Consider the following 57671-nt stretch of genomic DNA (forward strand, 5'->3'; position numbering starts at 1 on the left):
GGCGCGGACGGCTTCGCCGAAAGCGTGAAAGAGTGCCCGCGACGGAGCGTCGGTTTCGGCCCAGTATTCGGGATGCCATTGCACGCCCACGGCAAAATTCTTGGCGTCGATGACCGAAACCGCCTCGATCGTGCCGTCCTCGGCGGTTGCTTCGACCTTCAGCTGAGGGGCAGTTTCGGCGATCGCCTGGCGGTGCAGGGAGTTGACCTGAACCTCGCCTGCCAGGCCCAGATAATTGGCGATGCAGGAGCCTTCGGCAACGAACACAGGCTGGCGGATCGCGTACATGCCGTCGCGCTCCGTCACATCGGGTTTGCGGTGGTCCCAGATGCCCGGCTGGTCCTGGATTTCGCTCGCCAGCGTGCCGCCCAATGCGACGTTCAGTTCCTGGATGCCGCGGCAGATGGCGAGCAGGGGAATGCCGCGGTCGATCGCCCGGCGGATCAGCGGCATGGAGGTCGCGTCGCGGGCCGGATCGAAGGGGCCGTCGCCGTCGGTCGCTTCTCTGCCATAGAGCGACGGGTGGACGTTGGTCGCCGATCCCGAAACCAGCACGCCGTCGACGCGGTCGAGGATGGTATCGGTCTCGTTGCCCTCTTCGAAAGCCGGAATGATGAAGGTCATCACGTCCGCCACTTTCAACGCCGCCTGAACATACTGGTTCGGCGACGCATGCCAGATCGCTCCATCCAGTTGGCGGATGTCGGCGGGCAGGGCGACGATCGGTTTCGGCATCAGGCTCTCCAACGAAGCATGCTGTTGCGTCTGATGTCGTTGTGCCGCGGGAGGCCGGCTCAAGTCAAGTTCCAGGCGTGTTTCGGGGTCGGGCGTTGCCCAAAGAATAAGCATTGCCCCTTTGAAATGTCTGGTGAATCCAGTTTCGGCGGGACGCTACGAAAGTCTAACGATAAAAGACCTTCCCGCATTGAGGAATATTAGCTCCGGCGCTTGCAACCGCTAGACCAAAATGTTTACCTCGCCCCAGGACCGGGGGGAGTGGGAACAGATAAGCCCTACGGTTGTCTTACTGGGAGGTATTTCATGGATCGTCGTTCATTTTTCAAAAAGGCTGCCGTGACCGGCGCCGGTGCAGCTGCCGCCACGGTGCTCGCCGCTCCGGCCATCGCGCAGTCGAGCCCAAAAGTCACCTGGCGTCTGACGTCTTCATTCCCGAAGTCGCTGGACACCATCTATGGCGGCGCGGAAGACATCGCCAAGCATGTCGCCGCAGCAACCGATGGCAATTTCACCATTCAGCCGTTTGCCGCCGCCGAAATCGTGCCGGCCATGCAGGCAGCGGACGCCGTCAGCAATTCGACGGTCGAAATGTGCCATACCTGCTCCTATTATTTTGTCGGCAAGGATCCGACATTCGCGATCGGCACCGCCATCCCGTTCGGCCTCAATGCCCGGCTGAACAATGCCTGGTTCTACCAGGGCAACGGCAATACGCTGATGAACGAATTCTATGCCAAGCATAACATCTATGGCATGCCCGCCGGCAATACCGGCGCACAGATGGGCGGCTGGTTCCGCAAGGAAATCAACACGGTCGACGACTTCAAGGGCGTCAAGATGCGCATCGCCGGCATTGCCGGTAAGGTGCTGGAGAAACTCGGCGCCGTGCCGCAGCAGATCGCCGGTGGCGACATCTATCCGGCGCTGGAAAAGGGCACGATCGACGCGGCCGAATGGGTCGGCCCCTATGACGACTACAAGCTCGGCTTCTACAAGGTTGCCAAGTACTACTACTATCCGGCCTTCTGGGAAGGCGGCCCGACCATCCATGCGTTCGTCAACCTGGAAAAGTGGAATGCGCTCCCGAAGGCCTATCAGGCGGCGCTGACCGATGCCTGCGCTTTCGCCAACACGAACATGATGGGCAAATACGACGTGAAGAACCCCACGGCGATCAAGCAGATCGTTTCGCAGGGCACGACGCTTCGCCCCTTCAGTCAGGAAATCCTCGAAGCCTGCTACAAGGCCACTCTCGAGGTCTACAAGGACATCTCGGCGACCAATGCCGATTTCAAGAAGGTCTACGAAGATCAGGTCGCCTTCAAGAAGGAAGCCTATCTCTGGATGCAGCTGTCGGAATATACCTACGACACCTTCATGATGATCCAGCAGCGTAACGGCAAGCTCTGATCACAGGTCAGGCAGTTCCTGATATCGAAGCCCCGGATCGAGAGATCCGGGGCTTTTGTCTGGCGGGTACCCGGGGGATCGGTTCAAATGGCAAGGGCGGCCGAAGGGCGGTTCGTGAAGCGGCTGAACGTATCCTGCGATGGGAATGCCAGTATGTTTTCGTAGGTGCGCGGCTCGGGACGGTCGAACCGGTTCAGAACGGGTGCGCCGCCATGGCGGAAGTTCCATTTCAGCTTTTCCAGCGTGGAAGCCGATTCAGGCGCATATTCGAGATCGTAGAACTGATAATCCGGCAGGCAGGCGGCGAGCTTGCCGAAGTCGTCCGGTGCTGCGAGATGGCCATGGAACTCGAAGGATACGATCGGCCGATTGAAGGCGATCGTCGAACGCAGTCCTTTCAGAACCCGCAGCTCGAACCCCTCGACATCTATCTTGATGAAATCGACCCTGGTTATTCCGAGGCGCCGGATGAGCTTGTCCGCTTCGAAAACCGGCAGGCGCAGGATACGGCTATGTCCTGATGGCCGGTCATCCTCAACGAAGCCGCTGGCGCCCAGGTTGCCTTCGAGATTTTCGCGGAACATGAGCGTGTCGTCGCAATCGCCGAGAGCCGCCTGATGCAGTCGAATGTTATCGAGCCGGTTCGAGCGAATGTTTTCGGTCAACCGCCTGAAGACGTCGGGATTGGGTTCGAAGCAATGGATCTCGGCGAAGTCTCGATTGAGGTGAATGGCGTGGTTGCCGATATTCGCGCCGATATCGAGCGCGACGGCATCAGGCTCGAAGCGGCCTTGCAGGAATTCCAGAAACCGTCCCTCAAACCAGCCTTCGACGAAGATAGCCTCGTCGATACTTTGTGCAGGATCGAGGTTGAAGATGTATCCCCGGTTGGTGCGATGGGTGAATACGTCGCGCTCTCTGGCAAACTGCCTGCGCCGCAACGGCTCGACTATGGTCCGATCGATCGACCTTCGCACGACGTACATCGCATTCGGCAATACGTGGTTCATCTGCATGTCGTGCCCCCGAGCGGTTCAGCCAGACCGGGTTCCGGTCTGGCGACGGCCAACCCGCGCGCGATGCCGCCCGCGCCAAGTTTTATACGCTCAGTAAGCCGGTTAGTACGTCTACCAAAGTGTTAGCGGCAACGGGATTTCGCGTCGAGCCTCCACCGGCATACCGCTTTTTCGGTAGAGGAAGGGCCGAAAGACGCTTTTGACGCGGGCCTCCAAGCAACGACTTCGCTCGCGTTTGCCGCTGTCCCTCCAGGGAAACCGGAGGAGCGATCTGGCCTGTTGGGCAATAATAGAAAAGGAGGACAGGGCGCCAACCCTGTCCTCCTTTTTCGGACGGAAAAAGCCGCCTTACGGGTTGATCTTCGGGGGCTGGCCGAAGTTCGGCATGCCGGGCAGTCCTTGCTGGCTGGGCTGGGCCGGGGCGCCGTCCATCGGCGGCAGGCCGAAATTCGGCATCTGGTTGCCACTGCCGTTGCCGAAGCCGGGGATTTCGATCTTGATCGTGTTGAGGTCGACGTCCGGCGACTTGTCCAGCCAGTAGGTGACCGACTCGGGCCAGAAGATGATGATGCCGACCAGGATGAGCTGCATGCCGAGCCACGGAATGGCGCCGAGGTAGATGTCCTTGGTCTTGACGCTCTTCGGGGCGATCGAGCGCAGGTAGAACAGCGCAAAGCCGAAGGGCGGGTGCATGAACGAGGTCTGCATGTTGACGCAGAGCAGCACCCCAAACCAGATCAGGTCGATGCCAAGCGCGTTCGCCACCGGCGCCAGCATCGGCAGGACGATGAAGGCGATTTCGAAGAAATCGAGGAAGAAGGCGAGGAAGAAAACGAAGATGTTGACGAAGATCAGAAAGCCGACCGCGCCGCCCGGGACGTGAGACAGCAGGAATTCGATCCACAGTCCGCCGTCCATGCCCTGGAAGACAAGGCTGAAGCAGGTGGCGCCGACCAGGATGAAGACCACCATGGAGGTGATCGTCATGGTCGAATGCATGCCCTGCTTGATCAGGTCCCAGGTGAGGCGGCGGTGCATGGCGGCAAGCACCATGGCGCCGACGACGCCAAGAGCGCCGGCTTCGGTCGGGGTGGCCAGGCCCATGAAGATGGTACCGAGCACGAGGAAGATCAGCACGATCGACGGGATCATGCCCCAGAGGACCTTGAAGACCAGCGCCGCATTGAGTTCACCGCGGGCTTCCAGCGGCAAAGCGGGCACGTCCTTCGGGCGGAAGATCGACATGGCGAGGATGAACAGCAGGAAGATCACCACCTGCAGGATCGACGGGCCGATCGCACCGAGATACATGTCGCCGACCGAACGGCCGAGCTGGTCGGCAAGGACGATCAGCACGAGCGACGGCGGGATGACCTGGGTGATCGTGCCGGATGCGGCGATGACGCCTGTCGCAATCCGCGGATTGTAGCCGTATTTCAGCATGATCGGCAGCGAGATCACGCCCATGGTGATGACCGAGGCGGCGACCGTGCCGGTGATCGCGCCGAGGATGGCGCCGACCAGGATGACCGCATAGGCGAGACCGCCGGGAATGGCGCCGAACAGCTTGCCGGTGCCTTCGAGCAAGTCTTCGGCAAGGCCGCAACGCTCAAGCACCGCTCCCATGAAGGTGAAGAAGGGGATGGCGAGCAGGAGATCGTTGGAGACGATCCCGAAGATGCGGAACGGCAGCGCCTGCATGAAGGCGAATTCGAAATGGCCGGTGGCGATGCCGAGAAGGCCGAAGAACAGGCCGACGGCGGACAGCGAGAAGGCGACAGGGAACCCGTAGAGCATGAAAATGATCATGCCAAGGAACATTGCCGGCGGCATTATACCGTATTCGAACATGAGCGGCTTATTCCCCCGAAATTCTTGTTATTGAAGCGGCTTTTCGTAGGTCGTATCGACCTGGAGGACGCCCATGAGGCCGGCGATGCGCTTTACCAGTTCGGAAAATCCCTGCAGCGCCAGCAGGCTAAAGCCCGCGACGATGATCAGCTTGACCGGCCAGCGGATGAGGCCTCCGGCATTCGAAGACACCTCGCCCTGCGCCAAGGAAAGCGAGAAGAAGGGCCAGGAGAGCCAGGCGAGGTAAAGGCAGGCCGGGATGAGGAAGACGATCAGGCCGATCGCATCGATCCACAGCCGGGCGCGATCGGAAACGGCGCCGTAAATCAGGTCGACGCGGACGTGCTCGTTCAGCCGCAACGTGTGGGAAGCGCCGAGCAGCACGATGAAGGCGAAGAGATACCACTGGATTTCAAGCCAGCCGTTGGAGCTGTAGTTGAAGAGGTAGCGGATGATGGCGTTGCCGGCGCTGATGAGCGTGCAGGCGAGGACCATATAGCCTGAAAATTTGCCGAGGATTTCGCTCACGCGATCGATGAGACCGCTGATCTTCAACAGTGCAGCCATGCTTTCCCCAATTCCAACAGGTCTCTCTTACCCCGCCCGTTCTTGGATGGCGATGTAAACGAAGGTCTAAGAAAAGGAAAGTCCCAACAAGTCAGGTTTTCGTCTATAAAAAGCCGGGATCGCAGGGTGTTTGTGCAGGCTCCGGAGGGGTTGCGCCTGTGCCGAAGGTTGCCTCCTAGAAATTTTAACCATCTCGTTGTCAATTTGTTCAGCAAACTCTCAAGAACCCCCCAATGAAAGGGGGTTACGTGGCTCGTGAACAAGCAATTTTTAAAGGGTTTCCCGCAGTGTCGACCGGAAGACAAGGGATGAACCCGATGAAAGAGACAGAAGCGAAGACGCTGTCGACGGATGTGTATCTGTCGTTCGTCACGTCGCTATTTGGAAATCGCGGCACATTGTGGACCGGCGTGGTCGTTCACGTCCTGTGGTGCCTGCTCGTTTTCCATTACAGCGGTGCGCAATTCTATCTCCTGTTCGCCTGCGGTTTCGCGGCCGTCTTTGCCTATCGCATGTACTGGTTCCAGCGGTTCGACAAGGTGGACAAGGCGTCGCTCACCTATGACGGCATCGCCGCCTGGGAGCAGCAATATGTGATCGGGGCGTTCCTGGCTGCCTTTCTGCTCGGCATCGCCAGCGGCTACGCCCTGCTCGTGCTCGAAAACCCGTTCGTCGGCTTCACCTGCATCGCCATGACGCTCGGCTCGATGATGTCGATCGTCGGCCGCAACTACGGCTCGCGCATCGCCGTAGACCTCCAGACGCTCGGCTGCTGCGGCCCGATCCTGATCGCCTGCCTGTTCACCGAGGACCTGCACCTCGCTCTGATGTCGCTGCTGCTCATCCCCTTCGGTCTCACCACGCGGTCGATGGCCAACGGCGTGCGCGAATTCCTTTATGAAAACGTCATCGCCTCGCGGAAGATGGCGATCATCGCCGGCCGCTTCGATATCGCCTTGAAGACGATTTCCCACGGCCTGGTGATGCTCGACGGCGAAGGCAAGATCCAGGTGATCAACCGCCGCGCCCGCGATCTGCTCGGTCTCGACAAGAAGAGCGACCTCAAGGACCGCGATTTCGCCGCCGTGCTCTGCGAAGATGCGGAAAATGCGCCGGAAACCATCCTGCGGCAGCTTTCCAAGCTCGCAGACGGCTCGCTCGAACGCGCGCTCTTCAAGTTCAAGGACGACCGCCATCTCGAATTCTCGGTCAGCCCCCGTTCCGACGGCGGCGTCGTGCTGATCTTCGAAGATGTCACCGCCCGTCTCGCCGCCGAGGAGAAGGTGCTGCACATGGTGCGGTTCGACGCCCTGACCGGCCTGCCGAACCGCGGTCATTTCGCGGATCTTGCCACCAAGAAGCTGAAGCGCCGCGGCGAAGCCCTGGCAGCACTCGCCGTGTTCGACGTCGACGGCTTCAAGCATGTCAACGACCTGCGCGGCCATGTGATCGGCGACCGGTTGCTCGCGGCGATCTCGGCCAGGCTTTCGGCAATGAAGACCGACGGCCTGCTGGCAGGCCGCCTGGTCGGCGACGAATTCGTCGTGCTGCTGACCGGCGGCGACGACGATTGCGAGCTGGAGCGCCAGGTGCGTCGAATTCACGCCGAGATCCAGGGCGACTATTATGTCGACGGACTTCGCCTTCCCGTTTCGATGAACAGCGGCTGCGTCGTGCTGCCGTCGCAGGACTTCGATATGGAAAACTGGCAGATCAAGGCGGATCTTGCCCTCAACCATGCGAAATCGACCGGCAACGGCACGCTGACGGCGTTCCGTTCGGAGATGGACGCCCAGTATATCGACGAGCAGAAGCTTCGTGTCGACCTCCGCCAGGCGATCGAGAACCGCGGTCTGCATGTCGTCTACCAGCCGATGTATCGCCCCGACGGCTCCGGCATCGAATGCAGCGAGGCACTGGTGCGCTGGCGCCATCCGGAGCGCGGCATGGTCGGGCCGAATGTCTTCATCCCTATGGCCGAGGATATGGGGCTCGTTTCGCATATCACCCATCTGGTGCTCGACCAGGCCTGCCGCGACTGCGCGACCTGGCCGGAGCCGATGGCCGTCTCCGTCAACCTCTCGATCCAGGACCTGCGCAACGACGATATCGTCGGTTACGTGGCGGACGTGCTGAAGCGTTATTCGGTCGATCCGTCGCGGCTGCATCTCGAGGTGACGGAAAGCTGCTTCATGGACGAGCCGGTGGCGGTCAGCGCTATCCTCAACCAGTTCCGCGTGACCGGCGTGACGATCGCCATCGACGATTTCGGCACCGGCTTCTCGAGCCTCAGCTACCTGGATTCCCTGCCGCTCGACGTGGTCAAGATCGACCGCGCGTTCATCCGCAATATTGTCGAGGACCAGCGCAAGCTGAAGCTCCTGCGCGGCATCGTGCATCTGTCCCGGGAGCTCGGCCTCAAGATCGTCGTCGAAGGCGTGGAGACGAAGGAGCAGCTCGCGCTGGTCAATCGCCATCGGTTCTCCGACCTGGTCCAGGGTTACGTGTTTTCGATGCCGGTGGCTTCCGAAAAGATCATCGAATTGGCTGCCGAGGGCGCTTCCGCGGCCAAGCTCTCGGCCGTTCGGCGTGGTGCCAAAAGCGCACAGGCCTCGCCTCTTCGGGCCGCGGCGCGTTAAACTCCGCTTAAAATCAGGACAGTGTTAACGGTTTTGGGACGTTAGGAAACGTCCGTTAACTGTTTGTTAACCATATCATTTAGAATTTTACTCAATTCGCGTATCATTCATTGCGGGCTATGGGTCTTTTAGGGTTAATCCTTGGTTAAAGCCCATGGAACAAAACCCAATGCCAATAGATAAGTCCTTTTCGGACGGAAACTTTTCAGCCAAGCTTCTCTCCACCCTCGACCATGTCGAATACCGACGGATCGAGAGCAACGAGGATTTCGAAGATATCGCCCGGCTTCGATACAGGGCCTACAAGACACACAACGTGCTGCCGGTCGCGGCGACCAAGCTCATCGACGAGATCGACTTCGACAAGAATGCGCATGTCTTCGGCGTCTATTACGACGAGGAACTTGTCAGTACGATCCGCCTCCACCACGTCACGCCGGAGCATCGGGTCTGCCAGTCGATCAGCATTTTCCCGGAAGCCGTGAATGGCCTTCTCGATGCCGGCATGACGCTGATCGACTCGGCGCGTTTTGCGATAGCCCCGGAATATGCCAGCGAACTTTCGGCCATGCCCTACCTGACGGTGCGGCTGACGCCGGTTGCGGCGATCTATTTCGATGCGGACCGCGTGCTGCAGCCGATCCGTCCGGCGCATGCGGCATTTTACCGCCGGTTCTTCTATGCCCAGCCGGTCGTGCCGCCGCGGCGGATCCCGCAATACGATTTCGATCTGATGCTGCTCGCCTCGCAGACCCGCGAACTGCGCTCCAAGATGATGAAGCGCTTCCCGGCATTCCAGTCGGAGGCCTACGAGCGCCGTCTGCTGTTTGCACGCTCCTCGAATTTCGACACCGCGCCGCTTACCATCCTGCCGACGGCCCGTATCGCCGGCCGCCCGAACTCCCCCGAAATGTCCTACCTCACCTGAAGGTCGCGCTCCGGCGTACCGGAAGCCATTGTGGCGGCATTGCGCTTTCCTGCCGCTTTGTGTAAGGCCTGAAGAGACGCCGATCCTGCCGAACGACGGCATGATTCCGGATGTCGACACGGGTTTTCCCGCACGCGCCGACGCTTTGATCAAGCGGACCGCGTGCGGCTGATGAAGGAGACGGGACTGATGGACAATCACCATAGCGGGCCGGTGGAAACGGGTGCTTCGATGGACTATTCGGAACACGACAAGACCTACAACGCCTTCATCGCGGGTGCGAAATGGGGCACGATGGTCATCGTCGTCCTGATGATCGCCATGGCTGCCGGTTTCTTCGGCGGAGCGGGCTTCATCGGCAGCCTCCTCGTTTTCATCATTCTCACTATAGCCGGCGTTTTCCTGCTGCGTTGATCCGGTTCGGCCAACCCGGCCACCGGCTTTGAGGCAGGGCGAAGTCTTTCGCCCGCCTTGCGATATCGACTGGGAGGAGACAGTCTTTGCCGAAGATCGTATTTGTATGCCGTGAAGGTTCCGACGAACCGCGCGTCGCCGCTTCGCCCGAGAGCGTCAAGCGGCTCATCGGCCTCGGGCTCTCGGTCGTGGTCGAGAGCGGGGCAGGCCTTGCCTCCGGCGTCCGCGACGCGGATTTCGAAGCCACCGGCGCCCGCATTGCCGGTTCCGGCGAGGTCGGTTCAGCCGATATCATCCTTCGGGTCAACCGGCCTACGGCGACCGAGATGGCGTCCTACAGACCAGGCGCCGTCGTGTTTGCGGTCATGGATCCCTACGGCAACGAGGCCGCTCTTGCGGACATGGCGAAAGCCGGGCTCACCACGTTTGCCATGGAGCTGATGCCGCGCATCACCCGCGCCCAGTCGATGGACGTGCTTTCTTCCCAGGCGAACCTTGCCGGGTATCGCGCCGTCATCGACGCATCCCATGAATACGGCCGCGCCATGCCGATGATGATGACCGCCGCCGGCACCGTTCCGGCCGCAAAAGTCTTCGTCATGGGCGCCGGTGTCGCCGGCCTGCAGGCGATCGCCACGGCCCGTCGTCTCGGCGCCGTGGTTTCGGCGACCGACGTGCGCCCCGCTGCCAAGGAACAGGTCGCCTCGCTCGGCGCCAAGTTCATCGCGGTCGAGGACGAGGAATTCAAGGCGGCCGAAACGGCTGCCGGTTACGCCAAGCCGATGTCGGAAGCCTATCAGGCCAAACAGGCGGCTCTGGTTGCCGAGCATATCGCAAAGCAGGACATCGTCATCACGACGGCCCTCATTCCCGGCCGTCCTGCGCCCAAACTGGTGTCGCGGGCCATGCTGGCTTCGATGAAGCCGGGTTCGGTGGCGGTCGACCTCGCCGTCGAGCGCGGCGGCAATATCGAAGGTTCCGAAAAGGGCAAGGTCGCGGATGTCGAGGGCGTCACCGTCATCGGTTATGCCAATGTCGCCGGCCGCATCGCCGCCTCCGCTTCGGCGCTTTATGCCCGCAACCTGTTCGCCTTCATCGAGACTATGGTCGACAAGGGCACCAAGGAGTTTGCGGTCAATCCCGAGGACGAGCTCGTCAAGGCGACCATGCTGACGAATGGCGGACAGGTCGTGCATCCGAATTTTGCGGCGGCCGCGGCCGCATTTGTCGTTGATGCGCCTGTTGCCGCGCCAACCGCAGCCCCGGCAGCGGGACCGGCCCGGGCCCGCAAAAAGCCTGCCGCCGTTGACGCCGAAAGAGGCGGGGACGCCACAGCCGAGGAGAAGCTTTGATGGCCAGTGAAGCAATGGACAAGGCGCTGGAACAGCTCGATCAGGCCGTGACCGCCGTGATGAGCGCTGCCGCCCAGGCGCCGGAAGCCGCGAGTGCTGCAACCGGTGGGGCGATCGATCCCTTCGTGTTTCGGCTGGCGATCTTCGTGCTGTCGATCTTCGTCGGTTATTACGTGGTCTGGTCGGTGACGCCGGCGCTGCATACGCCGCTGATGGCGGTCACCAACGCGATCTCTTCGGTTATCGTCGTCGGCGCGCTGCTTGCGGTCGGCATATCGGCGAGCGGCTTTGCGACCGGCTTCGGTTTCGTGGCGCTGGTGCTCGTTTCGGTGAACATCTTCGGCGGCTTCCTGGTGACCAGCCGGATGCTCGCCATGTACAAGAAAAAAGATCGCTGAGGGTTCGGATACATGTCGCAGAGCCTCGCAGCCTTCCTCTATCTCGTCTCCGGCGTGCTGTTCATCATGGCGCTTCGGGGTCTTTCCCACCCGACGACCAGCCGCAAGGGCAATGTCTACGGCATGGTCGGCATGGGTATCGCCATCGTCACCACGCTGCTGCTTGCCACGCCGACGTTCGGCGGCTTCATCCTGATCGTGCTGGCGCTCAGCCTCGGCGGTGGGGCAGGGGCTTATATCGCCCGCACCATTCCGATGACGGCGATGCCGCAGCTCGTCGCCGGCTTCCACTCGCTAGTCGGCTTTGCCGCTGTGATGGTGGCGGCGGCAGCACTTTATGCGCCGGATTCCTTCGGCATCGGCGCGATCGGCCATATTCACGGCCAGGCGCTGATCGAGCTGGCGCTCGGCGCGGCGATCGGCGCAATCACCTTTACCGGCTCGGTCATCGCCTTCCTGAAGCTCGATGGGCGGATGTCCGGCAAGCCGATCATGCTGCCCTACCGGCACGCCATCAATATCGGCCTGCTGGTGCTGGTCGTCGTCTTCATCTTCGGCCTGGTGCAGACCGAAAGCCATTTCGACTTCTGGCTGGTCGTGGTGCTGGCATTGGCGCTCGGCGTGCTCCTGATCGTGCCGATCGGCGGCGCCGATATGCCGGTCGTCGTGTCGATGCTGAACTCCTATTCCGGCTGGGCCGCCGCCGGCATCGGGTTCACGCTCGGCAACCTGGCGCTGATCATCACCGGCGCGCTGGTCGGCTCCTCGGGCGCGATCCTTTCCTACATCATGTGCAAGGGGATGAACCGGTCCTTCATCTCCGTCATCCTGGGCGGCTTCGGCGGCGAGACGGCGTCTGCTGCCGGCGACGACGGCGTGCAGCGGACGGTGAAGCAGGGTTCCGCCGACGACGCGGCCTTCCTGATGCAGAACGCCGAGAAGGTGATCATCGTGCCGGGTTACGGCATGGCGGTCGCCCAGGCGCAGCATGCGTTGCGCGAGCTCGCCGATACGCTGAAGAGCCACGGCGTCGAGGTCAAGTACGCGATCCATCCGGTCGCCGGCCGCATGCCGGGCCATATGAACGTGCTGCTCGCCGAAGCCAACGTACCCTATGACGAGGTCTTCGAACTGGAAGACATCAATGCGGAGTTCGCGCAGGCCGACGTCGCCTATGTCATCGGCGCCAACGATGTCACCAACCCTGCGGCCCGCGACGACAAGACCTCGCCGATCTACGGCATGCCGATCCTCGACGTCGACAAGGCCAAGACCTGTCTGTTCGTCAAGCGCTCGCTCGGCTCGGGCTATGCCGGCATCGACAACACACTGTTCTACAAGGACGGCACGATGATGCTGCTCGGCGACGCCAAGAAGATGACCGAGGACATCGTCAAGGCGATGAAGCACTGAGGCCAGTCGAACAACGAACATGGAGCCCGGCATTGCCGGGCTTTTTTGTGAAGACGGATCGTGCGACATTGGTGGTGAGCAGGAGGCCAGAATGGCAGATATTACCGGTTCCCTTCCAGACACGACCAAGGACTGGATCGAAGATCAGGTTCGCAGCGGAAGATTTGCGAACGTGGCCGAATTCGTCAGCGAACTCGTGATCCGTGAACGCCTCCGCGAGGGCGAGGAGCTTTCGTTGGATGAGATGCGTCAGGTCGTGAATGCTTCTCGCGAAAGCGGAATAAGCTCACGCAGCATGGATGAGATTTTCGCCGAGGCAGAAAAAATCGTGGCCCTTCGAAAGGCAAAGCGTGCCTGAATTCAGGCTCACTAAACACCCTTACGATTTCGACCCCACCTATGGCATGGGGCTGAAGGAGCTTCAGGCGGTAGTGCCGCCTCAGGCGCCAGAGGGTTTCGATGCGTTCTGGAAGGACCGCTATCGGCGGGCGATGACTGTCGATCCGGAGCCGGGCCTGCGCAAGAGCGGGCTCGACCATCCGAAATGGCATGTCTTCGACATCGCCTATATGTCGACCGGCCGGTTTCCGATCGGCGGCTGGCTTCTTCTGCCGCGGCGGGGGGAGATCAGACGCGGGCTGGTGGTCGGTCATGGATATGGCGGGCGCGACGAGCCGGATCTCGATATTCCGGTCGAGGAGACAGCCGTCCTGTTTCTCTGCTTTCGAGGCATGTCGCGCAGCACCCGCCCGCCGATCTCGCCGGATTCGCAGTGGCACGTGCTGCACGATATCGACAAGCCGGACCGGTACATTATCGGCGGCTGCGTCGACGACCTTTGGGTCGCGGTGAGCATGCTGATCGCCCTCTATCCCTGGCTTTCCGGCCATGTCGGCTACAGCGGCATCAGTTTCGGCGGCGGCATCGGCGGGCTTGCCATTCCCTTCGACAACCGGATCGATCGGGGGCATCTGTCGCTGCCGACCTTCGGGCATCAGGAATTGCGGCTGAAGCTGAAAAGCATCGGCAGCGCTGCCTCGGTCCAGGCCTATCAGGCGAAATACGGCAATGCGCTGAAGACGCTGCGCCTGCATGATTCGGCGGTGGCGGCGAGCCGCATCACCGTGCCGATGCTGACGAGCGTCGCGCTATTCGATCCCGCGGTTGCGCCGCCCTGCCAGTTCGCCGTCGCCAACGCAGTTCCGAAATCGAAATTTAATGAAATCTTCATCCTGGATGCCGGACATTTCGACTATCCTGGTAGCATGTTGCAAGAAGCGGCGCTTCGCGAGAAGGCCGGACAGTTCTTCAAGGTGTCATGAACCGCGAATATCTGCGCTGGTACAGCCAGCGGCTCCATCGAGACATGGAACTCTTGGTGTTCGGCCATGCCGGCGCCAAGGTGCTGATGTTCCCGACCCGCGAGGGGCGTTTCTGGGAATATGAAGAGCTTGGCATCGTCGGAAGCCTGGCAGACAAGATCCGGGCCGGCCAGTTGCAGCTCTATTGCGTCGATGGATTGGCGACCGAGACCTTCTACGACGCAAGGCAGCATCCGTCGGTGCGCATCCGCAGGCATGCGGCATTCGAGGATTATATCCTCAACGAGGTCCTGCCGCTGATGGCAGACCGGAACGGGCATGACTGCACGATCGTTCAGGGCTGCAGCCTCGGTGCCTTCCAGGCGGCCAGCATCGTCTTTCGCCATCCGCACCTGTTCCGCAAGCTCGTCGCGTTTTCGGGGCGTTACGACCTGACGCTGAAGGTCGAGGCGTTCGACGACCTGATGGACGGTTATTACGACGAGACCGTCTATTTCCACACCCCGTCGCATTTCCTGCCCGGCATCACCAGCGAATGGCAGATCGAAAGGCTGCGGCAGGTGGAGATCGTGCTGACGATCGGCGATGCCGACCCTTTCCTCGACAACAACCAGCATCTCAGCCGGGTTCTTTCCGAGAAGGGCGTCGGGCATCGGATGCATGTCTGGGACGGGCGCGCCCACCGGGCCGGTGCCTGGCGCAAGATGGCGGCGCTTTATATCTGAGGCGGGTCGGCTGCTCAGCCCGAAAGGCGCGGCGTCGAGACGATTTTCAGGAAGAGGGTATTCATCGCGTCGCTGATGCCCTGCGACGGGCTGACCTCGAAGAAATAGCCGCTGGATGCGCAACTCTGCATCCGGGTGCTGATCTCGCTCTGGAACGGCTTGATCCACGAATTATACCAGCTGTTGGTCGGCAGCGGCAGGTAGGTCGTATAAAGGACGGCGATCTTGTATCCCTTGTCCTTGAGCAGCTGGCAGGCCCTTGTGTCGATCGGCTCCTGGCAGCGGGTGCCGGTGAGCATTTTGGTGCAGGTGGTCGGCTTTTTGCTGTCGCCGACGCCGTCCGACACGAAGAACACGATCTTCTCCGGGTCGGAAGGCGTCAGGCCCGTACCCGGCGTGCCCATCTTGTCGCCGATATTTTTCATGGCGAGATCGAAATCGGTCTGCTGGTCTTTGTTATAACCCTGATAGGGGATCGACATGAGGTCGATGAGCGAGGCCTTGCTTTTCGCGTCGGCAAGATTGTCGGTCAGCGGGCTGATCTCGAGAAGCTTGGTATCCTCGGCTTTCTGGCCGAAGGTGTAGACCGCCATCCGATACTGATTGTCGCTTCTGCGCACCGACACGGCGGTGTCCATCAGCGCGGCCGTCGCGCTGGCGACAACATCGATGCGGATCGTGACGCCGAGGCTTTTGGCGAGGTTGTAATAGCTGTTCTCGTCCTCGACGCCGTTATTGACGATGTGGCAGGCGAATGCACATTTGTCGGATGTATGGGCGACCATGGTGTTGATATCGGCCGTGGTGGCGCCGACCCCCATGGAGGGCGTGTTGTCGAGCAGAAGGTAGAAATCCCGGTAGGTTTCCGTCTGGAAGACTGCCGTCGCCTGACCGGTCACGGTGAACTCGTTCTTGCCGATGACCTTCAGAAGGGTGGTCGGAACGGTCGCGGTATAAGTGAACATCGCCGTCAGCTGGTTGTTGACCTTGGTGACCGTCGCCGCATGGTCCGTCAGCGTGTAGCCGGTCGCCGATGCGATCTGCGCCGCGAAGATTTTCTCGGCATCCTGAACGGCCGGGGTGATCGAGCCGTCCGTCATCATCTTCATAGCTTCCGCCGTACCGATGGATTTTTCCGCGACGGCACCCAGGGCGGCGGCGTCCGCCGCACCCTGCAGTTGGTTACGGGCCTCGAGGGCATCGGTAAGATCGATGGCAAGGCCGGCGGCCGCGATCAGCGGCACGAGCAGCAAGGCGCTCATTATTCCGAAGTTTCCGGACCTGTCGCCCAGGAGTTTATCCAGCATGCACGTACCCCATTCCATCCGGGAACAGTAGTACCAAATAGTAACGCCTTTATTAGTTTCATCTGTTATTAATGTTTGGCGGGGTGCCGTCCCGGCGCAAACAACGCGCCTTGCGTCGGATGAAACGTTAACGGTTTCAGGTGTTGCGCCGCTACGCGGATCTCAGGTGCTGGCGCGGGTGCGGCTCGCGCCGTCCTGGGCCGGCTTGTAGTTCGGGTCGAGGCGCATGGCGTGCGAATAGGACTTGTAGGCGCGCGCCTTGTCGCCGCGGCGCTCATAGACCAGCGCCTGGTTGGCCCAGGATTCGGCCAGCTTGTCGTTGAGCTCGATCGCATGGTTGAAGTCGGCAAACGCGTTGTCGTCATCGTTCAAGGCGACATAGGAAATGCCGCGGCCGTTATAGGGCTCAGGCGAATTCGCCGACAGCGAGATGGCTTTCGAGAAATCGTCGATCGCCTGGGCGTGCTGGCCGCGCATCTGGTAGATCAGGCCGCGATTGTGCCAGGCCCGGCCATCGGTGGTTTCCAGCTGGATCGCCTTGTTGAAGTCGTTGAAGGCTTCGTTGGTGCGGCCGGCCTGGCGATAGATATTGCCGCGGCCGATATAGGCGACGTCGTAATTCGGGTTGATCTGCAGCGAGCGGTTATAGTCGTTGGCCGCTTCGACGGGCTTGCCCATGTTGCGATAGACGAGCGCCCGGTTGGCATAGGCCTGGTAGAACTGCGGATTGAGCTGGATGGCGCGGTTGAAGTCCTCAAGCGCGCGCGAAAACTCGCCGGCGCGTCCGTAGGCCGTACCACGGACGTTATAGCCTTCCGGATCCTGCGGACTGGAATTGATGACGGAAGAGAGCGAGGCGATGTTCTCTTGGGATCCCTGGGCACGGTCGACGGTGATCATGTCGGTCGAGCTGGTGGTTGCGCAGCCGGCAAGCGCCAGAAGGGCGATCAGCGCGGCAGGCAACGCTGTTTTGCGACGGACGGGAGAAGCTTGGGTCAAGAGGCCGGAAATTTCGGTTCCACGATCGAGAACGGCATTTTTGGCGGCCATCAGGCGCATTTCCTCATGTCGGGGCAAAGGCATTGGAAGTCTCGGACCAAATCAAAAGAGCGGCGGCGCCCATGTCGCCACCGCCCTGAAAGCACATGAAAACGTCCAAAAAACGGCCGATCAACGAGCCGGGCGCGCAGGAACCGCACGAGCGGGAGCGGCAATCAGACCTTCGCGCTGCATGCGCTTGCGAGCAAGCTTGCGAACGCGACGAACAGCCTCTGCCTTTTCACGGGCGCGCTTTTCAGACGGCTTCTCGTAATAATCGCGCATCTTCATTTCACGGAAAATGCCTTCGCGCTGCATCTTCTTCTTGAGAGCGCGGAGCGCCTGATCGACGTTGTTGTCGCGGACAAGTACCTGCACGTGAATCCCGTTCCTTTGGTTTGTTGCTCGCCTGGATCGGTACGATTCGAGGCGAAAGAATAACGTCCGCTCGGCCTGGAGCCGTGCGATTGATGACGGCAGATAGCAGAAGAGATGTGCGAAGTCCAGACGCATTAAGGCCGATCTGCGCCAATTCCGCCGCCTTTTCAGAAACTGCCGTAAAATCTGAATAGCCGGTCGCAATTTACGGTCGGAGTGCCGGTCGATCCTCCCGAATTCGCGGACGATCTTGCCGGTGTCGATGGGGAGGGCGAATGCGTCGCAATAGAGCCATTGCGACGCATATTGATTTGCGATGGGTATGGCACTACCCAAATGCTGGCCCTGCGATGAGGGCTGACGATCCCTAGGAGTTCGAGGCGAGATGCGCAGATATTCGGTTTTCGCCGTGGCCCGCGAGGCGATGCGTGCCCACAAGGGCTGGGAAGCGCAGTGGGCCTCCCCGGAGCCGCGCAGCGCTTATGACGTGGTCATCGTCGGCGCCGGCGGGCATGGCCTGGGTGCTGCCTATTATCTGGCCAAGGAACACGGCATCACCAATGTCGCGGTGATCGAGAAGGGCTGGCTCGGCGGCGGTAATACCGGCCGTAACACGACGATCATCCGCTCCAACTATCTCTATGAAGAGAGCATGGATATCTATGAGCATTCGCTCAAGCTCTGGGAGGGGCTGAGCCAGGATCTCAACTACAATGTCATGTATTCGCCGCGCGGCGTGATGATGCTGTCGCACAACACCCACGACATGCAGAGCTTCAAGCGGCATATCAACGCCAACCGGCTCTACGGTATCGACAACGAATGGCTGACGCCGGAACAGGCCAAGGCCTTCGTGCCGCCGCTCGATATTGCCAAGACGGCGCGTTACCCGATCAACGGCGCCGCCCTGCAGCGGCGCGGCGGTACGGCCCGCCACGATGCGGTCGCCTGGGGGTATGCGCGTGCGGCGTCCGACCGCGGCGTGCACATCATCCAGAATTGCGAAGTGACCGGCATCCGCCGCGGCCCGAACGGCGATGTCCTGGGCGTCGAGACGAGCAAGGGCTTCATCGGGGCGAAGAAGATCGGCGTCTCGGCCGCCGGGCATTCATCCGTCGTGATGGAGATGGCCGGCGTGCGTGTGCCGCTCCATTCAACTCCGCTGCAGGCGCTGGTCTCCGAGCCGTTGAAGCCGATCTTCCCCTGCGTCGTCATGTCGAACACCGTGCATGCCTACATCTCGCAGTCGGACAAGGGCGAACTCGTGATCGGCGCCGGCACCGATCAGTACAATTCCTATTCCCAGACCGGCGGGCTGCAGATCATCACCCATACGCTCGACGCAATCTGCGAACTCTTCCCGATGTTCCGGCGGGTGAAGATGATGCGCCAGTGGGGCGGCATCACAGACAACACGCCGGATCGTTCGCCGATCCAGGGCGTCACGCCGGTGCCGGGCCTGTTCGTCAATTGCGGCTGGGGAACCGGCGGCTTCAAGGCGACGCCGGGTTCGGCCAATCTCTTCGCGCATCTGATTGCCAAGGGCGAGCCGCACCGGCTGGCAGCGGGGCTGAACCTCGACCGGTTCCGCACCGGCCGGCTGATCGACGAGGCGGCCGCCGCCGCCGTGGCGCATTGATGAGGGGCGGGATGTTTTGCCTTCCGGACCAAATTGTGCCCTTCGCTCCAACTCCACGGCGGTCACGCATGGGAGAAGACGGTGCGGCATACCGATCTCCCCCCTTGAGGGGGAGATGCCCGGCAGGGCAGAGGGGGGTAACCCTCTCGGTATATTCTTCCGACGCCGTATTTGCCGCACCGTCGCTACCCCCCTCTGTCACCTTCGGTGACATCTCCCCCTCAAGGGGGGAGATCAGTGGGAGCCTGCCTCGCTCACATTCATCCTCCCAACCCCTGCGGAGCCCCGCATGCTGCTGATCCATTGCCCCTATTGCGAGGAAGATCGCTCCGAGCTGGAATTCCGCTGGGCCGGCGAGGCGCATATTGCGCGGCCGGAGAATATCTCGGCGATTTCCGACGAGGAATTCGCGGAATATTTCTTCCTGCGCAACAACGAAAAAGGCCTCACCTATGAACGCTGGCGGCATATCCACGGCTGCGGACGGTTCTTCAACGCGGCGCGCGACACGGTGAGCGACCGGTTCCTGATGACCTACAAGGCGGGAATGCCGAAGCAGGTGTTGCCTGAAACCGGGGCTTCCGAAGAGACCGTCGAGACCTATGAAGCAACAGAGGGAGACGCCCGATGAGCACCTCCTCCAATTCCGGCGCCTTCCGCATCAAGGGTGCAGGGCGGCTGACGCCCGCCCGCACGGCGCGCTTCACCTTCGACGGCAAGAGTTATACGGCGCTGGAAGGCGATACCGTTGCCTCGGCGCTGCTGGCGCATGGCGTCCATCTGCTTGGCCGCTCGTTCAAATATCACCGGCCGCGCGGCATCCTGTCTGCCGGTCCGGAAGAGCCGAACGCGCTGATCGACGTGTCGCGCGATGCGGCGCGGCGCCAGCCGAACGTGCGCGCCACCGTGCAGGAAGTCTTCGACGGCGCCAAGATCGCCTCGCAGAACCGCTGGCCGTCGCTGAAGTTCGATGTCGGGGCGGTCAACAATCTGTTCTCGCCGTTCTTTGCGGCCGGGTTCTACTACAAGACCTTCATGTGGCCGCGCGAGGCCTGGGTGAAGATCTACGAACCCTTCATCCGCCGTGCGGCCGGCCTTGGCGTTGCGCCGACCGAAGAAGATCCGGATCACTATGCCAACCGCTATGCCCATTGCGACGTGCTGGTTGCCGGCGCCGGCGTTGCCGGTTTGACGGCGGCGCTTTCGGCGGCTGCGACGGGGGCAAGCGTTTTCCTCGTCGACGAACAGCCGGAAGTCGGCGGCGCGCTGCATTACGACACGGCGACCACGATCGACGGACAGAACGGTTACGACTGGGCGCAGGCGACGGCGGCAAAGCTGAAGGCCATGCCGAACGTGACGGTGCTGACCCGCACGACGGTGTTCGGTTATTACAATCACGGTTTTCTCGGCCTCGTGGAGCGGGTGACCGACCATGTCGCCAAGCCCGGCAAGGACCTGCCCCGCGAACGGCTGTGGCAGGTGCGGGCGAAAAAGGTGGTGCTGGCGACCGGTTCGATCGAGCGGCACATGGTGTTTGCCAACAACGACCGGCCGGGCATCATGCTGGCGTCTGCGGCACGCACCTTCCTCAATCATCACGGCGTCGCTGTCGGAAGGCAGGTCGGTATCTATACGGCGCATGATTCGGCTTACGAGACGGCCTTCGACCTGAAGCGGGCGGGCGTCTCGATCGCGGCGATCGTCGATTGCCGCGCCGATCCCGGTGAGGCGCTGCTGGCGGAAGCCCGCGGGCTCGGCATCTCCGTGCTGAGCGGCCACTCGGTGACCGATACCGGCGGCCGGCTGCGGATTTCCTCGATGACGGTGGCGCGCAACGGCGGCGGCGATGCCCGCAAGATTGCTGTCGACGCGCTGATCGTTTCGGCCGGCTGGACGCCTTCGGTGCATCTGTTTTCGCAGTCGCGCGGAAAACTCCGGTTCGACGACGTCAACCAGCGTTTCCTGCCGAATATCTATGCGCAGGATTGCGTTTCCGTCGGCTCCTGCAACGGTACGGACGATCTGGCCGAACTGATCGACGAGGCGATTGCCGCCGGCGGCGGTTCGGTGGCGCTTGCGGGTGAGAACCGTTTCGAATGGACCGGCGGCATGATCGGTGCGGCGGAAGGGGCGGGGCCGGATACGACGGTGAAAGCCTTCGTGGATTTCCAGCACGACGTGACCGCCAAGGACATCCGGCTTGCGGTGCGCGAGGGCATGCACTCGATCGAGCATATCAAGCGCTTCACCACCAACGGCATGGCCTCTGACCAGGGCAAGCTTTCCAACATGCACGGCCTCGCCATCGCTGCCGAAATGCTTGAGCGGCCGATCCCGCAGGTGGGGCTGACCACGTTCCGTGCGCCCTACACGCCGGTGACCTACGGCACGCTGGTGGGGCATTCGCGCGGGGAACTGTTCGATCCGGCGCGCAAGACGCCAATGCACGCGCTCGAAGCGGGCGAAGGTGCAGAGTTCGAGGATGTCGGCAACTGGAAGCGCGCCTGGTATTACCCGAAGCGCGGCGAGGACATGCTGGCTGCCGTCAACCGCGAATGCCGGACGGTGCGCGAAGTCGCGGGCGTGTTCAACGGTTCGACGCTCGGCAAGATCGAGGTGGTCGGACCCGATGCGGCGCAGTTCCTCAACCTCCTCTATACGAATGCTTGGGACAGCCTGAAGCCCGGCAAGAGCCGCTACGGGATCATGACCCGCGAGGACGGTTTCGTTTATGACGACGGCGTCGTCGGCCGGCTTGCCGAGGACCGCTTCCATGTGACGACCACGACCGGCGGGGCGCCGCGTGTTCTGCACCACATGGAAGACTATCTGCAGACGGAGTTCCCGCATCTCAGGGTCTGGCTCACCTCGACCACCGAGCAATGGGCGGTTATCGCCGTGCAGGGGCCGAAGGCACGCGAGATCATCCAGCCGTTCGTCGAGGGCGTCGATATTTCCAACGAGGCCTTTCCGCATATGAGCGTAGCGGAATGCAGCGTGATGGGCGTGCCGGCGCGGCTCTTCCGCGTCTCGTTCACCGGCGAACTCGGTTACGAAATCAACGTGCCCGCCGACTACGGTCCGGCGGTCTGGAAGGCGATCTGGGAGCGGGCGGAGCCGATGGGCGCCTGCCTCTACGGCACCGAGACCATGCACGTGCTGCGCGCCGAAAAGGGCTATATCATCGTCGGCCAGGATACGGACGGCACGGTGACGCCGCACGATGCGGGTCTCGGCTGGGCTGTTTCCTCCAAGAAGCCCGATTTCGTCGGCATTCGCGGGCTGAAGCGTCCAGACCTCGTGCGCGAGGGCCGCAAGCAGCTCGTCGGGCTGCTGACGAAGGACCCGGCACTGGTGCTGGAGGAGGGCGGCCAGATCGTCGCCGACCCGAACCAGGCCAAGCCGATGACCATGCTCGGCCATGTGACCTCCGCCTACTGGTCGGAGAATTGCGGCCGCTCGATCGCGCTGGCGCTGGTTGCCGGCGGAAGGGCGCGGATCGGTGAGACGCTCTATGTGCCGCTGAAAGACAGGACGATCGAAGTGGAAGTGACCGACATGGTGTTCTTCGACAAGGATGGAGGCCGCATCCATGGCTGATTCTGGGGCTGATCTGGTAAACCGCACTTTGCCTCTTTCCGGCTTTCACGGCGGCTCGTCGACCGTCCGACTCGAAGCCGCACCGCCCGCCGAGCGCATTTCACTGCGCGCCAGGGCCGAGGATGTCGCAGCGCTCTCCTCGGCGCTCGGCGTCGATCTGCCCGTCAGGCCGAAAACGTCGGCTTCCGCCAACGGTCGTTCGGCGCTGTGGCTCGGGCCGGACGAATGGCTGGTGATCGCGGAAGACGGCAGTGATATCGGCAACAGCCTGATGCAGGCTGCGAGGAATTCCGGCGCACTGCATTCGGCAACGGATGTTTCCCACCGCAATACGGCGATCCTGGTGTCGGGGCCGGGGGCCGCGGCGGCGATCAATGCCGGCTGCCCGCAGGACCTGTCGCTGAAGGTCTTCCCGGTTGGCGCCTGCTCGCGGACCGTTTTCGGCAAGGTGGAAATCGTACTTCTGCGAACCGGTGACGAAGCGTTCCGGATGGAGGTATGGCGGTCGTTCTCAGACTACGCCTTCGGCCTGCTGGCGGAAGGCGCACAGGACGCGGCTGTCTAAGACAATCGCCTCACTTGACTTGCTCTCGCAGAACCGCACTCTCTCCCCACAAGGGGGAGGACATCATGGAACAATTCGGACTGATGGCGATTGCGGTCGTCGCGGCGGTGATCGGCGGGGCGATTGCCGCGAAGCTTGCGGGTATCGAGATCTGGAAAGGCGCGCTGATCGGCGCCTGCGCGTCCGTCGCCGGGGTGATCGCCTCCTCCGCACCGGGTATCGACCGGAACCTGTCGATCCCGATAGCCGGCCTGATCGCCGCCGGTATTTCCGGCTCGGCCGTCGGCCTGACGCCGACGCGCACCGCCCAGATCGCGATCGGTGCGGCATTGCCGCCGCTCATCGGTTTCATGCTGATGGAAATGGGGGCTTAGGTAGCGGGGATCACTCGCTGGGCTGGGCCGACTGTCGTCCGAGCCTCTCACAGCGAAAGGTTTAAGCCTGCTTCCCGCTCGATATAGGCGCGCTGTTGATCGGTGATGTAGTCGCGCACGATCGGTGCCGCATCGCGCGAGCGCGACAGTTGCATATGGAAGACCAACTGGCTGCCGGTGCGGAACATCATCTCGGCGCTGATCAGGTAGAATTCCCACATGCGGGCGAAACGCTCGTCGTAAAGAGCAATGACCGCACCACGGTTCTTTTCGAACCGTTCCGACCAATGGGCAAGCGTGGTGGCATAATGCACGCGCAGAAATTCAAGATCGGTCACCCACAGGCTGTTGCGCTCGACCACCTCGAAGACCTCCGACAGGGCCGGCGAGTAGGCGCCCGGGAAAATGTATTTGCGCAGCCACGGGCTTGCCATGCCGGGCGGGCTCATATGGCCGATCGAGTGCAGCACCGCCAGGCCGTCGTCCGGCATCAGGCTGTTCAGCTTGGCGAAGAACTCGTCGTAGTGATGCACGCCGACATGTTCGAACATGCCGACCGAAACGATGCGGTCGAATGTTTCCGTCACGTCGCGATAATCCTTGAGTTCGAAACGCACACGGTCGGTGAGCCCCGCCGCCTGTGCCCGTGAGGAGGCCAGCGCCTGCTGTTCCTTCGACAGGGTGACGCCGAGAACCTCGACGTCTTCGAGCCCGGCGAGGTAGAGCGCCAGATCGCCCCAGCCGCAGCCGATATCGAGTACCTTCATGCCCGGCTTGAGGCCGAGCTTGGCAGCCAGCAGCCGCAGCTTGTTACGCTGTGCCTGTTCCAGCGTCTCGGACGGCTCGCGGAAATAGGCGCAGGAATAGAGCATGTTGTCGTCGAGGAAGAGTTTGTAGAAGTCGTTGCCGAGATCGTAATGGTGCGCGACGTTCTGCTGCGCCTGGCCCTTGCGGTTGGATTGCTGCCGCTTGCGGAAGCGCATCTTGATGCTGCGCAGAACCTTCTGGAGCGGATAGGAGCCGAGCGACAGCCGGTTGACCGAAAACAGCGTCAGGAAATCGCGCAGCGTCGAGCCGTCCTCGAACCGCATCGTACCGTCCATATAGGCTTCGCCGGCAGCCAATTCCGGATTGAACACCAGGGTCCGGTAGAGCCGTTTGTCGGTGAGGCGCATGGTGACCGCCGGGCCGGGCGTACCGGCGAACACATGGCGGTTACCCTCTGCATCGATGACCGTCAATCGGCCGCGGCGAATGAAGGATTTCATCATATGCGACAGCGGAAACATCAGCATCCCCCCGGAACCATTAGCACCCGAAGGACAGGCTAACATCAAGTTTCGGGAATGGCGATCAACAGTTCGCGCGCGGGTTCTAGGCTCGCCAGCCTTTCCACTTCACCCAGCGGCCGTGGGGATCGATGCGGGCGAGCTCCCGGGTCTCGCCGGTCGGCCAGATCTGCAGGCTGAGTGCTGCGCTGTTCGGATCGTCGTCCATTTCCATCTGCAGGCGGGCGAGTGGGGCTGCTTCCGTCGCCCGGCTGCCGGCTTCGGCGATGATCGCCTCGCCTGCCGAGCGGGCTTCCGGCGGCAAATATTGCCAGGCGATCGAATGGTAGACGACATGGACCGTGCCGGGCACGAGCACCTTCAGGCGCTTGTCGCGCAGCCAGGCGAGCGCATCGCCCTTTTCGACGAGCGCCGGATGTTCTCTGGCGATCTGCAGCGCCGCGCGGGTACGTTCCACCCGGTCCGTCTGGTCGGCCCAGATGTAGGACAGCAGCCGCAGGCAGTCTTCAGGCGAGTTGGGGTCGAGAGGGTTGAGGTCGCAGCCGGCGCGATCGGCAATGGTGATCTCGACATCGGGCGGGGGCGGGCCTTGCCAGCCGGGCTTCAGCCGGACCGGCGATGACGGATCGCCCCAGAGCAAGCCGCCGAGATCGTGGTGATAGCCGTCCCAATTGAGATTGAGGCCCATGCTGGCACCGAATTCCGACAGGACCAACGGTCTGCGGAACAGATCGGCGACGGTGAGGAAACCGGCCAGCAGGCCGCTCGACCGTCGCACCTCGTTGGTTTGCGGGGCGAAATTCAGCCGTTCGAGAATGAAGGCTTCATGGGTTTCGAAGGCCCTGGCGATCGCCGTCCAAAGCGTGTCGTCGCTCACGTCGTTCGGCGGATAGGCGGCCTTCAGGCGATCGTCCTTGCCGTCGATGACGAGCGCATGCAGGGCGCCGGCGAGGCGGGTTGGAACCAAGTCGCCGCGGGTGCCGGGATCGCCTTCCCAGCTCCATATCCGCCGGCCCACTTCTGTGGAACGGTCGAGATGGTCCAGCATCAGCCGGCCAAGGCGTGCGGTAAACAGCGATCCTAGGAGCTGGCCCCCGACGACTTGCTCCCGGAACGCCTGCCTGATTTCGTCTTCGGATGCCATCGCGCTCACACTCCTTCCGGCCGGTCCTTCGGGTCGAACTGGATGATGGTGATCCAGATGGCCGTGAGCGCTTGTTTTCTTTCGTTCTCGATCTCGACCGAGACGTCGTACGTGGTCATCAGCATGCCGCCACCGCGGAAGCGGGTTTCGGCCAGCGTGAAATGGCCGCGGATGCGGCTGCCGCTTTTGACCGGCGACATGAAGCGGATGCGATCGAACCCGTAATTGATGCCCATCGTCTGTTCGCGGATCCTCGGCACGCAATCGAAGTTCATGGCGGACAGCAGCGACAGCGTCAGGAAACCGTGGGCGATGGTGCCGCCGAAGGGGCTTTCGGCCGTGGCGCGCTCCGGATCGACATGGATGAACTGGTGATCGTGGGTGGCGTTTGCAAAGAGGTCGATCATCGGCTGATCCACCGTGATCCATTCGGATACCCCGACTTCCGTGCCAACCAAACCTTCGACTTCGGTTAGCGAAATTTCACGCATGCGACCTCTCTGATTTCTTCTGGACGTTGACAATCCCGGACGAAACGCCGCCTTGCACTTCCCCAAAAATGCTCAATAGCTGTCGGACTTTACAGGGTTTGCCCTGGTTGGCGAGTGATTTTTGCAGCGCGTCATTCCTCGATGCAGAAACGCACGGAACGGGCGGAAAGCACCTGGTTCCACAGCTCCCGGGAAGCGAAATGTTTCCAACCCCAGCCGGGAAGCGCGAAGCTTGCCGGCTCGTGGCCGCGGTTGAAGAGGATGGCAATGCGGGTGTCCCTGTCGGTCTGCCGGTCGAGCGTCTTCAGCACCATGCCGAGCACCGGATTGTCGGGATTTTCCCAGTCGCCGACCTCCATGGGCTTTCCGGAGGCGGACAGCCATTCGACATCGCCATCGCCGGTGAAGAAGGAGGTTTCCGAAAAGACCGCGAAGCGTTTTCGAAGGGCGGCGAGCATGGCGGTGTGTTCGACGAGCACCTTGTCGATCTTGCTCCAGTCGAGCCAGGTGATCGCATTGTCCTGGCAATAGGCGTTGTTGTTGCCGCGCTGGCTGCGGCCGGCTTCGTCGCCCATGGTGAGCATGACCGTGCCGCGGCTGGCAAACAGGGTGGAGATAAGGGCCGCGGCATCGCGGCGGCGGTTCTCGTTGATCGCCGCATCGTCGGTCTCGCCTTCAACGCCGTTGTTCCAGGAGAAATTCTCGCCGTGGCCGTCGCGGTTCTGTTCGCCGTTCGCCTCGTTGTGTTTGTGCTCGTTGGAGACAAGATCCATCAGGGTGAAGCCGTCATGGGCGGCGAGGAAGTTGACGGTGCGGCTGCGGCCGGACCTTTCGAAAACATCCGATGACCCCGAAAGCCGCGTCGCGAGCGCGCCGATCGTCCACTGGTCGCCGCGCCAGTAGCGGCGCATGTCGTCGCGGGCGCGGTCGTTCCATTCCAGGAAAGGTTCCGGAAAATTGCCGAGCTGGTAGCCGCCGGCCCCGATATCCCAGGGCTCGGCGATCAGGATGCGGTCCTTTAGCGCCTCGTCGGAGATCATCGCCTTCAGGGTCTCGCCCTTGGCATCGAAACCGCTTTCCGTGCGGCCGAGGACGGGGGCAAGGTCGAAACGGAACCCGTCTACGCCGGCATGGACGACGAAATGGCGGAGCGTATCGATGATCAGCCGGCGGACATAAGGATGGTCGCAGGCGACCGTGTTGCCGGTGCCGGTATCGTTGACCAGATGGCCGGGCTCGCCATAGACATGGCGGTAATAGGAGCGGTTGTCGAGGCCACGCATGGAGAGCGTCGCGCCCTGCCGGTCGCTCTCGCCGGTATGGTTGAAGACGAGGTCGAGGATGGTGCCGATGCCGGCCTGGTGCAGCGTTGCGACCGTCTCGCGCAGTTCCCTGATGCCGCCAGGGCAGAGGCGCGGATCGAGCGCCATGAAGGCGACCGGATTGTAGCCCCAGCCATTGGTGAGACCGAGCGGGGGAAGGTGGCGTTCATCGATCCAGGCGATGATCGGCATCAGCTCGATCGCATCGACGCCGATCTTCTTCAGGTGTGCGATGATCGAGGGATGGGCAAGCGCTGCGACCGTGCCGCGCTGTTTTTCCGGGATCGCCGGGTGAAGCATGGTGAAGGGTTTGACCGCTACCTCGTAGACGAAGCCGCCGGGCGGCAGGATCGGCCGGCCGATCTTGGCGAGCGGATCGCGGGTGACGATCGCCCTCGGGACCAGATCGGCGGTGTCGACGCCGAACATGGAGAGCCGGGCGTCGTGCCGGAAGGGACGATCCAGTTCGCGGGCATAGGGATCGACCAGCAGTTTGGAGGAGTCGAACCAGGAGCCGTTATCGGGATCGTAGGCACCCCAGGCGCGATAACCGTAACGGGCACCGGCACCGAGCGCCGGCACCGAGATGCGGTGGATATCGTCCCGGCCGCGCACCAGCCGGTGGCGGGCGGTTTCCTTCCTTCCTTCGGCGTCGAAAAGGCAGAGCTCGATCCGCTCGGCATGGTGCGACCAGACGGCGAAATCCGCGCCGTCTGCTGTTAAAGTCACGCCGCCCTGGATCGCCGTTTTTGCCATGGGGTCAGGTAATCACGGTCGGCTTGTCGCGGCCTGTCCTCTTGCGCAGATCGGAAATCTGGTCGGCAACAGTGATGAGGTCGGCCAGCGCTTCCTGGGTGTCGATCGCGTGGCGTGACGGATCGAGCTCGTAACGCTCGACATAGACGCGGATCGTGGCGCCCGAGGTGCCGGTGCCGGAGAGGCGGAAGACGACGCGGGAGCCGCCTTCGAAGAGGATGCGGATGCCCTGGTTCTTGGAGACCGAGCCGTCGATTGGATCGTGATAGGCGAAGTCGTCGGCCGTTGCGACCTTCAGCGCACCGAACGACTGGCCGGGGAGGGTCGCCAGCTTGTCGCGCAGAGCGGTGATCAGCAGGTTGGCGGCTTCCGAATCGACCTCTTCGTAATCGTGGCGGGAATAGTAGTTGCGGCCATATTCGGCCCAGTGCGACTTGACGATCTCCTCGACGCTTTCGTTGCGGGCGGCCATGATGTTCAGCCAGAAGAGCACCGCCCAGAGGCCGTCCTTTTCGCGCACGTGGTCGGAGCCGGTGCCGAAGCTTTCCTCGCCACAGACAGTCGCCTTGCCGGCGTCGAGCAGGTTGCCGAAGAACTTCCAGCCGGTCGGGGTCTCGTACATGCCGATGCCGAGCTTTTCGGCGACGCGGTCGGCGGCAGCACTTGTCGGCATGGAGCGGGCGATGCCGGCGATGCCGCGGGCATAGCCCGGCGCCACGGTGGCGTTGGCGGCGATGATCGCGAGACTGTCGGACGGGGTGACGAACATGCCCTTGCCGACGATCATGTTGCGGTCGCCGTCGCCGTCTGACGCGGCACCGAAATGCGGCCCGTCGGGGCTCATCACGTCGTCATAGAGTTCCTTGGCGTGGACGAGGTTCGGGTCCGGGTGGTGACCGCCGAAATCCGGCAGCGGCACGGCGTTGCGCACCGAGCCCTCCGGCGCGCCGAGGCGGTTTTCGAGGATCTGCCGGGCGTAGGGGCCGGTGACGGCGCCCATCGAATCGATGACGACGTCGACGCCGCTGGCGATCAAGGCGCGGATCGACGGGAAGTCGAACAGCTGCTCCATCAGCTCGGCATAATCGGCGACCGGGTCGATCACCTCGACCGCCATGCCGGCGACGTCGAAGGAGCCGATCGCGTCGAGATCGAGATCGACGACATCGGCGATCTTATAGGTGTCGATGACCTTGGAGCGGGCGAAGATCGCGTCGGTGATCTTTTCAGGGGCCGGACCGCCATTGCCGATATTGTACTTGATGCCGAAATCCTCGGTCGGACCGCCTGGATTGTGGCTGGCCGAGAGGATGATGCCGCCGAAAGCCTTGTACTTGCGGATGATGTTGGAGGCGGCGGGCGTCGAGAGGATGCCGCCCTGGCCGACCATGACCTTGCCGAAGCCGGCGGCCGCGGCCATCTTGATCGCCTTCTGGATGACCTCGCGGTTGTAGTAGCGGCCGTCGCCGCCGATCACCAGCGTCTGGCCCTCGAAGCCTTCGAGGCTGTCGAAGATCGACTGGATGAAGTTCTCCGCATAGTTCACTTGCGCGAAGACCGGGACCTTCTTGCGCAGGCCGGACGTGCCCGGCTTCTGATCCTGATAGGGAGTGGTGGTGACGGTCTTGATCATGGTCAGGAACCTTTTTTGGCAATGAGGCTGGAATAGAGGCCGGCATAAAGTCCGGCGCTCCTTTCCCAGGAGACGTCGGATTTCATGCCCTGCTTCTGCATCCCCGTCCAGACCTTCGGCTGATGGTAGAGGCCAACGGTGCGGCGAAGCGCCCGGCGCAGGTTGTCGGTGGTGACCGGGCTGAAGGAGATGCCGGTGGCGGCCTTGGCGGCGATCGCGGCATGGCTTGCGTCGATGACGGTGTCGTTCAAACCGCCGGTGCGGGCTACGACCGGAATGCAGCCGTATCTGAGGCCGTAGAGTTGGGTGAGGCCGCAGGGCTCGAAGCGCGAGGGGATGACGATCGCATCGCAGCCCGCCTGCATCAGGTGGGAGAGCGGCTCGTCATAGATGGAGAGGACGGCAACCTTGCCGGGGTGGCGTTTGGCTGCGGCATGGAAGGCGTTTTCGAGCGCCCGGTCGCCGGAGCCGAGCACGGCGAGCCGCCCGCCCATCGCGACGAGGTCGTCGAGCGTTTCGGCCAGCAGGTCCATGCCCTTCTGCCAGGTGAGCCGCGAGATGACGCAGAAGAGCGGTCCGGCCTCCCGGTCGAGACCGAAGCGCTCAGTGACCGCCCGCTTGTTCTCGGCGCGGGTCTTCAGCGTGGTGGCGTTGTAGTGGGTTTTCACGGCGGGGTCGGTCGCCGGGTCCCAGATATCGGCATCGATGCCGTTGACGATGCCGTGCAGGTCGCCCTGGCGGATCGTCAGCAGGCCTTCGAGACCCATGCCGAATTCGGGGGTGAGGATCTCCTCGGCATAAGAAGGGCTGACGGTCGAGATTGCCCAGCTCGTCTGCAGCCCGGCTTTCAGGAAACCGACACCGCCGAAATATTCGACGCCTTCGATGCTAAAGGCGTGCGCCGGCAGATCGAGATAGGGAAAGATGTCGGCGCCGTACTGGCCCTGGAAGGCGATGTTGTGGATGGTGATCAGCGTCGGCACTTCCGGCTCGTCGGAATAACGCATATAGGCCGGCACCATCGCCGCCTGCCAGTCGTGGACGTGGACGATATCCGGTCGCCAGCCGCCATCGCCGTCCGCCATGGCGCCCTGGGCGATCATCGCGCCGGCCTTGGAGAGGGCCGCGAAACGACGCCAGTTGTCGAAATGGTCCTTGCCGGTCGCATCGGCATAAGGGCCGCCCGGGCGGTCGAAGAAGACGGGGGAATCGAGGATCAGGAGATCGAGCCCCTGATGCTCGACTTCGAGCAGGTCGGCCCTGGCGCCGAGCAGGTTTTCGAAACTCAGACGGAGCTTGGCGCCCTTGACGGCCCGCATCACGGCCGGATAACCGGGCATCAGCGTCTTGACCGAAACGCCATGCCCCTTCAGCGCCAGCGGCAGCGCCCCGGCCACATCGGCAAGTCCGCCGGTCTTGACCAGCGGATAGACTTCGGACGCAACCGAAAGCACTTCCATAACGCGTTACAGGTCCAGTTTGTCGATCATCGTCTGGGTGATCAGGCAGATGCCGTTTTCGGTGCGCCGGAAACGCTTCGCATCGATTTCGGGATCCTCGCCGACCACCAGGCCTTCCGGAATGGTTACACCGTGATCGATGACGACATTGCGAAGCTGCGCGCGTCTTCCGATCCGGACGTTCGGCAGCACGACCGCGCCCTCAAGGCGCGAATAGGAATTGGCGCGTACCCCGGTGAACAGCAGGCTTCGATTGAGCGACGAACCGGAAATGATGCAGTCGCCTGAAACGACCGACGAGGTCGCCGAGCCGCGGCGGTTTTCGTCGTCATGGACGAATTTCGCCGGCGGGGTGATCTCCGCATAGGTCCAGATCGGCCAGGACTTGTCATAGATATCAAGCCCGGGAACGATTTCCGTCAGGTCGATATTGGCCTGCCAGTAGGCGTCGACCGTGCCAGCGTCGCGCCAATAGGGTTCGCGCTCGAAATCGGACCGAACGCAGCTATCGGCGAACCGATGGGCGACCGCTTTGCCGTGCTCGACGATGTAAGGAATGATGTCCTTGCCGAAGTCGCGGCTGGAGCCGGGTGTCTCGGCGTCGCGCTTCAGAACGTCCATCAGGAACTTGGTGTGGAAGACGTAGATACCCATCGAGGCGAGCGCAAAACCGGGATTGCCGGGAATGCCGGGCGGATCGGCGGGCTTCTCGACGAAGGCGATGATCTCGTCCTTCTCGTTGACATGCATGACGCCGAAGCCGGTGGCTTCCATGCGCGGCACTTCCAGGCAGCCGACGGTGACCTGGGCGCCGCTGTCCACATGCTGCTGGAGCATGTATTCGTAGTCCATCTTGTAGACGTGGTCGCCGGCGAGGATGACCATGTATTCAGGCGCGTAGGCCTCGATGATGTCGATGTTCTGGAAGACGGCGTCGGCGGTGCCTTCATACCATTGCGTCTCGGAGACGCGCTGGGAGGCGGGGAGGATGTCGAAGCTCTCGTTGCGTTCGGGCCGGAAGAAGTTCCAGCCGCGCTGCATGTGGCGGATCAGCGAATGGGCCTTGTATTGCGTCGCCACACCGATGCGGCGGATGCCGGAATTCAGTGCGTTCGACAGTGCGAAATCGATGATGCGCGCCTTGCCGCCGAAATAGACCGCCGGCTTGGCGCGGCGGTCAGTGAGTTCCTTCAATCGGCTGCCGCGACCCCCGGCAAGCACATAGGCCATGGCATCGCGCGATAGAGGCTGAATTCTTTTCTCGTTCATCGTTCCCTCCCAAGGTCCCTTATGCTTGTTCCAGTTCGAGCATGATCGTCGCGAGCGGCGGTAGCGTGACTTCGGCCTGGATGGTTCCTCCCGCGTTCACAGCGTGAACGCGACCGCCATTGCCTTTGCCGCTGCCGCCGTAGATCTCGGCGTCGGTATTCAATATTTCCCGCCATCTGCCTTCGATTGGCAAGGGGATACGGAAATTCTCACGATAGACGGGGGTGAAATTGCTGATCACCGCCACGGGCTTTTCTCCCGGCGACATACGCAGCCAGGCATAGACGGAATTTTCCGCGTCGTCGGCGATCAGCCACTGAAAACCTTCGCCCTCGCAGTCGCGGGCATGCAGTGCGGGTTTCGAGCGGTAGCAGAAATTGAGATCGCGCACCAAGCGGCGCATGCCCTCGTGCGGATGGTACTGGAGCAGGTTCCAGTCAAGCGAGCGGGCTTCGCTCCATTCGCTCCATTGGGCGAATTCCTGGCCCATGAACAGCAGCTTCTTGCCGGGATAACCCCACATGAAGCCGTAATAGGCCCGCAGGTTTGCGAATTTCTGCCAGTCGTCGCCGGCCATCTTGGCGATCAGCGAACCTTTGCCGTGCACCACTTCGTCGTGGGACAGCGGCAGGACGAAATTCTCCGAATAGGCGTAGAGGAGGCCGAAGGTGAGTTCGTGATGATGGTGTTTGCGGTGGATCGGTTCACGCTGCAGGTAGCTCAGCGTGTCGTGCATGAAACCCATGTTCCACTTGAAGCCGAAACCGAGGCCACCCTCGTGAACGGGCTGCGAGACCTTCGGCCAGGACGTGCTCTCCTCGGCGATCGTCATCACGCCCGGATGGGCGCCATAGGAAAGCGAGTTCATCTTCTGCAGGAAGCGCACCGCTTCGAGGTTCTCGCGCCCGCCATATTCGTTCGGTACCCACTCGCCCTCTTTGCGCGAATAGTCGAGATAGAGCATGGAGGCGACGGCATCGACGCGCAGGCCGTCGAGATGGAATTTTTCCGACCAGTAGAGCGCGTTGTTGACGAGATAGGAGAGGACTTCGTTGCGGCCGAAATTGTAGATCGCCGTATTCCAGTCCGGGTGGAAGCCCTGGCGCGGGTCGGCATGCTCGTAGAGCGCCGTGCCGTCGAAGAAACGCAGGCCGTGGGCATCGGTCGGGAAATGCGCCGGCACCCAGTCGAGGATGACGCCGAGACCGATCTTGTGGCAGCCGTTGACGAAGCGGGCAAACCCTTCCGGCTCGCCGAAGCGGGCGGTCGGGGCGAAAAGCCCGGTCGTCTGGTAACCCCAGGACGGGTCGAAAGGATGTTCGGTGATCGGCAGGAATTCGATATGGGTGAAGCCCATGTCGGTGCAATAGGGGATCAGTTCCGAAGCGAGATCGTCCCAGGAGAGGAAGGAGCCGTCCGGCTTTTTGCGCCAGGAGCCCGCGTGCACCTCATAGATCGAGATCGGCTGGCGGCGGTGGTTCGCCTTTTCCCAGAATTCCCGGTGGGCGGCATCGTCCCATTTCTGGGAGAGTTCGGGTGCGGTGACCGAGGCGGTGTTGGGCCGCAGTTCGGCACGCCGGGCATAGGGGTCGGCCTTCAGCGGCAGGAGCTTGCCGTTCTTGCCGACGATCTCGAACTTGTAGGCAGAGCCGGCCCGTACGTCGGGGGCGAAGATTTCCCAGATCCCGGTATCGACGCGCAGCCGCATCACGTGTCGGCGACCGTCCCAGCCGTTGAAGTCGCCGACGACGGAAACGCGCTTGGCGTTCGGCGCCCAGACGGCGAAGTGGAAACCTTCGACGCCCTCGTGTTTCAGGGCATGTGCGCCCATCTTGTCGAACAGGCGCAGATGCGAGCCTTCGCGGACGAAATAGTCGTCCATCGGGCCGAGCACCGGGCCGAACGTGTAGGGGTCCGTCACCGCCCATTCGTCATCACCGCGGCGGGCGCGGTAACGGATCGGCTGGAGATGGGTGGCGTTGACGACGCCTTCGAAATATCCGGCGTCGTGGCGGCGCTTCAGTTCCCCGAGTTCGGTGCCGTTCAGCGAAAGGGCGGTGACCGCTTCCGCTCCGGGCACGAAACAGCGGACCCTGAAACCATCCCCGAGCTTGTGGAGCCCGAGGACGGCAAAGGGATTGGTATGCCTGCCTTCCAAAATCGCCTCGATCTCGGATAACGGAATCTCGCCTGGGGCTCTCCCGTCATCGACGCGCGGCGATTTTTTCATCAGGCTCTCCAGATTTCCGACGCATACTGACGAATAGTTCTGTCCGAGGAGAACCATCCCATCCGGGCGGTATTGCGAATTGTCTTCGAATACCAGGATTTAGGGTCGGACCAGATTTGGTCAACGTTACGCTGGGCTTCCGCGTAGGCGTCGAAATCTGCGGCGACCATGAACCAGTCATGGTTGTAGATGCCGTCGATCAGGCCGGTGAAGCGGGAGCGGTCGTCCGGCGAAAAGACACCCGTGGCGATCGCGTTGAGCGCCTGGGCCAGTTCACGCGACTTCTCGATGATGGCGCGGGGCTGGTGGCCTTCTTCACGGACCTTGGCGACTTCGTCGGCAGTCATGCCGAAGATGACGATGTTTTCCTCGCCGACATGGTCGCGCATCTCGACATTGGCGCCGTCGAGCGTGCCGATGGTCAGCGCGCCGTTCAGCGCGAACTTCATGTTGCCGGTGCCGGATGCTTCCATGCCGGCGGTTGAGATCTGTTCGGAAAGATCGGCGGCCGGAACGATGATCTCGGCGAGCGAGACGTTGTAGTTCGGCACGAAAACGACCTTCAGCAGGCCGCGGACGGCCGGGTCGTTGTTGATTGTGCGAGCCACGTCGTTGGCGAGCTTGATGATCAGCTTGGCGTTGTGATAGCTCGGCGCCGCCTTGCCAGCGAACAGTTTTACGCGTGGGACCCAGTCCAGTTCGGGATGCGAGCGGATCTGGTCGTAAAGGGCGACGGCTTCGATGATGTTCAAAAGCTGGCGCTTGTATTCGTGGATGCGCTTGATCTGGATATCGAACATTGCCGACGGATCGATGCGGATGCCCATGCGGCTGCCGACGAGATTGGCGAGCTGCACCTTGTTGGCCCGCTTCACGGCGGCGAACTTCTCCTGGAACGCCTTGTCGTCGGCATGGGCATTGAGCCCCTTCAAGGCATCGGTATTGTCTAGGAACTCGTCGCCGATCGCTTCCTGAATGAGCGAGGTGAGACCCTGGTTGCATTGCATCAGCCAGCGGCGCGGGGTGATGCCGTTGGTCTTGTTGTTGATGCGGGCCGGATACATCGTGTGCAGGTCGGCGAACACCGTGACCTTCATCAGGTCGGTGTGCAGGGCCGAGACGCCATTGACCGAATGGGAGCCGACAAAGGCAAGGTTGCCCATGCGGACGCGACGGTCGCCGCTTTCGTCGATCAGCGAGATCGAGCGGATCTGGGTATCGGAGAAGCTCTTCTGCTTGCGCGCCTCGATCAGGATCAGGGCGTTGATCGCATAGACGATCTGCATGTGGCGCGGCAGAAGGCGTTCGAACAGCGGCACCGGCCAGGTTTCCAGCGCTTCCGGCAGGAGCGTGTGGTTGGTGTAGGAGAAGGTCTGGCGGGTGACAGACCAGGCCTGCTCGAAATCCATGCCGTGGATGTCGGTCAGGAGGCGCATCAGCTCGGCGATCGATACGGCCGGGTGGGTGTCGTTGAGTTGGATCGCGACCTTTTCGTGCAGGTTCGTGAAATCCGGATATTGCTGCAGGTGGCGGCGCAGGATGTCCTGAAGCGAGGCCGACGAAAAGAAGAACTCCTGGCGCAGGCGCAGTTCCTGGCCGGCCGGGTTGGCATCTGCCGGGTAGAGGACTCGGGTCAGGCTTTCGGCCTTGTTGCTTTCGCGCAGGGCGCCGATGTGGTCGCCGGCGTTGAAGGCATCCAATAGAATCGGGTCGATCGGCTGGGCCGACCAGAGGCGCAGCGTGTTGACGCGCTTTCCGCGCCAGCCGACGGCTGGCGTGTCATAGGCCATGGCGATGACGCGTTCGGCCGGCTTCCAGACGTAACGCGGCGTCTCGTCGTAACCGCCGACCGTCTCGACCGTGCCGCCGTAACCGATCTCGTAGGAGCTTTCGCGGCGTTCGAATTCCCAGGGGTTGCCGTGGGCGAGCCAGCTTTCCGGAAGCTCGACCTGCCAGCCGTCTGCCATCTGCTGACGAAACAGGCCGTGTACGTAGCGGATGCCGTAGCCATAGGCCGGGATGTCGACGGTCGCCATGCTCTCCATGAAACAGGCAGCGAGCCGGCCGAGACCACCGTTGCCAAGTGCGGCATCCGGTTCCAGAACCGCAATCACGTCGATGTCGACGCCGAGCGAAGACAGCGCGTCGCGGATTTCCTGCATCAGGCCCATGTTGCTGACCGCGTCGCGCATCAGGCGGCCGATCAGGAATTCAAGCGACAGGTAATAGACGCGCTTGCCGCCGGTCCGATAGACCTTGCGGGTCGATTCCATCCAGGTGTCGATGATGCGGTCGCGCACAACCAAGATGGTGGCGGTCAGCCAGTCGTGGGGCTTGGCCACCTTCGCGTCCTTGCCGATACGGTAGGTCAGGCGCTCGATGATCTCTTCCGCCATGATTTCGGGGCGAGAGCTGCGGGGGGCCGGCTGAGGAATTTCGACCGGAGAAGACGTGTTGTTCATATGTCGCCAACTTTCTGGGGAGCGGGAGGAAGGGCGTCCGATTCAGTCCATCTGGCATGATGTATAGAGACAGTTTATGCACCGTTATGACACTGCGCAATGACCGATTTATCTTTGCGTGTATCGGCTGGACAAGACCAACGAAAAACGCCCCGCCGGTGAGGGCGGGGCGTTTTTGCGGCCTTTCTGGAAGGCAGGTTCAGTTGGTCAGGCGGGTACCCGTCTTGGCGGCCTTGCGGGCGATCTCGCCGAAGCTCTCGACCAGCGTTGTCATGTCGTCCGGTTCGTAATAATATTCGGCCTTGCCGCTCGAGCAATATTCGAGCAGGCTCTTGCCATTGGCCGGGGCCATGAAGGCGATCGTGTAGATCTTGATGCCGTCGGTCTTGGCCTGATCGCAGATGCCACGCACCTTGGTATCCAGCGTCTTGTTCCAGCTCGAGCTGTTGCCGGTCATTTCTCCATCCGTCATCAAAACGATGAAACGCTCGAAAGAGGTGTTCTTCTTGCTGTCGTGCGCGGTCTTTTCGGTGGCATTGGCGGCCTTCAGCGCGTTGACGGCGTTGGTCATCGCGCCACTGGCGTCGGTACCGCCGTCCGGGACGGCCGGCAGCTTGTTGACATAGGTGGATACGGCGGTTGTGCCCCAGTCGATTTTCTGCTCAGTCTTGGTCTTGTCGTCGTAGCTGTCGGCGCCGACGCGGATCAGCTCGTTGCTGGGGTCGGCCTTCTTGAGTTCCGCGAACATCACTGCGGCCGCGGTCTTCAGCGACAGCATCTTGGACAGGTAGTTCGGCACGGTCCTGGTGCAGGTCTTGTACTGCCAGCCGGTGGAGCAGTCGTAGCTTTCCTGCTTGGTGGGGTTGGTCGGGTCGACCGTCGTCGTATCCCAGGCCATCGAGCCCGATTCGTCGAGCGCCAGATACATGGAGAGCGCATTGCCTTCGCGGCCGCTCGCAGACTTGCTGTCGACGCTGACACGCATGGTGGTGAAGCCGACGAACGACGTCAGCCCCGTCAGCGGCACCTCATAGGCGGACTTCATGCTGACTTCGTAACTGGCCGCAGTGTTCGAGGTCGTCGCGATGGTCGCAAGGGCTGTGGTGTCTTTCTCGATCTTGGCGATCGCGGCGTCCTGCTCAGCGGTAGGCAGGCCGGAGTTCCGGATGTCGGCCTTCTTGGGCCCAAGCAGGAAATTCTTGGCGAGGGTCTGAGCCTCCTCAACCGTCATGGTGCCCTTGTCGGCCATGGCGGCCGCGGCGGCGAGCGTGGCGCTGTCGGCGAGCGCCTGCAGCTTGTTCTTTTCTTCCATCACGTGGGTCAGATCGACCGCGACACCGCCTACAGCCAGCAGCACAGGAAGCATGGCTGCCGTTATGATGCCAAAATTACCTGCGCGGTCCTTCACCAACCGCCCAAAAAGCGTGTGCCTCATCATAGCCCCCAGATCCGTTCAATTCATTTGAACATCTCCGGTGTATTCCTGGCGGGTATAGGAAGGTTTAAACCATTCGTTGCAATTTTAGCGGACCACAGAAATCAGCGCCAAAACGGGGCGGGATTTCATGATTTCAGTGGAATGACGTCGACGGCTTGCTCGGCTTTTTGGTTTCCGTAACCTTTGAGCATGCCGATGACCGGGGCGACGTCGGAATAATCGCGGCCGTAACCGACGACGATGTGGTCGCTGCCGGCCGGAATGTTGTTTGTCGGATCGAGTTCGATATAACCCATGGTCTCGCCGCACCAGATCCGCACCCAGGCGTGCATGGCGTCGGCGCCTTCGAGTCGTTCCTTGCCCGGCGGCGGAATGGTGCGCAGAAAGCCGCTGACGTACCCGGCCGGAATGCCGAGGCTACGGAGCGCGACGATCATGATATGGGTGAAATCCTGGCAGACGCCGCGCTTCAGCCGGAAGGCCTCTTTCGGCGTGGTGTCGACATTGGTCGCCTTGGCGTCGTAGGTGAAGTCCTTGTAGATGCGGGCGCAGACGGCGAGGGCGATCTCGCGCACCGTCTGGCCGGGCCTGGCGATCTCGCGGGCATAGGCGGCGATCAGCGGCTCTTCGGCAAGCCGCGGGCTTGCCCCCGTCAGGTGATGGGGCGAGGCGGCATCGACCGACCAGAAATCCGCCAGCTCGTCGGCGAGCGTCGCCAGTTCCGGCGACAGGTCCGCGGTCATCGAGGTGGCTTCCACCATGACGCGGGCCTGCATGCGGATGTCGAGCGTTTCGTGCGGCGCGCGCAGCAGCACGGAGGTCGCCGACTGGCCAAAGAAATCGATGAAGGTGGTCCGCTCCTCGGCATTCGGGCCGACGGTGATCGAGCCGGCGATCAGCCGCTGCCGGTCGGGCAGCGACAATGGGAGCAGGCGGATGACGTGGCGGGCGCCCGAGGCCGGCACGTCGTAGGTATAACCCATGTGAAGCGAGAGATCGTAGAGCATCAGCTGAAATAAGTCTGGCCGAGAATATCAGACAGCTTCTCCATCTCCTGTTCGAGCTTGCGGTAGGTATCCTCGCTCATCCCTTCCGGGGTCATCACTGCCAAGCCGGAATGCAGCCGCATCGCCTCGCGGTAGAAGGGCGACATCTGACCGTTGACGAAGGCGTTCGGCAGCTGTTCCACCTCGGTGCGGATCTCGTTCAGCTGGAAGAGGATCGAGCGCGGATTGAGCGGGTCGAGCCCCAGGAGGTCGGCGACCGTCAGCCTCGCGGTGGCGACGTTGTAGCGGCGGCGATGGGTCATCACGCTGTCGCCGATTTCGAGCAGCATGTCGAGTGAGCCGTCCGGCGCATCCGGGCCGGACATGTGGCCGAGCAGGCGGGTCATGTGCATGCCGCGTTCGAGATGACGGCCGATCGACAGGAAGCGCCAGCCGGTGAAACGGTACATGTTTTCATGCACCAGACCGGCAAAGCCCGCGAGCTTGCGCAGCAGGATGGTCATGGCATGCGAGGCGTCGTCGCCTGCATGCACGGTGTCGTGGAAGCGGCGGGCGGTCTTGGCAAGATCGGTCAGCGCCAGCCAGCCATCCGGCGAGAAGCGGTCGCGGATATTGCTCGCCGAATAGATGGCGCTGTCGATGTTGCGCAAAAGCGTTGCAGGCACCGCCTTCACCATCTCGATGTCGGTGCCCTTGAGGTAACGGGTGACGTCGGCGAGCAGCGGCGCGTTCGGATCGGCGGATTCGGCATAACGCTGGTGCCAGGCGCGCAGGATGCGCAGTGCGCCTTCGGCCCGCTCGATATACCGCCCCAACCAATAGAGATTGTCGGCGGCGCGGCTCGGCAGGCTGCCGGGCATGTTGCGGGTGAAACTCTCCTCGGGCGGCAGAAGCGTCGCCCTCGCGACCGGCTTGTCGCTGACGATCCAGACGTCGGCCGCAGCCCCGCCGGACTGCATGGCGATCGCCGCCACGTCGTCGCCGGCGCCGATGCGGGCAAATCCGCCCGGCATGATCTGCCAGCCGTGTTCGGTGCGGGCGGCGAAGACGCGCAACGACATCGGCCGCGGGGTGAGCTTGCCGTTGACATAGACGGGCGTCGTCGAAAGCGTCACCACCTCCTGCCCGACCAATTTGGCGCCTTCGGTCGCCAGCCATTCGCCGACCGTTTCCTTGGCGGTCTTGCGCAACGACGAGCCGAGCACCGACTGGCCGTTGTCGTCGAAGAAGGGCAACCGCGAATAGGCGGGACCGATGACCATCCGCTCGATATTCTTGGCGACGTGCTCGCGTTCCTTTTTCTGCCCGCACCACCAGGTGGCGATCGAAGGCATGATCAGGTCCTCGCCGATCAGCCGCCGACAGACGGTCGGCGCGAATGCCAGCAGCGCGCGGGTTTCGAGAATGCCGGAGCCTAGCGCATTGACGAATGTGAGCGCGCCGGCCCGTAGCGCCTGGACCATGCCGGGGGTGCCGATATGGGAATGCTGGTTGAGCTCGAGCGGATCCGCGTAAGCCGCATCGAGACGGCGCCAGAGCACGCCGACCGGCTTGAGGCCGGCGACGGTGCGAACCATGACGCGGTCGTTGACGACCGTCAGGTCCTCGCCTTCGAGCAGCATGAAACCGAGATAGCGGGCAATATAGGCGTGTTCGAAATAGGTCTCGTTGGCGGGACCGGGCGAAAGCACGGCAATGCGGTCGTCCGGGTGCTGCTTGTGAGACTGCAGCGCATCGCGGAAGGCACCGAAAAAGGAGGCCAGCCGATGGACATGGCTCTCGGCATAGATGTCGGAGAAGGCGCGGGTGGTGGCGACGCGGTTTTCCAGCGCGAAACCGGCACCCGACGGCGCCTGGGTACGGTCGGCAAGCACCCACCAGTTTCCGTCCGGGCCGCGTCCGATCTCGAAGGAGCAGAAATGCAGGTAGTGACCGCCGACCGGCTTGACGCCGACCAGCGGGCGCAGGAATTCGGAATTTCCGGCAATCAGCGCGGGCGGCAGGAAACCTTCCTGCACCAGCTTGTTCTCACCGTAGATATCGGCAATCAACGCTTCCAGAAGATTGGCGCGCTGCACGAGGCCCTTGCAGACGGTCTCCCATTCCCGGCCGTCGATCAGCACCGGCACGTGGCTGATCGGCCAGTTGCGCTCGCCGCTCCCCTGAGCGCCGTAGGTGCGGTAGAAAACGCCGGCATCGCGCAGGTAACGGTCAGCGCGGGCGAAACGCTCGCGCAGCTCGCCTTCGGTCATGCGGCCGAGATGGGAGATCAGGTTGCGCCAGACCGGCCGGATCTGGCCGTTCGCGTCGAGCATCTCGTCGGCAACGCCCGGCAGCGCGGCATAACCAAGCAGGGGATCGCGCGCGATCCCCTCTTTTGCCTTGCGTTCGGTTGCCGGTGCCTTGGACATCGGGCGTTTCAGACTCCTTGCGGCCGGCGCAGATCGAGCGTCAGCGGAAATTCGGGCGAGGGCGTTTCGGCCAGAAGCGTATAACTTCCAGCGGTATGGCCCCATGGTTCGAACCGGGCGAGCCGACGCGCTTCCGCCTCGTTGCCGTTGACCGGGAAGGTGTCATAACTACGCCCGCCCGGATGGGCAACGTGATAGATGCAGCCGCCGATCGAACGGCCGGACCATGTATCATATATGTCGAACGTGAGCGGCGTATTAACCGGCAGGACCGGGTGCAGGCCGGCGGACGGCTGCCAGGCCTTGAAGCGGACGCCGGCAACCGAGACGCCGGACGTGCCGGTGCTCTTGAGCGGCACGGCACGGCCGTTGCAGGCCACGGTATAGCGGGCCGGATTGGTGGTTTCGAGCCGGACCTGGAGGCGTTCCACCGACGAATCGACATAACGCACGGTGCCACCGATGGCGCCTTGCTCGCCCATCACGTGCCAGGGTTCGAGCGCCTGGCGCAGTTCGAGCTTGGAACCTTCGTATTCGACCTCGCCGAAGAAGGGGAAGCGGAATTCAAGCTGCGCCTCGAACCATTCGGGACGCAGGTCGAAGCCGTTTTCGCGCAGGTCCTGGAGGACGTCCATGAAGTCCGCCCAGACATATTGCGGCAGCATGAAGCGGTCGGCGAGCGCCGTTCCCCAGCGCACGAACCGGCCCTGCAGCGGGTTCTTCCAGAAGCGGGCGATCAGCGCCCGGACCAGCAATTGCTGGGCAAGCGACATGCGGGCATTCGGCGGCATTTCGAAACCGCGGAACTCGACGAGGCCGAGCCGTCCGGTCGGGCCGTCCGGCGAGAACAGCTTGTCGATGCAGATTTCCGAGCGGTGGGTATTGCCGGTGACGTCGGTCAGAAGGTTGCGGAACAGCCGGTCGACCAGCCACGGCAGTGGCGGAGCACCCTGGCCGGGCGCCGGCACCTGGGCAAGCGCGATTTCCAGCTCGTACATCGAATCATGGCGGGCCTCATCGATGCGCGGCGCCTGGGAGGTCGGGCCGATGAACAGGCCGGAGAACAGGTAGGAGAGCGACGGATGGCGCTGCCAGTGCAGCACCAGGCTCTTCAACAGGTCGGGGCGGCGCAGGAACGGGCTGTCGTTCGGGTTGGCGCCGCCGACCACGACGTGGTTGCCGCCGCCGGTGCCGGTGTGGCGGCCGTCGATCATGAACTTGTCAGCGCCGAGCCGGCTCTGGCGGGCTTCTTCGTAGATCGCGGTGGTGATCGACACCGTCTCCTTCCAGCTGGCGGCCGGATGGATGTTGACCTCGATGACACCGGGATCCGGTGCGACGCGGATGACGTTGATGCGCTCGTCATGCGGCGGCGCATAACCTTCGATATGGACGGGAAGGCCGAGTGCGGTGGCGGCGTTTTCGGCAGCGGCGATCAGTTCGAGATAGTCCTCGATCTTTTCCACCGGTGGCATGAAGACGCAGAGCCTGCCGTCGCGGGCCTCGACCGAAATCGCGGTACGCACCGCGCCGCCGATTTCGCCGAGTGTTTGCTCGACGCGGCCGGGATTGGCAGCGTCGCCTGCCTTGAACGAGGATTCAGGCATGGCGCGGCCGGCCGGGATGATCGCCTCGGGCAGCGGCTGGCGGGGGATCGAGGGGTCGGCCTCGTGGATATAGGGAAACTGCGACGGTGGAACATAGGGCAGGGTGCCGAGCGGCAGGCGGTAACCGACCGGGCTGTCGCCGGGCACGAGGAAGATCTTGCCACGGCGGGTGCGCCACCTCTCGCTGATCCAGCGCTTAGCCGCCGAGCTTCCGGTGGCCTGCGCGTTCCACGCCTGGACGGGCAGGACATAACCGCTGGCGCTGGTCAGGCCGCGTTCGAAGACACGGGCGATTCGGTTGCGCTCCTCCGGATCCTTGAGTTTGGAATTGGACGGATCGACATTGTCCGGCAGGTTGCCTTCCTTGATGATCCATTCCGCCGGATCCTCATAGGCCGGTACGACCATGTCCGGGGCAATGCCGAGTTCGCTTGCGATGCCGGTCAGGAGCTTGGCGGAATCCTGTTCGCCGATGCCGTAATCGCGGCCCTCCTCGGCGACGAGGTCGGGATTGGTCCAGATCGGCCGGCCGTCCTTGCGCCAGTAGAGCGAAAACGTCCAGCGCGGCAGAGTTTCGCCCGGATACCACTTGCCCTGGCCGTAATGCATGAAGCCGCCGGGCGCGAAACGCTCGCGCAGCTTGCGGATCAGGATGTCGGCCTTTTCGCGTTTGGTGGGGCCGACGGCATCGGTGTTCCATTCGCCGGATTCGAAATCGTCGATCGACACGAAGGTCGGCTCGCCGCCCATCGTCAGGCGTACGTCCTGCGCCTTCAGCACGCGGTCGACCTGTTCGCCGAGGTCGTTCAGCGCATCCCAGGATTCGTCGGAGAAGGGTTTGGTGATGCGCGGATGTTCGGCGACCCGGTTGACCTTCATGTCGAAGGCGAAGGAGGTGTCAGCCTCTCCGAAATAACCGCCTGATATCGGCGCTGCGTTGCGGAAATGCGGCGTGGCGGCAAGCGGGATGTGGCTTTCGCCGGTCAGAAGCCCGGAAGTCGGGTCTAGACCGACCCAGCCGGCGCCGGGAAGATAGACTTCGCACCAGGCATGCAGGTCGGTGAAATCGACTTCGGTGCCGGAGGGACCGTCGAGCGCCTTCAGGTCCGGGGTGAGCTGGATGAGGTAGCCTGAGACGAAGCGGGTGGCGAGGCCGAGATGCCGCAGGATCTGGACAAGCAGCCAGCTGGTGTCGCGGCAGGACCCCATGGCGGAGGTCAGCGTCTGTTCCGGCGTCTGCACGCCCGGCTCCATACGGATGACATAACCGATCGCCTGCTGCAGGCGGGCGTTGATGCCGACGATCATGTCGACCGTCGGCTGACCCGGGGACATGTCGAAGGTCTTGAGGTAGTCGACGAGCGCCGGTTCCGGCGGCTCCGGCACCATGTAGATCGACAGGTCCTCGACCAGTTCCGGCGGATAGCTGAACGGCCATTTCATCGCGTCCTCTTCGACGAAGAAGTCGAAGGGATTGTAGACCGTCATGTCGGCGACGAGGTCGACCTCGATCTTGAATTCGGTGACGGGATCCGGAAAGACGAAGCGGGCGAGGTAATTGCCGTAAGGGTCTTGCTGCAGGTTCACGAAGTGATTGGAGGGCGTCACCTTCAGCGAATGGCTGAGCACCTTGGTGCGCGAATGGGCGGCCGGTTTGAGGCGGATGATCTGCGGTCCGAGACGGACGGGCTTGTCGTACATGTAATGGGTAAGGTGGTAGATACTCGCCTTGATCGACATACTTCCCCTTGCCGGCCTTTACGCTGACCGATCGATGATCGTTGCCGGGATTTTGTGCAATGCACGAGAATAAAGCAAGGCGTATTCCAAGCTTATCGCGATGCGGCAATACTGGTGAAATACGTAGGGTTTGCGGCCTTCAATCCAGCGTGCGGCGGAAACGGCGGACCGCGATCAGCATGGCGACGGCCATCAGGCCGGCCAGCGCCAGCGTGTCATAGGCCAAGGTCTCGATGCTGGCGCCCTTCAGCATCACCGCCCGGACGATGCGGATATAGTGGGTGAGCGGCAGCGCCTCGCCGATCCACTGCGCCCAGTTCGGCATGCCGGCAAAGGGGAACATGAAGCCGGAGAGAAGGATGTTCGGCAGGAAGAACATCATCGCCATCTGCATGGCCTGAAGCTGGTTGGCGGCAACCGTCGAGAAGGTGTAGCCGATCGACAGGTTGGTGATGACGAAGAGGGCGGTCGCGGCGGTCAGCGACAGGGGATCGCCGAGGATCGGAACCCGGAAGACAAGGACGCCGACGCCGATGATCACCAGAGCCTGGATGAGGCCGATCAGTACGTAAGGCGCGATCTTGCCGAGCATGATCTCCAGCGGCTTGATCGGCATGGAGAGCAGGTTCTCCATCGTGCCGCGCTCGACCTCGCGGGTGACGGAAAGGGCGGTGAAGATCAGCAGCGTCATGGTCAGGATCGTACCGAGCAGGCCGGGGACGATGTTCAAGGTCGAGGAACCGGCCGGGTTGTAGCGGCGGTGCTGGACGATCTGGAAGGCGGGCTTTACCGGCTCAGTGAAGGCGACCTGGCGGTCGTTTTCGAGCGCGGTCGAGATGATGCCGGAGAGTGCGCCGAGCGCTGAGCTGGCAGCGACCGGATCGGTGGCGTCTGCCGCGACCAGCAGCGAGGGCGAATCGCCGCGGCGCAGCGACCGCTCGAACCCTTCGGGGATTTCGACGACGAACAGGGCCTTTCCGGACTGCAGCAGGGCATCCATGTCCTCGGCGCGGGTGACGACGGTCTTCACCTCGAAGAAATCGGTGTTTTTCAGCGCGGCCAGGATTGAGCGGCCGACATCGCTGTTTTCGCGCATCAGCACGGCGGTCGGCAGGTTGTGCGGGGTGGTGTTGATCGCAAAGCCGAACAGGAAGAGCTGCATGATCGGCAGCATGACCATGGTCGCAAGCGTGATGCGGTCGCGGGTCATCTGGATGAATTCCTTGACCGTCATCGCCCAGAAGCGGCCGAAGGAGCCGCCGCCCGAAGAGCCATTGCCGTTGGTATTGCTGGGCGCCGGGGTCATTTGAAATTGTCCTCTGAGCGGCGCATCAGGTCGATGAAGGCGTCTTCGAGCGTCGGCTCGCCCTTTTCCCATTTGAGGCCGGGCCTGTCGCGATAGGGAGCGATCGCCTGTTCGAGAGCCGCGGCATCGCGGCCGGCGACATGCAGGCTGGTACCGAAGGGAGCGATCATGTCGACACCGGGTGCATGTTCGAGTTCCGCTTGCAGACGGTCGGCGCCCGGGCCGGAGACGGTGAAGGTGACGAGGCCGGTGCCGGCGATCACCTCGTCCACAGTGCCTTCGGCGAGCAGTTTTCCGTAGGCGATATAGGCGATCTCGTGGCAGCGCTCGGCCTCGTCCATATAGTGGGTGGAGACCAGCACCGAGAGGCCGTTGGCGGCAAGCGCGTGGATCTCGTTCCAGAAGTCGCGGCGGGCCTTCGGGTCGACGCCGGCGGTCGGTTCGTCGAGGAGGAGAAGTGCAGGTTCCGGCAGGATGCAGGCGCCGAGCGCGAGGCGCTGTTTCCAGCCGCCGGAAAGTTCGCCGGCCAGCTGCTTCTCGCGGCCCTTGAGTCCGAGGCGTTCGATGGCGGCGCTCGCCTTGCCACGCGGATCGGAGAGGCCGTAGACGCGGGCGACGAATTCGAGGTTTTCGCGGATCGACAGGTCCTGGTAGAGCGAGAATTTCTGGGTCATGTAGCCGACCCGGCGGCGGATGTGGTCGCTCTCGGTCAGAATGTCGAAGCCGAGGCAGGTGCCGTCGCCGCTGTCTGGCGTCAGCAGGCCGCAGAGCATGCGTATGGTAGTCGTCTTGCCGGAGCCGTTGGGGCCGAGAAAGCCGTGGATGCGGCCTTTCTTCACCGACATAGAGAGGTCGTCGACCACCTTGCGGCCGCCAAAGCTCTTGGTGAGGTGGTGGACGTCGATCACGGTTTCCGGGACGTCGACTTCGTAGGTTTCGGCGGCGGTCATGGGCGTGGCCCGGGCAGGACGTCGACCGGCTGGCCGGGGCGGAGCGCCTTCGGGTCGGTCGGGATGGCCTCGACGCGGTAGACGAGTTTGGCGCGCTCTTCGAGGCTGTAGATTTCCGGCGGCGTGTATTCCGCGTTTCTGGCGATGAAGCTGACTTTTGCGTCGGACGGCCGGCAGGCGTCGCAGGTGACATGGACCGGCTGACCGAGCGACAGGCGGGCGATCTCGGTTTCGGGCACGAAGAAGCGGATGCGGACATTTTCGGGCGGCAGGAGCGCGACGATCGGCCGGCCGGCCGGGACGACTTCGCCGTTCCTGTAATAGAGCGTCTCGATGCTGCCGGCGGCGGGGGCTGAAACCGAGCGGCGGGCAAGTGCCGCCTGCGCCGAGGCGAGATCGGCCCTGGCGGCGGCGACGGATTCCTCCGCCTGGCGCAGTGCCTCATCGCGGGCGGGAAGGGCGGCGAGGATGATCTGGCTGTGGACGTTGTCGAGGGCGGCGCGGTTGGCGGCTTCGGTGGCGGTCGCGGTATCGAGATTGGCGCGCGTCGCGGTGCCGCGCTCGACGAGAACCCGGGTGCGGTCGAGATCCTGTTCGGCAAGCTCCAGCCGGGCCGAGGCTTCGCGCTCGGAGGCGCGCAGCACGTCGATCTCCTGGGGGCGCTTCTGGGCGGCATGCGCCAGATCCAGTTCGGCCTGTGAGCGGGCAAGCGATGCGCGGGCCGCAGCGACAGCGGCTTCTTCGCTTGAGGAGTCTAGCCTGAAGAGCGGCGCGCCTGCTGCGATCGTTGCGCCCTCGGCAATGCTTACCAGGGTGAGCCGGCCGGCACTTTCGGCACCGATGAACAGCGTATCTGCTTCGACCCAACCCTGGTAGGGGCGTGGCGGCTTATCGGCGAAGAGGAAGGGCAGGGCGGCAATGGCGGCGCCCGCCAAGAAAACGATGACGAGGATACGCTTCACTTCGCTCCTCCTTCCGGCACGAACAGGGTTTCGAGAAAAGCGTCGAACAGTTTTTGGGTGTCGAGATGCTCGTAAGCCTCGAACAACGTCGTCCACACGATCGACAGCAGCGCCGGGGCGATGACGATCTGCGGCACGTCGGCGATGGCTGGATTGCGCAGATCGCCGCGGGCGGCCGCCCGTTTCAAGAGGATGCGCAGCACGCCAAGACCCTTGGAGATGATGTCGCGGTGGTAGAATTCGGTGACGGAAGGAAACATCGGACCTTCAGCGAGGATCAGCCGGAGCAGATGGCGGCGGTCGGTCTCCAGCACCTCGCGCTTGAAAAGAGCGTAGAACATCGACACGGCGAAACGTGGCGCGATCGCCTCGTTGGTTACCAGCCCCTCGATCTCTCCGAGGATGGGCGTGGCGATGCCGGAGACGAGTTCGGTGAACAGCGCCTCCTTGTCCGGGAAATGCAGGTAGACGGTGCCCTTGGCGATGCCGGCACGGGCCGCGACATCCTCCATCCGGGTGGCAGCAAAACCGCGCTCGGAAAAGCAGGCGAAGGCGGCGGCCAGGATATCGGCTCGCCGCTGTTGAGGGTCGCGTTTCTCTCTTTTCTTCTCGGGCATCGTCTATATTCTCAGTTATGACTGACTGGTCGGTCATTAACACAGATGAAGATAATTTACAAGCGCTGTAGCGGGAAATGGGGATGTTGGGTAACTCTGGGGGACGTGGTCAGAAACCTTTGGAGGATATCGTGCCGCTCGGCAGGCTGGTGATCTATGCGAAGGACGTCGAGGCGGCGGCGCTCTTCTACGAGACGCATTTCGGCTTCCGGGCGATGCGGCTGCCGGGCGACAGGATCGTCGAACTGGTGGCGCAGGACGGCGGCGTCAATATCATGCTGCATCCGGCCGGCCGGGGGCTAAGGAGCGGCCAGGCGATCGTCAAACTTGTCTTCGACGTCGAAGATGTCGAGGCGTTCTGCCGGCGAAGCGCCGAAAACGGCCTGGATTTCGGCCCCATCCACAAAGCCGACGGCTATGTCTACGCCAACGCCAAGGACCCGTGCCTGAACTCCGTTTCAGTTTCCAGCCGGGCTTTCCGGAAGGCGGGTTAAAGCGGTGCCGCGTCAGCGTCTGCGGGACCTGGTCTGCCGATCCCGGTGAAATATCTTTTCGATTAGGGTATTCTCTTCAAGGAAATCTGAGGATTTCTCGTTTAAAACCATCAGTGGGGCGATTGGAAACAGCGTCAGCGGTCGCGCGGGCGACATTCGCTCCCCATATCTGCAGAGGCCGTCCTGCCGTGGTAAGGGTGCGGCGCCGTTGAGAGTTGATCAGTCGCAAGGAGTTCGGACACGATGACGCAGCCCCCGGAAACGGCACTGCAGAATTTCGAGCTTTCCCTGGGGGGCCAGCTCCGCATGATGGGCAAGGCATTCTGGAATGCGCCGGTGCGCAATCGGGTCCTGGTGCTGATCTCGGCATTGCTCATCGTCATCTTTGCGACGACCTATGCGACATACCGGCTGAACGAGTGGAACGGGCCGTTCTACGACGCGCTGGAACGGCGCGACATGCCGGAATTTCTGAACCAGCTCGTCGTGTTTGGCATTATCGCCTTCTCGCTGACGCTCTTGAACGTCGTCCAGCAGTGGCTGAACCAGATCACCGCGATGCGGATGCGCGAGGGGTTGGCGCGCGATCTCGCCGATGTCTGGCTGAAGCCCGGCCGGGCGCTCAAGCTCGGCGGCGCAGGCGCGATCGCCAGCAATCCCGACCAGCGGCTGCACGAGGACACGCGCATCCTGGCGGAAAACACCACGGCGCTGGCGATCGGGCTCGTCAACTCGACGATCCTGCTCGCAAGCTTCATCGGCGTGCTCTGGGCGATCTCGTCGGATTTCGCCTTCCATTTCGGCAGCCGCACCATTTCGATCCCCGGTTACATGGTGTGGACGACGATCCTTTATGCGCTGTTGGGATCTGTGCTCAGCAACGTCGTCGGCAACCTTTTGCCGCGGCTCAACGCCGAGCGTTATGCGCGCGAAGCGGACCTGCGCGCGGCCCTGGTGCGGGCGAACGAGAACCTGAAGCCGATCACGCTCGCACGCGGCGAGGCAAGCGAGCGCGTCCGGGTGGATTTCGCGATCGAGGGCGTGCTGGGCATGCTCCGCAAGCTCGCCTGGGCACTCGCCAACCTCACCTGGGTCTCGGCCGGGTTCGGCTGGCTGGCGCTGGTGGCGCCGATCATCATCGCGTCGCCGATGTATTTTTCCGGTGAACTTTCATTCGGCGGGCTGATGATGGCGGTCGGGGCCTTCAACCAGGTCAACCAGGCGCTTCGCTGGTACGTCGTCAATTTCAGCGTCATCGCCGACTGGCGGGCGACGCTGAACCGCGTCTCCTCCTTTCGCCACGCACTGCTGACCATGGATACGCCAGCTGGGGAGGGCGGGGTAATCGCCTATCACCAGACGTCCCGGGGGGAAGGTATCAGCGTTTGCGGCGTCACGGTCTACGGCGCGCCCGAGCAGGGCGCGGCCGGACACGGGGTGCGCGTGGTGGAGGGCGATTGCGCCATCAAGCCGGGCGAGCGGGTGATGATCAACGGCGATCCGGGCGCCGACCGGCATCTGTTCTTCCAGGCGCTGGCCGGCATCTGGCCCTGGGGGCGCGGCGAAATCGGCCTGCCGCCGGTGGGCAGCATGATCCTGATGCCGCAGGACGGATACCTGCCGACGGCAACGTTGCGCGAAGTGATGACCTATCCGGCCGGGCTGAGCAACATCGACGACAAGGCGCTGGCCGAGGCTCTGGAGAAGGTCGGGCTCGACCGCCTCGTGCACCGGCTGGACGAGGTGGAGCGCTGGGACCGGCTGCTCGACAAGGACGAGGAGGCGTCGCTGTCGATCGCCAACGCGGTGCTGCGCAAGCCGGACTGGCTGATCATGGACGACGTGCTGGAAGGCCTGGAACCGGAAACCCAGGAGCGGCTGTTGGGCGTGCTCAGCCGTCTGGAAGGCGTGACGCTCATCTATATCGGCCGTTCGGAAGAGTTCCGGAAGAAATTCTCGCCGCGGCTCTTCCATCTGTCGCCGCTTCAGGTGCATGCAGAAAAGACCAGCGTAGAGGCATGACATGGGCAGGCATATGACGTCGACCAATACCGGGCAATGCGTCGTCTGCGGTCGCACCTTTCCGTTGTCGAGACTGCACAGGGCCGGGTATCTGCGGCCGAACCTCGTCGCGATGGTGGCAGAGGAAGTTCCAWGCTGCACCGCCGACAGCTATATCTGCGACGAGGATCTCGGCCGTTATCGCCGCCGTTATGTGGAAAAGCTGCTCGACGAGGAACGCGGCGAGCTTTCCGACCTCGACAAGCGCGTGCTCGACAGCTTTGAAAAGGGCGCCTCGACGGTGCAGACGAGCGCCGTCAACCTGCTCGAGCGCAACCCGACCTTCGGCGAGCGGGTGGCCGACAAGGTCGCGTCCTTCGGCGGTTCCTGGACGTTCATCCTGAGCTTCCTCGGGGTGCTCTGCGTTTGGATGGCGGTGAACGTCGTCGGCCTGTTCGCAGTCCCGTTCGATCCCTATCCGTTCATCCTGCTCAACCTGGTGCTCTCATGTCTTGCGGCGCTGCAGGCACCGGTCATCATGATGAGCCAGCGGCGGCAGGAGGAAAAGGACCGGATGCGTTCGGAGAACGACTACATGATCAACCTGCGCGCCGAACTCGAAATCCGCCAGCTCCATGAAAAGATCGACCACCAGATGGCGCATCAATGGGAGCGTCTGGCGGAAATGCAGCAGATCCAGATCGAGCTTCTGGAACGGCGTGGCGGCGGGCCGGGCCAGAACTAGGCCGTGAACTCTTGTGCCGAATGAGATGGGGTGAACGGCGGCCAGTCCGCTTCTGACGATCAGAAGTACAGGCCGCCGTTCACCCCTACTATTTCAAGGGCAGGAACAGTTCCACGACGACATCATGGACCTGCGCGCCCGGGAAGAGGGAGAAGTGCCGCTGGCAATAGATGGGGAAGTCGCGTGCGTCCTCCCCACTGGCTGGAAGCCAATCCCGATAAAGAAAGAGCGCGGCGGGTTCTAAATTGTGGGTATCATGGAAGACGCGCAGGACCGCACAGCGCCCGCCCGGAATTACGCCTGGTTTCATCTGTGCGTCATCGGACGCAATCGGCAGGTCAGTCCCGACACACAGGTCCATGCTATAATCGGCCGGGATCGCAGGCGTCCTCTCAGAACGGAAGACGTTGAAGGTCGGGCTAGTCTCAGGCGATAAGCCGGCCGCCTTGCGCCAGGCAATGAAGCGCTCGATGGTATCGCCGAGTGTTGCCCGGTCGCCCCGATGCTCCATGATCGCCACCGGCATCGGGGGGACATCGCGGATAGTCACGTCGTCGTTGGTATAGGTAATCTGCATGAGCTTGCTCCTCGCATTGTTCAAAGGCCCGAAGGCCGCAAGCCACGGTGCCCAGTCGGGCGACTTCCGGAATGATGAAGGCGATTGGCCAAGCCTTTGCCGAAAGGCGCGGGCAAAGGCGTCGGGTGCATCGTAACCGGCATCCATCGCTACGTCCGTGACGCTTGGAGCGTCCTTCGAAGCCAGCCGGTGCGAAGCGTGCTTCAAACGCGCAAGCTGGACATAGCGATGCACGGACACCCCGAAGGTGGACGCGAACTGCCGGTGGAAATGGTATTTCGAGAACGCCGCGACGCCGCTCAACACGTCCAGGCCCAGATCATCGTCCAGGTGCTGGTCGATATGGTCCAGCACCCGCTGCATTCGGGCATGGTAGTTTTCAAGTGGCGCCTTCATAGTCTTCCTCCGTGGCGACAGCATCTACGCCCTTTCAAATATGACGCGCTCGACCGATCTTGCGGTTTGGCATGGATCAGCAGGTGCCTGCCAGCGATGGCGGAAGGGGAGGTGGCAAACCCTAACGCGAGTTTGGCCGGATCGCCGGCTTTTGAGCGTTTGCTCCACCCATTCTTAAAGGGCTGCGTGCTAAATGGTTTTTGCCGCCGGTTAAAGCATCTGCGGTTCCCATCTTTCTAGGATTCCCAGATGAAAAAAGCTCTTCTCATTGGCATGCTCGTCCTGGCCGCTCCCGCGCTGGCCCAGGCGAAAACACTCAAATTCCCGAGCGACGCTCCGATCGCCAGCATCAATATCCCCGATAGCTGGAACCCGAAGGAAACCGAGACCGGCGTCGATGCCACGTCCAAGGACAGCGCCGTCTATCTCTCCGCCGATGTTGCGGAACTGAAGTCGATGGACAAGACGGTATCCGACGCCATCGATTTCCTAAAGGAGGCTGGCGTCACCGTCGATCCCAAGACGATAAAGGAAACTCCGGTCGAGGAGTTCAACGGCATGCAGATGACCACGCTCGACTGGGACGGCAAGGACGAGAACGGTCCGGTGAGCGTCGGGCTTGCACTGATCCAGACGTCGCCGACCAAAGGCCTCGTCGTCACCTATTGGGGAACCAAGGGCGACGAGGAAAAGCACCAGAAGGAACTCGTCGACATCCTGTTGTCGATCAAGCCGATCGGAAAGTGATATCGGCTGCGGCGGCGGTTGTTTCCGTCGCCGCTTTCGTCTCGTCGGACTGAGTGGCGAAAAGTCAGCCGATGAAATCGTGGATGATGTGGGCGACCTGTTCCGGCATTTCGAGCTGCAACATGTGGCCGCTCGGCACCTCCATGGATGCCCAGGACGGATCGGCGCCAAGCTTGGCGTAGATGCCGGAAAAGATCTTCGACTGGTCGATATTGGCCGAGACGTAAAGCCTTTTCGTGATCTTCTGATGGTCACCCGACAGTTTGATCTTCTGGATCATCGTCGCGAACGGCTGCGGTGAACGGCTGGTCATGTAGTGGCGCAGATGTTCCGGCACGCGGGTCGCGTGACGGGCAGGAGGCGGCACCGCGACGCCGCCGAGTTCGCCAGCCATGGCGAGGTTGGCCATCGCCACTTCCGGACCGAGCAGATCGAGCGCCGACTGGCCGTTTTCCGGCAGGAAAGCGTCGAGATAGGTCAGCGTGTGGATGCGGGCCGCGAAACGATCGGCGACCCCTGTGATCACCATGCCGCCATAGGAATGGCCGACGAGGTCGAACTCCTCCAGGCCTTCCGATTCGACAAGGCCGCAGACATCGCCGATATGGGTGTCGAGATTGATGGCGCCAGAGAAGAGGTGAGTGCGTTCGCCGAGCCCGGTGAGGCTCGGCACAAAGACCTGGTGGCCCATGCCCCGCAGAATATCGGCAACCGGCGTCCAGCTCGCGCTCGAACCCCAGGCACCCTGCACCAGAACGATTTTACGGCTGGCCATTCATCCCCTCCCGTCTGAACGATGCCGGTTGTTTCCCATCCGGCTCCGGTGGAGTCAATGCGACAGGTGGGGGGACAGGTTTGGCGGGATACGGCTGTTCAGCCGTTCTTCCAGGTGAGGCGGAAGACGCGGAGCCAGTTGTCGAAGGCGAATTTTCTCAAGGTAGGCTCGTCGAAACCGGCTTTGCGCATGGCAGCGAAGAGATGCGGCAGGCCGCTTGCATCCCCGATCTCGCGGGGCACGACTGTGCCGTCGAAGTCCGACCCGAGCGCCACGCGGTCCACGCCAACGCGGTCGATCAGATATCCGATGTGGGAGACGACGGTGTCGAGAGGGGTGTTTTCGTCCAGATGTGCATCGGCACGGATATCGTAGACGACGAGATTGAAGCCGATGACCCCGTCTGTATCGCGGATGGCGTCAAGCTGCCGATCGGTGAGATTGCGGGTGGAGGGGCAGAGGGCATGGGCACAGGCATGCGTGGCGACGAGGGGAGCGGTGCTCAAGGCCGCCACATTCCAGAAGCCCCGTTCGTTCAGATGCGCAAGGTCGATCATGATGCCGAGGGCATTACAGGCTCTCACCAGTTCCCTTCCAATATCCGTCAGGCCCGGGCCGGTGTCGGGAGACCTCGGATAAGCGAAGGGCACGCCGTAGCCGAATATGTTGGGGCGGCTCCAGACCAGGCCGAGGGAGCGGAGACCTGCCGTATGGAGGATATGGAGATAGTCGAAATCGGGACCGATCGCCTCTGCGCCTTCCATATGAAGAACGACCGCGAAGGCGGATTCCGCCCGGGCGGTCTCGACGCTGCCGACATCGGTCGCGAGGCGCATCCGGCCACTTGAGCGCCGGATCAACAGATTGATGGCGGCAAGCTGGGCGTCAATCAGCCGGCGGGCATAACCCTCTTCCAGGGCGTCTGCATAACGAACCTCGTAACCATCATTGGTGACCGTCAGATCGTTTTCCGGCTTGCGCTCCGGATAGGCATGCAGCGCAAACAATCCGCCGACCAGGTGCCCTTCGATCGCGCGGGGAAGATCGAGATGGCCGGTCTTCGACCGGATGAGGAAGTCCCGACCCCCAGGCTTATAGTCCAGCATGAACTGGACTGAATCGTTATGCCCGTCGAAGACTGCGATTTTTTCCATAAGAATTCGTCCGGTTCCGGGGCAGATTGCTGGCGAGTCTTAGGACAGTTTTGTTACCGCCACATGCCGCGCATGCGGGGGGTGACGTCGATGCGGACCTGGTGGCGGGCCTGCCGTTCGGCGTCGGTCATCTGGGCGACGATCGGCCAGGCGGCGGTTTCGAAGAATTGCAGAAGCGTCGCCGGGATGAAACGGGTGCGGGCGGCATAGACGTGGCGGTCGCCCTGCGACGCCTGGCCGTGCACGAAGAAACGCTGCGGCGTCATCAGATGCAGGTGGTCCTTCGCCCGCGTCATCGCGACATAGAGGAGGCGGCGTTCCTCCTCGACCTCGGCGGTCGAACCGACGCCGAGGTCGGAGGGGATGCAGCCGTCGACGCAGTTCAGGAGGAAGACCGACCGCCATTCCTGACCCTTCGACGAATGGATGGTCGAGAGGATGAGATAGTCCTCGTCGAGCAAGGGAGTGCCGGATTCGGCGCTGGTCGCATCCGGCGGATCGAGCGTCAGTTCGGTAAGGAAGCGTTCACGGGAGGTATAGCCAGAGGCGATCTGCTCGAGCTGCAAAAGGTCGGCCTTGCGGGTTTCGGCGTCCTCGTGAATTCGGATGAGATGCGGTTCGTACCAGAGACGGGCGAGGCCGATTTCGGACGGCCAGCCCTGGCCTTTGCGGACGGCGGCGAGCATTTCGACGAAGGCGGGCCAGTCTGCACCGGACCGCGGCGGGGCCGGGATTTCCTGGAGGGCCGCAAGCGGCTCGGGATCGGCGGCGATGGCGTCGAGGATTTTTCCAGCCGTCTGGGGGCCGATGCCGGGGATGAGCTGCATCAGCCGGAAACCGGCGACGCGGTCGCGCGGGTTCTGGGCGAAACGCAGCGCCGCCAGCATGTCCTTGACATGGGCGCTGTCCAAAAACTTCAGGCCGCCGAATTTCACGAAGGGAATGTTGCGGCGGGTGAGCTCGACTTCGAGCGGGCCGGAATGATGCGAGGAGCGGAAGAGCACGGCCTGG

General features: G+C 62.5%; 47 protein-coding genes (2 of these 47 running past the window's edge). 19 read left to right on the forward strand and 28 right to left on the reverse strand.

Annotated elements, in window-relative coordinates:
* On the reverse strand, window positions 1-735 hold the 5' portion of the coding sequence (locus tag AC1DLT_RS10140) for a gamma-glutamyl-gamma-aminobutyrate hydrolase family protein (protein WP_477486655.1). It extends 39 nt beyond the left edge of the window; 735 of the gene's 774 nt are visible here — the first part of the coding sequence; it begins with the start codon at window positions 733-735; its stop codon lies beyond the left edge, outside the window.
* Between the two features lie 306 nt (window positions 736-1041).
* On the opposite strand from AC1DLT_RS10140, the gene AC1DLT_RS10145 reads away from it, so the two are divergent.
* Window positions 1042-2148 carry a TRAP transporter substrate-binding protein gene (locus AC1DLT_RS10145; protein WP_038545268.1) on the forward strand — a complete coding sequence of 369 codons (1107 nt, stop codon included), beginning with the start codon at window positions 1042-1044 and terminating at the stop codon, window positions 2146-2148.
* A gap of 83 nt (window positions 2149-2231) precedes the next feature.
* Here the strand turns inward: AC1DLT_RS10145 and AC1DLT_RS10150 are convergent, their stop codons facing one another.
* The 3 genes from AC1DLT_RS10150 to AC1DLT_RS10160 all read right to left on the reverse strand — a co-directional run bounded on the left by AC1DLT_RS10150 (window position 2232) and on the right by AC1DLT_RS10160 (window position 5582).
* On the reverse strand, window positions 2232-3158 hold the full coding sequence (locus tag AC1DLT_RS10150; protein ID WP_477486656.1) for an FkbM family methyltransferase: 927 nt from the start codon (window positions 3156-3158) through the stop codon (window positions 2232-2234).
* Between the two features lie 354 nt (window positions 3159-3512).
* Window positions 3513-5015 (reverse strand): TRAP transporter large permease, encoded by a 1503-nt coding sequence (locus tag AC1DLT_RS10155; RefSeq protein WP_038545262.1) that lies wholly within the window; start codon window positions 5013-5015, stop codon window positions 3513-3515.
* 27 nt (window positions 5016-5042) lie between these two features.
* A complete protein-coding gene (locus AC1DLT_RS10160) occupies window positions 5043-5582 on the reverse strand; it encodes a TRAP transporter small permease subunit (RefSeq protein ID WP_038545260.1) in 540 nt (179 codons plus the stop codon).
* A 317-nt stretch (window positions 5583-5899) separates the two neighbouring features.
* Between AC1DLT_RS10160 and AC1DLT_RS10165 the strand changes: the two genes are divergently transcribed.
* The 9 genes from AC1DLT_RS10165 (at window position 5900) to AC1DLT_RS10205 (ending at window position 14773) form a co-directional block, all read left to right on the forward strand.
* The gene (locus AC1DLT_RS10165; RefSeq protein ID WP_038549606.1) at window positions 5900-8221 is read left to right on the forward strand and encodes a putative bifunctional diguanylate cyclase/phosphodiesterase; all 2322 of its coding nucleotides are present in this window, start codon (window positions 5900-5902) and stop codon (window positions 8219-8221) included.
* 169 nt (window positions 8222-8390) lie between these two features.
* Window positions 8391-9149, forward strand: a complete 759-nt coding sequence (locus AC1DLT_RS10170) for an N-acyl amino acid synthase FeeM domain-containing protein (protein WP_038545257.1) — start codon at window positions 8391-8393, stop codon at window positions 9147-9149.
* A 189-nt stretch (window positions 9150-9338) separates the two neighbouring features.
* Window positions 9339-9563: an aa3-type cytochrome c oxidase subunit IV gene (locus AC1DLT_RS10175; protein WP_247033666.1), complete on the forward strand. Its 225-nt coding sequence runs from the start codon at window positions 9339-9341 to the stop codon at window positions 9561-9563.
* 86 nt (window positions 9564-9649) lie between these two features.
* Window positions 9650-10915, forward strand: coding sequence for a Re/Si-specific NAD(P)(+) transhydrogenase subunit alpha (locus AC1DLT_RS10180; protein WP_477486657.1), 1266 nt, complete (start codon window positions 9650-9652; stop codon window positions 10913-10915).
* On the forward strand, window positions 10915-11313 hold the full coding sequence (locus tag AC1DLT_RS10185; protein WP_038545252.1) for a proton-translocating transhydrogenase family protein: 399 nt from the start codon (window positions 10915-10917) through the stop codon (window positions 11311-11313). Before AC1DLT_RS10180 ends, AC1DLT_RS10185 begins: the two co-directional genes overlap by 1 nt.
* 12 nt (window positions 11314-11325) lie before the next feature.
* A complete protein-coding gene (locus tag AC1DLT_RS10190; RefSeq protein WP_038545249.1) occupies window positions 11326-12726 on the forward strand; it encodes an NAD(P)(+) transhydrogenase (Re/Si-specific) subunit beta in 1401 nt (466 codons plus the stop codon).
* A 91-nt stretch (window positions 12727-12817) separates the two neighbouring features.
* A complete protein-coding gene (locus tag AC1DLT_RS10195; protein WP_477483265.1) occupies window positions 12818-13084 on the forward strand; it encodes a ribbon-helix-helix domain-containing protein in 267 nt (88 codons plus the stop codon).
* Window positions 13085-13130: 46 nt separating this feature from the next.
* Window positions 13131-14048, forward strand: a complete 918-nt coding sequence (locus tag AC1DLT_RS10200) for an acetylxylan esterase (protein WP_477486915.1) — start codon at window positions 13131-13133, stop codon at window positions 14046-14048.
* Complete coding sequence (locus tag AC1DLT_RS10205) at window positions 14045-14773, forward strand: esterase family protein (RefSeq protein ID WP_038545241.1); 729 nt, start codon at window positions 14045-14047, stop codon at window positions 14771-14773. The genes AC1DLT_RS10200 and AC1DLT_RS10205 overlap by 4 nt, the downstream gene beginning before the upstream one ends.
* Before the next feature lie 14 nt (window positions 14774-14787).
* Here the strand turns inward: AC1DLT_RS10205 and AC1DLT_RS10210 are convergent, their stop codons facing one another.
* The 3 genes from AC1DLT_RS10210 to rpsU form a co-directional block, all read right to left on the reverse strand.
* The gene (locus AC1DLT_RS10210; protein ID WP_477486658.1) at window positions 14788-16080 is read right to left on the reverse strand and encodes a pilus assembly protein TadG-related protein; all 1293 of its coding nucleotides are present in this window, start codon (window positions 16078-16080) and stop codon (window positions 14788-14790) included.
* A gap of 162 nt (window positions 16081-16242) precedes the next feature.
* Entirely contained in the window at window positions 16243-17130 is an 888-nt protein-coding gene (locus AC1DLT_RS10215) for a tetratricopeptide repeat protein (RefSeq protein WP_247033674.1), read from the reverse strand.
* A 120-nt stretch (window positions 17131-17250) separates the two neighbouring features.
* Window positions 17251-17496 carry a 30S ribosomal protein S21 gene (gene rpsU, locus AC1DLT_RS10220; RefSeq protein ID WP_038545235.1) on the reverse strand — a complete coding sequence of 82 codons (246 nt, stop codon included), beginning with the start codon at window positions 17494-17496 and terminating at the stop codon, window positions 17251-17253.
* Window positions 17497-17881: 385 nt separating this feature from the next.
* On the opposite strand from rpsU, the gene AC1DLT_RS10225 reads away from it, so the two are divergent.
* The 5 genes from AC1DLT_RS10225 to AC1DLT_RS10245 all read left to right on the forward strand — a co-directional run bounded on the left by AC1DLT_RS10225 (window position 17882) and on the right by AC1DLT_RS10245 (window position 23677).
* Window positions 17882-19135, forward strand: a complete 1254-nt coding sequence (locus AC1DLT_RS10225) for a sarcosine oxidase subunit beta family protein (RefSeq protein WP_477486659.1) — start codon at window positions 17882-17884, stop codon at window positions 19133-19135.
* A gap of 289 nt (window positions 19136-19424) precedes the next feature.
* Window positions 19425-19766, forward strand: a complete 342-nt coding sequence (locus tag AC1DLT_RS10230) for a sarcosine oxidase subunit delta (RefSeq protein ID WP_038545229.1) — start codon at window positions 19425-19427, stop codon at window positions 19764-19766.
* The gene (locus tag AC1DLT_RS10235; RefSeq protein WP_477486660.1) at window positions 19763-22738 is read left to right on the forward strand and encodes a sarcosine oxidase subunit alpha; all 2976 of its coding nucleotides are present in this window, start codon (window positions 19763-19765) and stop codon (window positions 22736-22738) included. The genes AC1DLT_RS10230 and AC1DLT_RS10235 overlap by 4 nt, the downstream gene beginning before the upstream one ends.
* Window positions 22731-23303 carry a sarcosine oxidase subunit gamma gene (locus AC1DLT_RS10240; RefSeq protein WP_477486661.1) on the forward strand — a complete coding sequence of 191 codons (573 nt, stop codon included), beginning with the start codon at window positions 22731-22733 and terminating at the stop codon, window positions 23301-23303. Before AC1DLT_RS10235 ends, AC1DLT_RS10240 begins: the two co-directional genes overlap by 8 nt.
* Before the next feature lie 65 nt (window positions 23304-23368).
* Window positions 23369-23677 (forward strand): hypothetical protein, encoded by a 309-nt coding sequence (locus AC1DLT_RS10245; protein WP_477486662.1) that lies wholly within the window; start codon window positions 23369-23371, stop codon window positions 23675-23677.
* Window positions 23678-23724: 47 nt separating this feature from the next.
* On the opposite strand, the gene AC1DLT_RS10250 is transcribed toward AC1DLT_RS10245, so the two are convergent.
* The 17 genes from AC1DLT_RS10250 to AC1DLT_RS10330 all read right to left on the reverse strand — a co-directional run bounded on the left by AC1DLT_RS10250 (window position 23725) and on the right by AC1DLT_RS10330 (window position 49771).
* Window positions 23725-24966, reverse strand: a complete 1242-nt coding sequence (locus tag AC1DLT_RS10250; RefSeq protein ID WP_477486663.1) for a class I SAM-dependent methyltransferase — start codon at window positions 24964-24966, stop codon at window positions 23725-23727.
* A gap of 85 nt (window positions 24967-25051) precedes the next feature.
* On the reverse strand, window positions 25052-26110 hold the full coding sequence (locus AC1DLT_RS10255) for a DUF2332 domain-containing protein (protein ID WP_477486664.1): 1059 nt from the start codon (window positions 26108-26110) through the stop codon (window positions 25052-25054).
* A gap of 5 nt (window positions 26111-26115) precedes the next feature.
* A complete protein-coding gene (locus tag AC1DLT_RS10260; protein WP_477486665.1) occupies window positions 26116-26601 on the reverse strand; it encodes a MaoC family dehydratase in 486 nt (161 codons plus the stop codon).
* Window positions 26602-26732: 131 nt separating this feature from the next.
* The gene (glgX, locus tag AC1DLT_RS10265; RefSeq protein ID WP_477486666.1) at window positions 26733-28679 is read right to left on the reverse strand and encodes a glycogen debranching protein GlgX; all 1947 of its coding nucleotides are present in this window, start codon (window positions 28677-28679) and stop codon (window positions 26733-26735) included.
* A 4-nt stretch (window positions 28680-28683) separates the two neighbouring features.
* Entirely contained in the window at window positions 28684-30312 is a 1629-nt protein-coding gene (locus AC1DLT_RS10270; RefSeq protein WP_477486667.1) for an alpha-D-glucose phosphate-specific phosphoglucomutase, read from the reverse strand.
* 2 nt (window positions 30313-30314) lie between these two features.
* On the reverse strand, window positions 30315-31772 hold the full coding sequence (gene glgA, locus AC1DLT_RS10275) for a glycogen synthase GlgA (RefSeq protein ID WP_477486668.1): 1458 nt from the start codon (window positions 31770-31772) through the stop codon (window positions 30315-30317).
* 6 nt (window positions 31773-31778) lie between these two features.
* Window positions 31779-33041: a glucose-1-phosphate adenylyltransferase gene (gene glgC / locus AC1DLT_RS10280; protein WP_038545199.1), complete on the reverse strand. Its 1263-nt coding sequence runs from the start codon at window positions 33039-33041 to the stop codon at window positions 31779-31781.
* 19 nt (window positions 33042-33060) lie between these two features.
* The gene (gene glgB, locus AC1DLT_RS10285; protein ID WP_477486669.1) at window positions 33061-35271 is read right to left on the reverse strand and encodes a 1,4-alpha-glucan branching protein GlgB; all 2211 of its coding nucleotides are present in this window, start codon (window positions 35269-35271) and stop codon (window positions 33061-33063) included.
* Window positions 35271-37733, reverse strand: a complete 2463-nt coding sequence (locus tag AC1DLT_RS10290) for a glycogen/starch/alpha-glucan phosphorylase (RefSeq protein ID WP_247137101.1) — start codon at window positions 37731-37733, stop codon at window positions 35271-35273. Before AC1DLT_RS10290 ends, glgB begins: the two co-directional genes overlap by 1 nt.
* Window positions 37734-37932: 199 nt before the next feature.
* Window positions 37933-39168, reverse strand: a complete 1236-nt coding sequence (locus tag AC1DLT_RS10295) for a vWA domain-containing protein (RefSeq protein ID WP_477486670.1) — start codon at window positions 39166-39168, stop codon at window positions 37933-37935.
* Between the two features lie 128 nt (window positions 39169-39296).
* Window positions 39297-40178 (reverse strand): transglutaminase family protein, encoded by an 882-nt coding sequence (locus AC1DLT_RS10300; protein ID WP_477486671.1) that lies wholly within the window; start codon window positions 40176-40178, stop codon window positions 39297-39299.
* Entirely contained in the window at window positions 40178-42589 is a 2412-nt protein-coding gene (locus tag AC1DLT_RS10305; protein WP_046600073.1) for a circularly permuted type 2 ATP-grasp protein, read from the reverse strand. Before AC1DLT_RS10305 ends, AC1DLT_RS10300 begins: the two co-directional genes overlap by 1 nt.
* A gap of 8 nt (window positions 42590-42597) precedes the next feature.
* On the reverse strand, window positions 42598-45936 hold the full coding sequence (locus AC1DLT_RS10310; protein WP_477486672.1) for a transglutaminase family protein: 3339 nt from the start codon (window positions 45934-45936) through the stop codon (window positions 42598-42600).
* Window positions 45937-46075: 139 nt separating this feature from the next.
* Window positions 46076-47242, reverse strand: a complete 1167-nt coding sequence (locus tag AC1DLT_RS10315) for an ABC transporter permease (protein WP_477486673.1) — start codon at window positions 47240-47242, stop codon at window positions 46076-46078.
* On the reverse strand, window positions 47239-48192 hold the full coding sequence (locus tag AC1DLT_RS10320) for an ABC transporter ATP-binding protein (RefSeq protein ID WP_477486674.1): 954 nt from the start codon (window positions 48190-48192) through the stop codon (window positions 47239-47241). Before AC1DLT_RS10320 ends, AC1DLT_RS10315 begins: the two co-directional genes overlap by 4 nt.
* On the reverse strand, window positions 48189-49154 hold the full coding sequence (locus AC1DLT_RS10325) for an HlyD family secretion protein (protein ID WP_477486675.1): 966 nt from the start codon (window positions 49152-49154) through the stop codon (window positions 48189-48191). Before AC1DLT_RS10325 ends, AC1DLT_RS10320 begins: the two co-directional genes overlap by 4 nt.
* Window positions 49151-49771 carry a TetR/AcrR family transcriptional regulator gene (locus AC1DLT_RS10330; protein ID WP_038545172.1) on the reverse strand — a complete coding sequence of 207 codons (621 nt, stop codon included), beginning with the start codon at window positions 49769-49771 and terminating at the stop codon, window positions 49151-49153. Before AC1DLT_RS10330 ends, AC1DLT_RS10325 begins: the two co-directional genes overlap by 4 nt.
* A gap of 131 nt (window positions 49772-49902) precedes the next feature.
* Here AC1DLT_RS10330 and AC1DLT_RS10335 point away from each other — a divergent pair, with 131 nt between their 5' ends.
* The 3 genes from AC1DLT_RS10335 to AC1DLT_RS10345 all read left to right on the forward strand — a co-directional run bounded on the left by AC1DLT_RS10335 (window position 49903) and on the right by AC1DLT_RS10345 (window position 53011).
* The gene (locus tag AC1DLT_RS10335; RefSeq protein WP_477486916.1) at window positions 49903-50265 is read left to right on the forward strand and encodes a VOC family protein; all 363 of its coding nucleotides are present in this window, start codon (window positions 49903-49905) and stop codon (window positions 50263-50265) included.
* 243 nt (window positions 50266-50508) lie between these two features.
* Window positions 50509-52287 (forward strand): ABC transporter ATP-binding protein/permease, encoded by a 1779-nt coding sequence (locus AC1DLT_RS10340; RefSeq protein WP_477486676.1) that lies wholly within the window; start codon window positions 50509-50511, stop codon window positions 52285-52287.
* A 1-nt stretch (window position 52288) separates the two neighbouring features.
* On the forward strand, window positions 52289-53011 hold the full coding sequence (locus tag AC1DLT_RS10345) for a DUF1003 domain-containing protein (protein ID WP_477486677.1): 723 nt from the start codon (window positions 52289-52291) through the stop codon (window positions 53009-53011).
* 88 nt (window positions 53012-53099) lie between these two features.
* Here the strand turns inward: AC1DLT_RS10345 and AC1DLT_RS10350 are convergent, their stop codons facing one another.
* Window positions 53100-53984, reverse strand: coding sequence for an AraC family transcriptional regulator (locus tag AC1DLT_RS10350; RefSeq protein WP_477486678.1), 885 nt, complete (start codon window positions 53982-53984; stop codon window positions 53100-53102).
* 249 nt (window positions 53985-54233) lie between these two features.
* Between AC1DLT_RS10350 and AC1DLT_RS10355 the strand changes: the two genes are divergently transcribed.
* Window positions 54234-54731, forward strand: a complete 498-nt coding sequence (locus AC1DLT_RS10355) for a histidine kinase (RefSeq protein WP_477486679.1) — start codon at window positions 54234-54236, stop codon at window positions 54729-54731.
* Between the two features lie 64 nt (window positions 54732-54795).
* Here the strand turns inward: AC1DLT_RS10355 and AC1DLT_RS10360 are convergent, their stop codons facing one another.
* From AC1DLT_RS10360 to AC1DLT_RS10370, 3 genes are all read right to left on the reverse strand, one after another.
* A complete protein-coding gene (locus tag AC1DLT_RS10360) occupies window positions 54796-55506 on the reverse strand; it encodes an alpha/beta fold hydrolase (RefSeq protein ID WP_477486680.1) in 711 nt (236 codons plus the stop codon).
* A gap of 98 nt (window positions 55507-55604) precedes the next feature.
* A complete protein-coding gene (locus AC1DLT_RS10365; protein WP_477486681.1) occupies window positions 55605-56660 on the reverse strand; it encodes a dipeptidase in 1056 nt (351 codons plus the stop codon).
* A gap of 53 nt (window positions 56661-56713) precedes the next feature.
* Window positions 56714-57671, reverse strand: the 3' portion of a protein-coding gene (locus tag AC1DLT_RS10370) for an ATP-dependent helicase (protein WP_477486682.1). It continues 1112 nt past the right edge of the window; 958 of the gene's 2070 nt are visible here — the last part of the coding sequence; the start codon falls outside the window, past its right edge — the gene reads right to left on this strand; it ends in the stop codon at window positions 56714-56716.

It is taken from the genome of Neorhizobium sp. 05N33 (assembly GCF_056397445.1).

Excerpts from the sequence above, each read along its gene's own strand:
- AC1DLT_RS10145 (WP_038545268.1), top strand. The coding sequence starts at position 1,042 with ATGGATCGTCGTTCATTTTTCAAAAAGGCTGCCGTGACCGGCGCCGGT.
- AC1DLT_RS10150 (WP_477486656.1), bottom strand. The coding sequence starts at position 3,158 with ATGAACCACGTATTGCCGAATGCGATGTACGTCGTGCGAAGGTCGATC.
- AC1DLT_RS10155 (WP_038545262.1), bottom strand. The coding sequence starts at position 5,015 with ATGTTCGAATACGGTATAATGCCGCCGGCAATGTTCCTTGGCATGATC.
- AC1DLT_RS10160 (WP_038545260.1), bottom strand. The coding sequence starts at position 5,582 with ATGGCTGCACTGTTGAAGATCAGCGGTCTCATCGATCGCGTGAGCGAA.
- AC1DLT_RS10165 (WP_038549606.1), top strand. The coding sequence starts at position 5,900 with ATGAAAGAGACAGAAGCGAAGACGCTGTCGACGGATGTGTATCTGTCG.
- AC1DLT_RS10170 (WP_038545257.1), top strand. The coding sequence starts at position 8,391 with ATGCCAATAGATAAGTCCTTTTCGGACGGAAACTTTTCAGCCAAGCTT.
- AC1DLT_RS10175 (WP_247033666.1), top strand. The coding sequence starts at position 9,339 with ATGGACAATCACCATAGCGGGCCGGTGGAAACGGGTGCTTCGATGGAC.
- AC1DLT_RS10185 (WP_038545252.1), top strand. The coding sequence starts at position 10,915 with ATGGCCAGTGAAGCAATGGACAAGGCGCTGGAACAGCTCGATCAGGCC.
- AC1DLT_RS10190 (WP_038545249.1), top strand. The coding sequence starts at position 11,326 with ATGTCGCAGAGCCTCGCAGCCTTCCTCTATCTCGTCTCCGGCGTGCTG.
- AC1DLT_RS10195 (WP_477483265.1), top strand. The coding sequence starts at position 12,818 with ATGGCAGATATTACCGGTTCCCTTCCAGACACGACCAAGGACTGGATC.
- AC1DLT_RS10200 (WP_477486915.1), top strand. The coding sequence starts at position 13,131 with ATGGGGCTGAAGGAGCTTCAGGCGGTAGTGCCGCCTCAGGCGCCAGAG.
- AC1DLT_RS10205 (WP_038545241.1), top strand. The coding sequence starts at position 14,045 with ATGAACCGCGAATATCTGCGCTGGTACAGCCAGCGGCTCCATCGAGAC.
- AC1DLT_RS10210 (WP_477486658.1), bottom strand. The coding sequence starts at position 16,080 with ATGCTGGATAAACTCCTGGGCGACAGGTCCGGAAACTTCGGAATAATG.
- AC1DLT_RS10215 (WP_247033674.1), bottom strand. The coding sequence starts at position 17,130 with ATGGCCGCCAAAAATGCCGTTCTCGATCGTGGAACCGAAATTTCCGGC.
- AC1DLT_RS10225 (WP_477486659.1), top strand. The coding sequence starts at position 17,882 with ATGCGCAGATATTCGGTTTTCGCCGTGGCCCGCGAGGCGATGCGTGCC.
- AC1DLT_RS10230 (WP_038545229.1), top strand. The coding sequence starts at position 19,425 with ATGCTGCTGATCCATTGCCCCTATTGCGAGGAAGATCGCTCCGAGCTG.
- AC1DLT_RS10235 (WP_477486660.1), top strand. The coding sequence starts at position 19,763 with ATGAGCACCTCCTCCAATTCCGGCGCCTTCCGCATCAAGGGTGCAGGG.
- AC1DLT_RS10240 (WP_477486661.1), top strand. The coding sequence starts at position 22,731 with ATGGCTGATTCTGGGGCTGATCTGGTAAACCGCACTTTGCCTCTTTCC.
- AC1DLT_RS10245 (WP_477486662.1), top strand. The coding sequence starts at position 23,369 with ATGGAACAATTCGGACTGATGGCGATTGCGGTCGTCGCGGCGGTGATC.
- AC1DLT_RS10250 (WP_477486663.1), bottom strand. The coding sequence starts at position 24,966 with ATGTTTCCGCTGTCGCATATGATGAAATCCTTCATTCGCCGCGGCCGA.
- AC1DLT_RS10255 (WP_477486664.1), bottom strand. The coding sequence starts at position 26,110 with ATGGCATCCGAAGACGAAATCAGGCAGGCGTTCCGGGAGCAAGTCGTC.
- AC1DLT_RS10260 (WP_477486665.1), bottom strand. The coding sequence starts at position 26,601 with ATGCGTGAAATTTCGCTAACCGAAGTCGAAGGTTTGGTTGGCACGGAA.
- glgX (WP_477486666.1), bottom strand. The coding sequence starts at position 28,679 with ATGGCAAAAACGGCGATCCAGGGCGGCGTGACTTTAACAGCAGACGGC.
- AC1DLT_RS10270 (WP_477486667.1), bottom strand. The coding sequence starts at position 30,312 with ATGATCAAGACCGTCACCACCACTCCCTATCAGGATCAGAAGCCGGGC.
- glgA (WP_477486668.1), bottom strand. The coding sequence starts at position 31,772 with ATGGAAGTGCTTTCGGTTGCGTCCGAAGTCTATCCGCTGGTCAAGACC.
- glgC (WP_038545199.1), bottom strand. The coding sequence starts at position 33,041 with ATGAACGAGAAAAGAATTCAGCCTCTATCGCGCGATGCCATGGCCTAT.
- glgB (WP_477486669.1), bottom strand. The coding sequence starts at position 35,271 with ATGAAAAAATCGCCGCGCGTCGATGACGGGAGAGCCCCAGGCGAGATT.
- AC1DLT_RS10290 (WP_247137101.1), bottom strand. The coding sequence starts at position 37,733 with ATGAACAACACGTCTTCTCCGGTCGAAATTCCTCAGCCGGCCCCCCGC.
- AC1DLT_RS10295 (WP_477486670.1), bottom strand. The coding sequence starts at position 39,168 with ATGAGGCACACGCTTTTTGGGCGGTTGGTGAAGGACCGCGCAGGTAAT.
- AC1DLT_RS10300 (WP_477486671.1), bottom strand. The coding sequence starts at position 40,178 with ATGCTCTACGATCTCTCGCTTCACATGGGTTATACCTACGACGTGCCG.
- AC1DLT_RS10305 (WP_046600073.1), bottom strand. The coding sequence starts at position 42,589 with ATGTCCAAGGCACCGGCAACCGAACGCAAGGCAAAAGAGGGGATCGCG.
- AC1DLT_RS10310 (WP_477486672.1), bottom strand. The coding sequence starts at position 45,936 with ATGTCGATCAAGGCGAGTATCTACCACCTTACCCATTACATGTACGAC.
- AC1DLT_RS10315 (WP_477486673.1), bottom strand. The coding sequence starts at position 47,242 with ATGACCCCGGCGCCCAGCAATACCAACGGCAATGGCTCTTCGGGCGGC.
- AC1DLT_RS10320 (WP_477486674.1), bottom strand. The coding sequence starts at position 48,192 with ATGACCGCCGCCGAAACCTACGAAGTCGACGTCCCGGAAACCGTGATC.
- AC1DLT_RS10330 (WP_038545172.1), bottom strand. The coding sequence starts at position 49,771 with ATGCCCGAGAAGAAAAGAGAGAAACGCGACCCTCAACAGCGGCGAGCC.
- AC1DLT_RS10340 (WP_477486676.1), top strand. The coding sequence starts at position 50,509 with ATGACGCAGCCCCCGGAAACGGCACTGCAGAATTTCGAGCTTTCCCTG.
- AC1DLT_RS10350 (WP_477486678.1), bottom strand. The coding sequence starts at position 53,984 with ATGAAGGCGCCACTTGAAAACTACCATGCCCGAATGCAGCGGGTGCTG.
- AC1DLT_RS10355 (WP_477486679.1), top strand. The coding sequence starts at position 54,234 with ATGAAAAAAGCTCTTCTCATTGGCATGCTCGTCCTGGCCGCTCCCGCG.
- AC1DLT_RS10360 (WP_477486680.1), bottom strand. The coding sequence starts at position 55,506 with ATGGCCAGCCGTAAAATCGTTCTGGTGCAGGGTGCCTGGGGTTCGAGC.
- AC1DLT_RS10365 (WP_477486681.1), bottom strand. The coding sequence starts at position 56,660 with ATGGAAAAAATCGCAGTCTTCGACGGGCATAACGATTCAGTCCAGTTC.